The 57,671-nt window shown below is 39.4% G+C and carries 54 protein-coding genes, 1 tRNA gene, 1 rRNA gene and 2 pseudogenes (1 of these 58 running past the window's edge); 52 read left to right on the forward strand and 6 right to left on the reverse strand.

All coding sequences use genetic code 11. From position 1 onward, the window contains the following. Positions 1-114 precede the first annotated feature (114 nt). The 6 genes from rrf to BLR83_RS07625 all read left to right on the forward strand — a co-directional run bounded on the left by rrf (position 115) and on the right by BLR83_RS07625 (position 3,383). Positions 115-230, forward strand: a 5S ribosomal RNA gene (gene rrf, locus BLR83_RS07600). Between the two features lie 5 nt (positions 231-235). Then, positions 236-309 (forward strand) — tRNA-Asn (locus tag BLR83_RS07605). A 183-nt stretch (positions 310-492) separates the two neighbouring features. Beyond that, the gene (gene ispE, locus BLR83_RS07610; RefSeq protein ID WP_074561123.1) at positions 493-1,341 is read left to right on the forward strand and encodes a 4-(cytidine 5'-diphospho)-2-C-methyl-D-erythritol kinase; all 849 of its coding nucleotides are present in this window, start codon (positions 493-495) and stop codon (positions 1,339-1,341) included. Between the two features lie 80 nt (positions 1,342-1,421). Next, positions 1,422-1,868, forward strand: coding sequence for a zinc-dependent MarR family transcriptional regulator (locus tag BLR83_RS07615; protein ID WP_074561124.1), 447 nt, complete (start codon positions 1,422-1,424; stop codon positions 1,866-1,868). Next, positions 1,865-2,575: a metal ABC transporter ATP-binding protein gene (locus BLR83_RS07620; protein WP_074561125.1), complete on the forward strand. Its 711-nt coding sequence runs from the start codon at positions 1,865-1,867 to the stop codon at positions 2,573-2,575. The genes BLR83_RS07615 and BLR83_RS07620 overlap by 4 nt, the downstream gene beginning before the upstream one ends. Then, positions 2,565-3,383, forward strand: coding sequence for a metal ABC transporter permease (locus tag BLR83_RS07625; RefSeq protein ID WP_020915966.1), 819 nt, complete (start codon positions 2,565-2,567; stop codon positions 3,381-3,383). Before BLR83_RS07620 ends, BLR83_RS07625 begins: the two co-directional genes overlap by 11 nt. Positions 3,384-3,458: 75 nt before the next feature. Here the strand turns inward: BLR83_RS07625 and tyrS are convergent, their stop codons facing one another. Then, positions 3,459-4,715 (reverse strand): tyrosine--tRNA ligase, encoded by a 1,257-nt coding sequence (gene tyrS, locus BLR83_RS07630; RefSeq protein ID WP_074561126.1) that lies wholly within the window; start codon positions 4,713-4,715, stop codon positions 3,459-3,461. A 161-nt stretch (positions 4,716-4,876) separates the two neighbouring features. Between tyrS and pbp1b the strand changes: the two genes are divergently transcribed. From pbp1b to BLR83_RS07715, 17 genes are all read left to right on the forward strand, one after another. Then, positions 4,877-7,198: a penicillin-binding protein PBP1B gene (gene pbp1b, locus BLR83_RS07635; protein WP_074561127.1), complete on the forward strand. Its 2,322-nt coding sequence runs from the start codon at positions 4,877-4,879 to the stop codon at positions 7,196-7,198. A gap of 342 nt (positions 7,199-7,540) precedes the next feature. After that, the gene (gene rpoB / locus BLR83_RS07640) at positions 7,541-11,110 is read left to right on the forward strand and encodes a DNA-directed RNA polymerase subunit beta (protein WP_039697354.1); all 3,570 of its coding nucleotides are present in this window, start codon (positions 7,541-7,543) and stop codon (positions 11,108-11,110) included. Between the two features lie 178 nt (positions 11,111-11,288). Beyond that, positions 11,289-14,924 (forward strand): DNA-directed RNA polymerase subunit beta', encoded by a 3,636-nt coding sequence (gene rpoC / locus BLR83_RS07645; protein WP_074561128.1) that lies wholly within the window; start codon positions 11,289-11,291, stop codon positions 14,922-14,924. A gap of 155 nt (positions 14,925-15,079) precedes the next feature. Next, the gene (locus tag BLR83_RS07650; protein ID WP_074561129.1) at positions 15,080-15,448 is read left to right on the forward strand and encodes a DUF1033 family protein; all 369 of its coding nucleotides are present in this window, start codon (positions 15,080-15,082) and stop codon (positions 15,446-15,448) included. 71 nt (positions 15,449-15,519) lie between these two features. Continuing rightward, complete coding sequence (gene comGA, locus BLR83_RS07655; protein ID WP_074561130.1) at positions 15,520-16,461, forward strand: competence type IV pilus ATPase ComGA; 942 nt, start codon at positions 15,520-15,522, stop codon at positions 16,459-16,461. Further along, the gene (gene comGB, locus BLR83_RS07660) at positions 16,385-17,428 is read left to right on the forward strand and encodes a competence type IV pilus assembly protein ComGB (protein WP_200796323.1); all 1,044 of its coding nucleotides are present in this window, start codon (positions 16,385-16,387) and stop codon (positions 17,426-17,428) included. Before comGA ends, comGB begins: the two co-directional genes overlap by 77 nt. Continuing rightward, positions 17,428-17,721: a competence type IV pilus major pilin ComGC gene (comGC, locus tag BLR83_RS07665; RefSeq protein ID WP_074561132.1), complete on the forward strand. Its 294-nt coding sequence runs from the start codon at positions 17,428-17,430 to the stop codon at positions 17,719-17,721. Before comGB ends, comGC begins: the two co-directional genes overlap by 1 nt. Continuing rightward, positions 17,705-18,136 carry a competence type IV pilus minor pilin ComGD gene (gene comGD, locus BLR83_RS07670; RefSeq protein ID WP_074561133.1) on the forward strand — a complete coding sequence of 144 codons (432 nt, stop codon included), beginning with the start codon at positions 17,705-17,707 and terminating at the stop codon, positions 18,134-18,136. The genes comGC and comGD overlap by 17 nt, the downstream gene beginning before the upstream one ends. Continuing rightward, a complete protein-coding gene (gene comGE / locus BLR83_RS07675; RefSeq protein WP_074561134.1) occupies positions 18,090-18,383 on the forward strand; it encodes a competence type IV pilus minor pilin ComGE in 294 nt (97 codons plus the stop codon). Before comGD ends, comGE begins: the two co-directional genes overlap by 47 nt. Further along, positions 18,367-18,804, forward strand: coding sequence for a competence type IV pilus minor pilin ComGF (comGF, locus tag BLR83_RS07680; protein ID WP_039697416.1), 438 nt, complete (start codon positions 18,367-18,369; stop codon positions 18,802-18,804). Before comGE ends, comGF begins: the two co-directional genes overlap by 17 nt. After that, positions 18,776-19,126: a competence type IV pilus minor pilin ComGG gene (gene comGG / locus BLR83_RS07685; protein WP_074561135.1), complete on the forward strand. Its 351-nt coding sequence runs from the start codon at positions 18,776-18,778 to the stop codon at positions 19,124-19,126. The genes comGF and comGG overlap by 29 nt, the downstream gene beginning before the upstream one ends. 53 nt (positions 19,127-19,179) lie before the next feature. Further along, entirely contained in the window at positions 19,180-20,136 is a 957-nt protein-coding gene (locus BLR83_RS07690; protein ID WP_074561136.1) for a class I SAM-dependent methyltransferase, read from the forward strand. 53 nt (positions 20,137-20,189) lie between these two features. Then, entirely contained in the window at positions 20,190-21,389 is a 1,200-nt protein-coding gene (locus BLR83_RS07695) for an acetate kinase (RefSeq protein WP_074482754.1), read from the forward strand. Between the two features lie 159 nt (positions 21,390-21,548). Next, a complete protein-coding gene (locus BLR83_RS07700; RefSeq protein ID WP_074561137.1) occupies positions 21,549-21,746 on the forward strand; it encodes a helix-turn-helix transcriptional regulator in 198 nt (65 codons plus the stop codon). Positions 21,747-21,761: 15 nt separating this feature from the next. After that, positions 21,762-21,962, forward strand: a complete 201-nt coding sequence (locus BLR83_RS07705; RefSeq protein WP_074561138.1) for a hypothetical protein — start codon at positions 21,762-21,764, stop codon at positions 21,960-21,962. Then, positions 21,963-22,418: an ABC transporter permease gene (locus tag BLR83_RS07710; protein ID WP_234793132.1), complete on the forward strand. Its 456-nt coding sequence runs from the start codon at positions 21,963-21,965 to the stop codon at positions 22,416-22,418. Between the two features lie 16 nt (positions 22,419-22,434). Then, positions 22,435-23,070: a CPBP family intramembrane glutamic endopeptidase gene (locus tag BLR83_RS07715; RefSeq protein ID WP_074561139.1), complete on the forward strand. Its 636-nt coding sequence runs from the start codon at positions 22,435-22,437 to the stop codon at positions 23,068-23,070. A gap of 35 nt (positions 23,071-23,105) precedes the next feature. On the opposite strand, the gene proC is transcribed toward BLR83_RS07715, so the two are convergent. Together proC and pepA are read right to left on the reverse strand one after the other, a co-directional pair. Beyond that, positions 23,106-23,876, reverse strand: a complete 771-nt coding sequence (gene proC, locus BLR83_RS07720; RefSeq protein ID WP_039697503.1) for a pyrroline-5-carboxylate reductase — start codon at positions 23,874-23,876, stop codon at positions 23,106-23,108. A 61-nt stretch (positions 23,877-23,937) separates the two neighbouring features. Next, positions 23,938-25,005, reverse strand: a complete 1,068-nt coding sequence (pepA, locus tag BLR83_RS07725) for a glutamyl aminopeptidase (RefSeq protein ID WP_074561140.1) — start codon at positions 25,003-25,005, stop codon at positions 23,938-23,940. A gap of 117 nt (positions 25,006-25,122) precedes the next feature. On the opposite strand from pepA, the gene BLR83_RS07730 reads away from it, so the two are divergent. From BLR83_RS07730 to BLR83_RS07830, 22 genes and pseudogenes are all read left to right on the forward strand, one after another. Continuing rightward, the gene (locus tag BLR83_RS07730) at positions 25,123-25,416 is read left to right on the forward strand and encodes a DUF4651 domain-containing protein (protein ID WP_039697425.1); all 294 of its coding nucleotides are present in this window, start codon (positions 25,123-25,125) and stop codon (positions 25,414-25,416) included. Beyond that, positions 25,409-25,726, forward strand: coding sequence for a thioredoxin family protein (locus tag BLR83_RS07735; protein ID WP_039697426.1), 318 nt, complete (start codon positions 25,409-25,411; stop codon positions 25,724-25,726). The genes BLR83_RS07730 and BLR83_RS07735 overlap by 8 nt, the downstream gene beginning before the upstream one ends. A gap of 8 nt (positions 25,727-25,734) precedes the next feature. Continuing rightward, positions 25,735-26,361 (forward strand): YtpR family tRNA-binding protein, encoded by a 627-nt coding sequence (gene ytpR, locus BLR83_RS07740; protein WP_039697427.1) that lies wholly within the window; start codon positions 25,735-25,737, stop codon positions 26,359-26,361. A gap of 88 nt (positions 26,362-26,449) precedes the next feature. Then, on the forward strand, positions 26,450-26,845 hold the full coding sequence (locus tag BLR83_RS07745; RefSeq protein ID WP_039697429.1) for a single-stranded DNA-binding protein: 396 nt from the start codon (positions 26,450-26,452) through the stop codon (positions 26,843-26,845). A 173-nt stretch (positions 26,846-27,018) separates the two neighbouring features. Next, the gene (locus BLR83_RS07750; protein WP_074561141.1) at positions 27,019-27,819 is read left to right on the forward strand and encodes a Cof-type HAD-IIB family hydrolase; all 801 of its coding nucleotides are present in this window, start codon (positions 27,019-27,021) and stop codon (positions 27,817-27,819) included. A 190-nt stretch (positions 27,820-28,009) separates the two neighbouring features. Further along, positions 28,010-30,799, forward strand: a pseudogene (locus tag BLR83_RS07755) (GH32 C-terminal domain-containing protein); the annotation flags it as partial. A gap of 171 nt (positions 30,800-30,970) precedes the next feature. Then, positions 30,971-31,072, forward strand: a pseudogene (locus BLR83_RS10045) (LPXTG cell wall anchor domain-containing protein); the annotation flags it as partial. Between the two features lie 144 nt (positions 31,073-31,216). After that, positions 31,217-32,182, forward strand: a complete 966-nt coding sequence (locus tag BLR83_RS07760; RefSeq protein WP_074561142.1) for a sugar ABC transporter substrate-binding protein — start codon at positions 31,217-31,219, stop codon at positions 32,180-32,182. Next, positions 32,173-33,498 carry a sensor histidine kinase gene (locus BLR83_RS07765; protein WP_200796324.1) on the forward strand — a complete coding sequence of 442 codons (1,326 nt, stop codon included), beginning with the start codon at positions 32,173-32,175 and terminating at the stop codon, positions 33,496-33,498. The genes BLR83_RS07760 and BLR83_RS07765 overlap by 10 nt, the downstream gene beginning before the upstream one ends. Further along, positions 33,495-34,178, forward strand: coding sequence for a response regulator transcription factor (locus BLR83_RS07770; protein ID WP_074561144.1), 684 nt, complete (start codon positions 33,495-33,497; stop codon positions 34,176-34,178). Before BLR83_RS07765 ends, BLR83_RS07770 begins: the two co-directional genes overlap by 4 nt. Next, positions 34,165-35,478: an ABC transporter substrate-binding protein gene (locus BLR83_RS07775; RefSeq protein ID WP_074561145.1), complete on the forward strand. Its 1,314-nt coding sequence runs from the start codon at positions 34,165-34,167 to the stop codon at positions 35,476-35,478. The genes BLR83_RS07770 and BLR83_RS07775 overlap by 14 nt, the downstream gene beginning before the upstream one ends. A 146-nt stretch (positions 35,479-35,624) precedes the next feature. Beyond that, a complete protein-coding gene (locus BLR83_RS07780) occupies positions 35,625-36,053 on the forward strand; it encodes a PTS sugar transporter subunit IIA (protein ID WP_074561146.1) in 429 nt (142 codons plus the stop codon). 17 nt (positions 36,054-36,070) lie between these two features. Next, the gene (locus BLR83_RS07785) at positions 36,071-36,565 is read left to right on the forward strand and encodes a PTS sugar transporter subunit IIB (protein ID WP_074561147.1); all 495 of its coding nucleotides are present in this window, start codon (positions 36,071-36,073) and stop codon (positions 36,563-36,565) included. 150 nt (positions 36,566-36,715) lie between these two features. Then, entirely contained in the window at positions 36,716-37,561 is an 846-nt protein-coding gene (locus BLR83_RS07790; protein WP_074561148.1) for a PTS mannose/fructose/sorbose/N-acetylgalactosamine transporter subunit IIC, read from the forward strand. Between the two features lies 1 nt (position 37,562). Further along, entirely contained in the window at positions 37,563-38,396 is an 834-nt protein-coding gene (locus BLR83_RS07795; protein ID WP_074561149.1) for a PTS system mannose/fructose/sorbose family transporter subunit IID, read from the forward strand. A gap of 26 nt (positions 38,397-38,422) precedes the next feature. Beyond that, positions 38,423-38,707: a PTS fructose transporter subunit IA gene (locus BLR83_RS07800; protein ID WP_074561150.1), complete on the forward strand. Its 285-nt coding sequence runs from the start codon at positions 38,423-38,425 to the stop codon at positions 38,705-38,707. A gap of 606 nt (positions 38,708-39,313) precedes the next feature. Beyond that, complete coding sequence (locus BLR83_RS07805; RefSeq protein ID WP_074561151.1) at positions 39,314-41,287, forward strand: ABC transporter substrate binding protein; 1,974 nt, start codon at positions 39,314-39,316, stop codon at positions 41,285-41,287. Then, positions 41,287-42,090, forward strand: a complete 804-nt coding sequence (locus tag BLR83_RS07810) for an ABC transporter ATP-binding protein (protein ID WP_074561152.1) — start codon at positions 41,287-41,289, stop codon at positions 42,088-42,090. Before BLR83_RS07805 ends, BLR83_RS07810 begins: the two co-directional genes overlap by 1 nt. A 152-nt stretch (positions 42,091-42,242) precedes the next feature. Continuing rightward, positions 42,243-42,527 carry a co-chaperone GroES gene (gene groES / locus BLR83_RS07815; RefSeq protein WP_074561153.1) on the forward strand — a complete coding sequence of 95 codons (285 nt, stop codon included), beginning with the start codon at positions 42,243-42,245 and terminating at the stop codon, positions 42,525-42,527. Between the two features lie 363 nt (positions 42,528-42,890). Beyond that, positions 42,891-44,519, forward strand: a complete 1,629-nt coding sequence (groL, locus tag BLR83_RS07820; RefSeq protein ID WP_039697446.1) for a chaperonin GroEL — start codon at positions 42,891-42,893, stop codon at positions 44,517-44,519. A gap of 155 nt (positions 44,520-44,674) precedes the next feature. Continuing rightward, entirely contained in the window at positions 44,675-45,532 is an 858-nt protein-coding gene (locus BLR83_RS07825; protein WP_074561273.1) for a helix-turn-helix domain-containing protein, read from the forward strand. Positions 45,533-46,634: 1,102 nt separating this feature from the next. Continuing rightward, positions 46,635-48,251, forward strand: a complete 1,617-nt coding sequence (locus BLR83_RS07830) for a zinc ribbon domain-containing protein (RefSeq protein ID WP_074561154.1) — start codon at positions 46,635-46,637, stop codon at positions 48,249-48,251. 119 nt (positions 48,252-48,370) lie between these two features. Here BLR83_RS07830 and BLR83_RS07835 read toward each other — a convergent pair whose 3' ends face one another. Continuing rightward, the gene (locus BLR83_RS07835) at positions 48,371-49,231 is read right to left on the reverse strand and encodes an RluA family pseudouridine synthase (protein ID WP_074561155.1); all 861 of its coding nucleotides are present in this window, start codon (positions 49,229-49,231) and stop codon (positions 48,371-48,373) included. A gap of 55 nt (positions 49,232-49,286) precedes the next feature. After that, the gene (locus BLR83_RS07840; protein WP_020916015.1) at positions 49,287-49,490 is read right to left on the reverse strand and encodes a hypothetical protein; all 204 of its coding nucleotides are present in this window, start codon (positions 49,488-49,490) and stop codon (positions 49,287-49,289) included. A 174-nt stretch (positions 49,491-49,664) separates the two neighbouring features. Here BLR83_RS07840 and pbp2a point away from each other — a divergent pair, with 174 nt between their 5' ends. From pbp2a to nusG, 4 genes are all read left to right on the forward strand, one after another. Continuing rightward, the gene (gene pbp2a / locus BLR83_RS07845; protein ID WP_074561156.1) at positions 49,665-51,974 is read left to right on the forward strand and encodes a penicillin-binding protein PBP2A; all 2,310 of its coding nucleotides are present in this window, start codon (positions 49,665-49,667) and stop codon (positions 51,972-51,974) included. 51 nt (positions 51,975-52,025) lie between these two features. After that, complete coding sequence (gene rpmG / locus BLR83_RS07850) at positions 52,026-52,178, forward strand: 50S ribosomal protein L33 (RefSeq protein WP_003067827.1); 153 nt, start codon at positions 52,026-52,028, stop codon at positions 52,176-52,178. Between the two features lie 64 nt (positions 52,179-52,242). Then, positions 52,243-52,419, forward strand: coding sequence for a preprotein translocase subunit SecE (gene secE / locus BLR83_RS07855; RefSeq protein ID WP_020916021.1), 177 nt, complete (start codon positions 52,243-52,245; stop codon positions 52,417-52,419). Positions 52,420-52,560: 141 nt separating this feature from the next. After that, positions 52,561-53,100, forward strand: a complete 540-nt coding sequence (gene nusG, locus BLR83_RS07860) for a transcription termination/antitermination protein NusG (RefSeq protein ID WP_074561157.1) — start codon at positions 52,561-52,563, stop codon at positions 53,098-53,100. A gap of 44 nt (positions 53,101-53,144) precedes the next feature. On the opposite strand, the gene BLR83_RS07865 is transcribed toward nusG, so the two are convergent. Beyond that, positions 53,145-53,861 (reverse strand): ion transporter, encoded by a 717-nt coding sequence (locus BLR83_RS07865; protein WP_074561158.1) that lies wholly within the window; start codon positions 53,859-53,861, stop codon positions 53,145-53,147. Positions 53,862-53,969: 108 nt separating this feature from the next. On the opposite strand from BLR83_RS07865, the gene BLR83_RS07870 reads away from it, so the two are divergent. From BLR83_RS07870 to BLR83_RS07880, 3 genes are all read left to right on the forward strand, one after another. Then, complete coding sequence (locus tag BLR83_RS07870) at positions 53,970-54,827, forward strand: patatin-like phospholipase family protein (protein ID WP_074561159.1); 858 nt, start codon at positions 53,970-53,972, stop codon at positions 54,825-54,827. Positions 54,828-54,945: 118 nt separating this feature from the next. Beyond that, positions 54,946-57,447: a leucine--tRNA ligase gene (gene leuS, locus BLR83_RS07875; protein WP_074561160.1), complete on the forward strand. Its 2,502-nt coding sequence runs from the start codon at positions 54,946-54,948 to the stop codon at positions 57,445-57,447. Between the two features lie 128 nt (positions 57,448-57,575). Then, on the forward strand, positions 57,576-57,671 hold the beginning of the coding sequence (locus tag BLR83_RS07880; RefSeq protein WP_081341005.1) for a GntR family transcriptional regulator. Its footprint extends 981 nt past the window's final position; the window shows 96 of its 1,077 coding nt (coding positions 1-96); the start codon lies at positions 57,576-57,578; its stop codon lies beyond the right edge, outside the window.

The raw sequence follows: 57,671 nt of genomic DNA on the forward strand, positions 1-57,671 counted from the left end.
TAATACTAATAGCTCGAGGACTTATCCAAAAAAGAAACGAGTCAATATTGACAGCGCGTAGGTTTCTTGTTAGAATATATAGGTATTCAATTTTGATTGGATAATCAATCATAGTTAAGTGACGATAGCCTAGGAGATACACCTGTTCCCATGCCGAACACAGAAGTTAAGCCCTAGCACGCCTGATGTAGTTGGGGGTTGCCCCCTGTTAGATATGGTAGTCGCTTAGCATTTATCCGCCATAGCTCAGTTGGTAGTAGCGCATGACTGTTAATCATGATGTCGTAGGTTCGAGTCCTACTGGCGGAGTTTAAAAGCGGTAGACGGAGAGCAACTCATTGAGTTGCTTTTTTTCTGCATTCATTTGTAGAAATAGTATTTTAAAAATTATTTTCCTGAAAATATGATGTTTTTCATAGAAGGAGACTATTATGGTGTGTTCTTTTCAGAATATTTGTTATAATAGATGTAATATTTTAAAAGGAATGTTTAATGGTTATTATTGAAAAGGCACCTGCTAAGATTAATTTAGGCTTGGATATTGTTGGGAAAAGGCCTGATGGTTATCATGATTTATCAATGGTTATGGTTAGTGTTGATTTGAATGACTATATCACGGTATCTGAGATTTCTTGCTCAGATATTATTGTTGAGTCTAATAATCACAAGATGCCTTTAAATGCTAAAAATGATGTTTTTAAGGCAGCTCAGCTCATTAAGGATAGATATGGCATCAACTCTGGTGTTAAGATTGAACTGGAGAAAACAATCCCTATCTGTGCTGGTTTGGGTGGCGGGTCAACTGATGCTGCTGCCACTATCAGGGCTTTAAATAAGTTATGGCAACTTGAATTATCTAAAGAAGAAATGATTGAGATTGGCTTTCAAGTGGGGAGTGATGTGCCATATTGTTTGGGAGCTGGTTGTGCCTGCATTTCTGGTAAGGGTGAGATTGTGGAGTGTTTAAATACTTCTTTATCTGCTTGGGTTGTTTTGGTTAAACCTGATTTTGGGGTTTCAACGCGCACGGTTTTTCCTGAGATTGATTGTGAGACGATTTCTCGTGTTGATATTGATTCTTTAAAGGAAGCTGTTTTAGCTAATGATTACGAACAGATTATTGCTCATATGGGAAATTCTTTAGAGGATATTACCATTAAGCGCAAGCCATTTATCCAAAAGATCAAGGATCGGATGATGAAGTGTGGGGCTGATGCTGCTTTGATGACAGGAAGTGGTCCAACGGTTTTTGGTTTGTGTCGTTCAGAGAAAAAGGCAGACCGTTTGGTTAATAGTATGCGAGGCTTCTGTAAGGAAGTTTACAAAGTTCGAATATTGTGATGAAAGGGAATCAGGTAATTGATTCTTCTTTTTCTTTTTGATATAATTAACTGGTTAATGAAGTGAGAGGAGTGTTGATAATGCAGCTAGAAAAACAAATTGACTGTCTAGTAAATGAAATTTTATTAAAAGCCGAAAATCAGCACGAGTTATTATTTGGTGCTTGTCAAAGCGGTGTTGAATTAACTAATACGCAAGAGCATATTTTGATGCTCTTATCGCAAGAGCGATTGACTAATTCAGCCTTGGCAAAACGTTTGAATATTAGCCAAGCAGCGGTTACTAAGGCTATCAAGTGTTTGGTCAAAGAGGGAATGCTTGCGCCTGTGAAAAATAAAGATGACGCTCGTGTAACTTATTTTGAGTTGACTGAGCTTGCTAAACCTGTCGCTGATGAGCACACTCATCACCATCATGCGACATTGTCAGTTTATAAAAAATTGATTGATGATTTTTCAGATGAAGAACAGTCTATCATCTCAAGGTTCTTGACTGCTTTTTCAGATGAGCTAGAAGGGTGTAAATGAGATATATTACAGTAGAAGATTTATCTTTCCAATATGACAGTGAACCTGTCTTGGAAGGGATTAATTACCATTTAGATAGTGGTGAGTTTGTTACTTTAACTGGTGAAAATGGTGCAGCAAAATCAACTTTGGTTAAGGCGACGCTTGGTATTTTGACACCAAAGAGTGGTCAAGTGACAATCTCTAAAACAAATAAAGATGGCAAGAAACTTCGTATTGCCTATTTGCCACAGCAGATTGCTAGTTTTAATGCTGGTTTTCCATCAACGGTTCATGAATTCGTCCGTTCTGGTCGATATCCTCGAAATGGTTGGTTTCGCCGTTTGACTAAGCATGACGAAGAACACGTTAAGGTTAGTCTAGAATCAGTTGGTATGTGGGAAAATCGTAATAAGCGCATTGGGAGCTTATCTGGAGGTCAAAAACAACGTATTGTGATTGCGCGTATTTTTGCTTCAGATCCTGATATTTTTATTTTAGATGAACCAACAACTGGTATGGATGCTGGAACAACTGAAAAATTTTACGAATTGATGCACCACAGTGCACATACACACGGAAAATCTGTTTTGATGATTACGCATGATCCAGATGAGGTGAAACGTTATGCTGACCGTAATATTCACCTGGTTCGTAGTCAAAAGACACCTTGGCATTGCTTCGATCTTCATGCTTTAACAAAGAAAGGAGCTAAGGATGCTGACTGAGATTTTTTCATATGATTTTATGCAACGCGCTATTATGGCGGTAGTTGCGATTAGTATTTTCGCTCCGATTTTGGGGATTTTCCTAATCCTACGTCATCAAAGTTTGATGAGTGATACACTTAGCCACGTTTCTTTGGCTGGTGTTGCTCTTGGTATTTTACTTGGAAAATCAACAACTTGGTCAACGGTCATTGTGGTGACGATTGCAGCTGTTGTTTTAGAATATTTGCAGACGGTTTATAAGCACTATATTGAAATTTCTACGGCGATTCTGATGTCGCTTGGTTTAGCGGTTGCCTTGATTGTAACAAGTAAGTCAGAGAATGCTGGTAGTGTGAATTTGGAACAGTATTTATTCGGTTCGATTGTGACGATTAATATGGGTCAAGTCATTGCTTTGTTTGTGATTGCAGTTATTGTTTTGATTTTGACTCTGTTGTTCATCAGACCGATGTATGTTCTGACATTTGACGAGGAGACAGCTTTTGTTGATGGCTTGCCAGTTCGTTTGATGTCATTGTTGTTCAATATTGTGACTGGGATTGCGATTGCTTTGACGATTCCTGCAGCAGGAGCTCTGCTGGTGTCAACGATTATGGTTTTACCAGCAAGTATTGCCATGAGACTTGGGAAAAACTTTAGATCAGTGATTTTTATTGGTGTTTTAGTTGGTTTTATTGGTATGGTGACTGGTATTATCACCTCATATTACTGGGAAACACCAGCAAGTGCGACGATTACAATTATTTTTGTAGCCATTTTCCTTTTGGTAAATTTATTTAATGTGGTAAGTCGTCGTAATAGTTAAAAAAGAGAGGAAGTTCCTCTCTTTTTTGATGGCATAAAAAAACAGATGCTTAGAGCATCTGTTAATGATTTTAAATTAGTAAGTCAATACGAAGTATTTTTTCTTACCGCGGCGGATAACAGTAAGTTCGTTATCGATTTTATCGTCGTCAGAAAGTGTGTAATCTAGGTCTTGGATACGTTCACCGTTGATGTAAATAGCACCGTTTTGAACGTCTTCACGTGCTTGACGTTTTGATGGTGAGATTTTAGCTGCAACAAGCATTTCAACGATATTGCGGTTATCATCTTCTTGAACAGCATAGTTAGGAACGTTGTTTAGACCTTGTTTTAATTCTTTTGCTGAAAGGCTCTTGATGTTTCCAGCGAAAAGTTGTTCAGTGATTTTAAGAGCTTCTTTGTAAGCTTCTTCACCGTGAACAAGTGTAACAACTTCACGAGCCAAGATTTTTTGTGCTAGACGTTCGTGACGAGCAGCGTTAAATTCTTTTTCGATTTCAGCGATTTCGTCAAGTGAAAGGAATGTGAAAATCTTCAAGAAGCGAACAGCATCGTCGTCCATAACGTTGAGCCAGAATTGGTACATTTCGTATGGAGATGTTTTGTCAGCGTCAAGCCATACGGCATTTCCTTCAGATTTACCGAATTTTTTACCTGTAGCGTCAGTGATAAGTGGCACTGTCATAACGTGACCAGTTTTATCAGCTTTACGACGAAGAAGTTCTGTACCAGCAGTCATATTACCCCATTGGTCAGAACCACCAATTTGCAAAGTAACGTTGTATTTGTCGTTTAATTCGTAGAAGTCGTAACCTTGCATGATTTGGTAGGCAAACTCAGTGTATGAGATACCTGTTTCAATACGTTTTTTAACTGATTCTTTACTCATCATTGCATTGACAGTAAAGTATTTACCGACATCACGTAGGAAGTCGATGAAGCTAATGTTACCAAACCAGTCATAGTTGTTAACCATAACGGCTTTGTTGTCGCCATTTTCGAAATCAAGGAAACGTGACAATTGATTTTGAATTTTAACAACCCATCCATCAACAGTTTCTTTTGTTTGAAGACTGCGTTCAGCATCTTTAAATGATGGGTCACCGATAAGTCCTGTAGCTCCCCCAACAAGAGCGTATGGTTTATGTCCTGCCATTTGAAGGCGACGTGATGTTAGAATGGCAACCAAGTGACCAAGGTGAAGACTATCAGCTGTAGGATCATAACCAGTATAATAGGATACTTGCCCTTCTGTTAATGCTTTGACAAGGGCTTCTTCATCAGTTGTTTGAAAAACTAAGCCACGTTCTTTGAGTTCTTCGAATATGTTCACGAGCTTTCTCCTTACTTAAAATTTTGAGGGTAATATTTGTGTCTTCTAGCTAGGCTAGATTTTCCCTCAATGATATTGTAGTTTACAGGCTATTATATCAAAAAGCGGTGCCTCTATGCAAGCTTTATCAAAGTTTGGTATAATATTATCGAGGTATTAGAATGAGTAAGAGAAATAAAAATAAGAAAAAAGCAGATCATCAGAAGCTTGGCTTACTTGATTTTGGATCAGTCTTTTTGAGGACAGTTAAGTTGTTAACCGACTTTTTTTATATCATTGTCATCTTATTTGGCATGTTGGGAGTCGGTTTAGCTTTTGGTTATCTTGCTAGTCAGATAGATGCGGTTAAAATTCCTGATAAGGAGAGCTTGGTCAGTCAGGTGACTTCCTTGACGCGCGTGTCACAGATGTCTTATTCTGATGGCAGTTCGATTGCTGCCATTGATACGGACTTGCTACGTACACCAGTTGCTAGCGAAGCTATTTCAGAAAATATGAAACATGCCATTGTAGCAACTGAGGATGAAAATTTTGAGGGGCACGATGGTGTGGTTCCTAAGGCGGTTTTCCGTGCGACTTTAGGTTCTGTTCTTGGTTTAGGCGAAACTAGTGGTGGGTCAACGTTGACGCAACAATTAATCAAGCAACAGGTCTTAGGTGACGATCCAACATTTAAACGTAAATCACGTGAGATTATTTACGCATTGGCTTTGGAACGTTATTTGAATAAAGATGAGATTTTGACCGATTACTTGAATGTGTCACCTTTTGGACGTAACAATAAGGGTGAAAATATTGCTGGGATTGAAGAGGCGGCTCAGGGTATTTTTGGGGTGTCTGCAAGTGATTTGACGATTCCACAGGCTGCATTTTTGGCTGGTTTACCACAAAGTCCAATTGTTTATTCGCCTTACACAGCTGCTGGTCAGCTAAAAGATGCGGAAAATATGGCTTATGGTCTTTCTCGTCAACAAGATGTTCTTTACAACATGTACCGCGCAGGCTATTTGACAAAAGATGAGTACAATGAGTATAAGTCATACGATGTTAGTCAAGACTTTATTCAACCAGCATCTGCAACGACAAGTTCTCACGATTTCCTTTACTATTCTGTCCTAGAAGAAGCACAAGATATCATGTATGATTACTTGATTGAGAAAAATGGTGTTTCTGAACAAGAATTGAAAAACGATACGACGAAAGAATCTTACCGTAAATTAGCTTCTGAAACTTTGCAACAAGGTGGCTACACGGTTAAGACAACAATTGATAAGAATGTCTACAATGCTATGCAAAACGCAGTAGCACAGTATGGTAGCACACTGGATCAAGGAAGTTCTCAACAAGTTGATGTCGGGAATGTCTTGATGGATAATTCTACTGGTGCGATTTTAGGATTTATTGGTGGCAGGGATTATTCAACCAACCAAAATAACCACGCTTTTGATACCGCACGTTCACCTGGTTCAAGTATCAAACCGATTATCGCTTACGGTATTGCCATTGATCAGGGGCTTCTTGGTAGCGCAAGTATTCTTTCTAATTACCCAACGAATTTCTCAAGTGGTCAACCAATCATGCACGGTAACGACGTCGGAACTGGCATGATTAACCTTCAAGAAGCACTTAATACATCATGGAATATTCCAGCTTATTGGACTTATCAAATGTTGCTCAATCATAATGTTGATATTGAGTCTTACATGAAGAAAATGAATTATAGCGTTGACAACTACGCGATTGAAAGTCTGCCTTTAGGTGGTGGTATTGAAACAACTGTTCTTCAACAAGTAAATGCTTATCAAATGATTTCAAACGGTGGTGTTTACATGAAAGGCTACTTGGTTGATAGCATCACTGATAATAAAGGTAATGTTATTTACCAACACAAAGCAAATCCAGTTCGTGTCTTCTCAGAAGCAACGGCTAGCATTTTGAATCAGTTGTTGAAAGATGTTGTTAAAGGTGGCGCAACTACTGAGTTCTACAAAGATTTACAAGCTTTGAACGGCCAAGTAGCGCAAGCAGATTGGTCAGGGAAAACAGGTACAACCGATAATTATACGGATGTTTGGTTGATGCTTTCAACACCAAAAGTAACTTTAGGTGGTTGGGCAGGTAACGATGATAATACTTCTCTAGACTCAATGGCTGGTTACAAATACAACGCACAGTATATGGCTGATTTGGTTAATAGCATTTATAATGCTAATGCGAATGCATTTGGAACAGACAAATACAATTTGTCTTCAAGTGTGATTAAGTCAACGGTTCTAAAAGCAACTGGTTTACAGCCTGGTACTGTAACGGTAAATGGTCGCTCGCTTAATGTTAGCGGTGAGACAACAACAAGTTATTGGGCTAAGACTGGCGCTGGTAATATGACCTATAAATTTGCTATCGGTGGAACAGATAGCGACTACACGAAAGCATGGGATGCATTGCTTCATAATTCGGCGATTAAAACCAACAGCAGTAACTAAAAATACTTGCAAAAATTGAAAAAATAAGGTATAATATTAACAACTATTTGTCGTCTGCTTTAGTTGAAATATTGTCCAACTAAGGTTTGCAGCAGTTAAATCACACTTTTTATGGTCAGATTTAGCTGCTCTTTTTGTGCCTAATTTTAGAAAAAATGCGGTTTGTAACCTATATTTAAAGTTTCTAAAAATTCACATCAACGACACACTTGGCGGGGTGTTTTAAGCATCCTAACTATAAAGGTCAAAATGAAAAAGTAATGATTGTTCTCGTCGTATGAAGAGAATTGTGGTTATGATGGAGTTTATAGACCTCTGTATTTTAATGAAGGAGTAAAAAACTTGGCAGGACATGAAGTTCAGTACGGGAAACACCGTACACGTCGTAGCTTTTCAAGAATCAAGGAAGTTCTTGATTTACCTAACTTGATTGAAATTCAAACGGATTCTTTTAAAGACTTCTTGGATAACGGATTAAGAGAAGTTTTTGAAGATGTACTTCCAATTACAAACTTTACGGATACTATGGAACTTGAATTTGTTGGTTACGAATTGAAAGAGCCTAAGTATACGCTTGAAGAAGCTCGTATCCACGATGCATCTTACTCAGCACCTATTTTTGTAACCTTCCGTTTGATTAACAAAGAAACAGGAGAAATCAAAACTCAAGAAGTTTTCTTCGGTGATTTCCCAATTATGACTGAAATGGGTACATTCATCATCAATGGTGGTGAACGTATTATCGTTTCTCAGTTGGTTCGTTCTCCTGGTGTTTATTTCAACGATAAAGTTGATAAAAACGGTAAAGTTGGTTACGGTTCAACTGTAATCCCTAACCGTGGAGCATGGCTTGAATTAGAAACAGATTCAAAAGACATTGCTTACACACGTATCGACCGTACACGTAAAATTCCATTTACAACACTTGTACGTGCTCTTGGTTTCTCAGGTGATGATGAAATCATGGATATCTTTGGTGACAGCGAACTTGTTCGTAACACTATCGAAAAAGATATTCACAAAAACCCAGCAGATTCACGTACTGACGAAGCACTTAAAGAAATTTACGAACGTCTTCGTCCAGGTGAACCAAAAACAGCTGATAGCTCACGTAGCTTGCTTGTAGCTCGTTTCTTTGACCCACGTCGTTATGACTTGGCAGCTGTTGGTCGTTACAAAATCAACAAAAAACTTAACATCAAGACTCGTCTCTTGAACCAAACAATTGCTGAAAACTTGGTTGATGCTGAAACAGGTGAAATCCTTGTTGAAGCTGGTACAGTAATGACACGTGACGTTATCGATTCAATTGCTGATCAATTGGATGGTGATCTTAACAAATTTGTTTACACACCAAACGATTACGCTGTTGTCACTGAACCTGTTGTTCTTCAAAAATTCAAAGTTGTATCACCGGTTGATCCAGACCGCGTTGTTACAATCGTTGGTAATGCAAATCCTGATGACAAAGCACGTGCGCTTACACCAGCTGATATCTTGGCTGAAATGTCATACTTCCTTAACCTTGCTGAAGGTCTAGGTAAAGTTGATGATATCGACCACCTTGGTAATCGTCGTATCCGTGCCGTTGGTGAATTGCTTGCTAACCAATTCCGTATTGGTCTTGCTCGTATGGAACGTAACGTTCGCGAACGTATGTCAGTACAAGATAACGAAGTGTTGACACCACAACAAATCATCAACATCCGTCCTGTAACTGCAGCCGTTAAAGAATTCTTCGGTTCTTCTCAATTGTCACAGTTCATGGACCAACACAACCCACTTTCTGAGTTGTCTCACAAACGTCGTTTGTCAGCCTTAGGACCTGGTGGTTTGACTCGTGACCGTGCTGGTTATGAAGTTCGTGACGTGCACTACACTCACTATGGTCGTATGTGTCCGATTGAAACTCCTGAAGGACCTAACATCGGTTTGATCAATAACTTGTCTACATACGGACACCTTAACAAATATGGTTTCATCCAAACACCATATCGTAAAGTTGACCGTGCTACAGGTGTGGTTACAAACGAAATCGTTTGGTTGACTGCCGATGAAGAAGATGAATACACAGTAGCACAGGCTAACTCAAAACTTAACGAAGACGGAACATTTGCTGAAGACATCGTTATGGGTCGTCACCAAGGTAATAACCAAGAGTTCCCATCAAACATCGTTGACTTCGTTGACGTTTCACCTAAACAAGTAGTTGCCGTTGCGACAGCATGTATTCCTTTCCTTGAAAACGATGACTCTAACCGTGCCCTCATGGGTGCCAACATGCAACGTCAAGCGGTGCCATTGATCGATCCACACGCACCATATGTTGGTACTGGTATGGAATATCAAGCAGCCCACGATTCAGGTGCTGCCGTCATCGCTAAACACGATGGACGAGTTGTCTTCTCTGACGCTGAAAAAGTTGAAGTTCGTCGTGAAGATGGTTCACTTGATGTTTACCACATCACTAAATTCCGTCGTTCTAACTCAGGTACAGCTTATAACCAACACACACTTGTTAAAGTTGGCGATATCGTTGAAAAAGGTGACTTCATCGCTGATGGTCCTTCAATGGAAAAAGGTGAAATGGCTCTTGGTCAAAACCCAATCGTCGCTTACATGACTTGGGATGGTTATAACTATGAAGATGCCATCATCTTGAGTGAACGTCTTGTTAAAGAAGATGTTTACACATCAGTTCACTTGGAAGAATTTGAATCAGAAACACGCGATACTAAGTTAGGCCCTGAAGAAATCACTCGCGAAATTCCAAACGTTGGTGAAGAAGCTCTTAAAGACCTTGACGAAATGGGTATCATCCGTATTGGTGCTGAAGTTAAAGAAGGTGACATCCTTGTAGGTAAAGTAACACCTAAAGGTGAAAAAGACCTTTCTGCTGAAGAACGTCTTCTTCACGCAATCTTCGGTGATAAATCTCGTGAAGTTCGTGATACATCACTTCGTGTACCACACGGTGGAGATGGTGTCGTTCGTGACGTTAAAATCTTTACACGTGCTAACGGTGATGAATTGCAATCAGGTGTTAATATGCTCGTTCGTGTTTACATCGCACAAAAACGTAAAATCAAAGTCGGAGATAAAATGGCCGGTCGTCACGGTAACAAAGGGGTTGTTTCTCGTGTTGTTCCAGTTGAAGACATGCCTTACCTTCCAGACGGAACTCCAGTCGATATCATGTTGAACCCACTTGGGGTGCCATCTCGTATGAACATCGGACAAGTTATGGAACTTCACCTTGGTATGGCTGCTCGTAACCTTGGTATCCACATTGCAACACCGGTCTTCGACGGGGCAACTTCAGAAGATCTTTGGGATACTGTTAACGAAGCTGGTATGGCTAGCGACGCTAAGACAGTTCTTTACGATGGACGTACTGGTGAACCATTTGATAACCGTGTGTCAGTTGGTGTCATGTACATGATCAAACTTCACCACATGGTTGATGATAAACTTCACGCACGTTCAGTTGGTCCTTACTCACTCGTTACACAACAACCTCTTGGTGGTAAAGCACAATTTGGTGGACAACGTTTCGGTGAAATGGAAGTTTGGGCTTTGGAAGCTTACGGTGCATCAAACGTCCTTCAAGAAATCTTGACTTACAAGTCAGATGATGTGACTGGTCGTCTTAAAGCTTATGAAGCCATCACTAAAGGTAAACCAATTCCAAAACCAGGTGTGCCAGAATCATTCCGAGTACTTGTTAAAGAATTGCAATCACTTGGTCTTGACATGCGCGTGCTTGACGAAGATGACAACGAAGTTGAACTTCGTGACCTTGATGAAGGTGAAGATGACGACGTAATGCACGTTGATGATCTTGAAAAAGCTCGTCAAAAACAAGAAACAGAAGAAGCTGAAAAAGCTGAAGTTTCTGCAGAAGAAAAATAATAATAGGAAAGAACAATTTGGGCATAAGAGTTGCAAGTAAATTTTGCTTCTCTTAGTCGGATTGTTTGGATAAGTCCTATAACGATAAATGATGTCTTACAGTCAATGATTTGTAAGTCATGACAGTTAGAAAGTAGCTCAGCTATTTTCAAAAGTACAATAAAGAAAGGTAAAACTAGTGGTTGACGTAAATCGTTTTAAAAGTATGCAAATCACATTAGCCTCACCAAGTAAGGTCCGTTCATGGTCTTATGGTGAAGTTAAAAAACCTGAAACAATCAACTATCGTACGCTCAAACCAGAACGTGAAGGTCTTTTTGATGAAGTTATCTTCGGACCTACAAAAGACTGGGAATGTGCTTGTGGTAAATATAAACGTATTCGTTATAAAGGAATTGTTTGTGACCGCTGTGGTGTTGAAGTAACACGTGCTAAAGTTCGTCGTGAACGTATGGGTCACATCGAATTGAAAGCTCCAGTATCACACATTTGGTACTTCAAAGGTATTCCATCACGTATGGGACTTACTTTGGACATGAGCCCACGTGCACTTGAAGAAGTTATCTACTTCGCTGCTTACGTGGTTATCGATCCAAAAGATACTCCGCTTGAACCAAAATCACTTTTGACAGAACGCGAATACCGTGAAAAAATCCAAGAATATGGACAAGGTTCATTCGTAGCTAAAATGGGTGCGGAAGCTATCCAAGATCTTCTTAAACGCGTTGATTTGAAATCTGAAATCGCTGAACTTAAAGAAGAATTGAAAACAGCAACTGGTCAAAAACGTATCAAAGCTGTTCGTCGTTTGGATGTTCTTGATGCCTTCTACAAATCTGGTAACAAACCAGAATGGATGGTACTTAACATCTTGCCAGTTATTCCACCAGATCTTCGTCCAATGGTTCAATTGGATGGTGGACGTTTCGCTGCATCTGACTTGAACGACCTTTACCGTCGTGTTATCAACCGTAACAACCGTTTGGCTCGTTTGCTTGAATTGAATGCCCCTGGTATCATCGTGCAAAACGAAAAACGTATGTTGCAAGAAGCTGTCGATGCTCTTATCGATAACGGTCGTCGTGGTCGTCCAATCACAGGTCCTGGTAGTCGTCCTCTTAAATCTTTGAGTCACATGCTTAAAGGTAAACAAGGTCGTTTCCGTCAAAACTTGCTTGGTAAACGTGTTGACTTCTCTGGACGTTCAGTTATCGCCGTTGGTCCAACACTTAAAATGTATCAATGTGGTGTGCCACGTGAAATGGCTATCGAATTGTTCAAACCATTCGTAATGCGTGAAATCGTTGCTCGTGATTACGCTGGTAACGTTAAAGCTGCTAAACGTATGGTTGAACGTGGAGATGAACGTATTTGGGATATTCTTGAAGAAGTTATCAAAGAACACCCAGTACTTCTTAACCGCGCACCGACTCTTCACCGTTTGGGTATCCAAGCCTTTGAACCAGTCCTTATCGATGGTAAAGCACTTCGTCTTCACCCACTTGTTTGTGAAGCCTACAATGCCGACTTCGATGGTGACCAAATGGCCATCCACGTACCACTTTCTGAAGAAGCTCAAGCAGAAGCACGTCTTCTTATGCTTGCCGCAGAACACATCCTTAACCCTAAAGATGGTAAACCAGTCGTAACACCATCTCAAGATATGGTTCTTGGTAACTACTACCTAACTATGGAAGAACCAGGTCGTGAAGGTGAAGGAATGATCTTCAAAGACCGTGATGAAGCAGTTATGGCATACCGTAACGGTTATGTTCACTTGCACACACGTGTTGGTATCACAGTTGATAGCATGCCAAACAAACCATGGACTGATGAACAAAAACACAAAATCATGGTTACAACTGTTGGTAAGATCCTCTTTAACGACATCATGCCTGATGATCTACCTTACCTTCAAGAACCAAACAATGCTAACTTGACTGAAAAAACTCCAGATAAATACTTCTTGGCACCTGGTCAAGATATCCACACTGTTATTGACAGCTTGGACATCAACGTTCCATTCAAGAAGAAAAATCTTGGTAACATTATCGCGGAAATCTTTAAACGTTTCCGTACAACAGAAACATCAGCCTTCCTTGACCGCTTGAAAGACCTTGGTTACTACCATTCAACTCTTGCTGGTTTGACAGTGGGTATCGCCGATATCCCAGTTATCGATAACAAACAAGAAATTATCGATGCAGCCCACACGAAAGTTGAACAAATTAACAAAGCCTTCCGTCGTGGTTTGATGACTGATGATGACCGTTATGTTGCTGTTACAACAACATGGCGTGAAGCTAAAGAAGAACTTGAACAACGTCTGATTGAAACACAAGATCCTAAGAACCCTATCGTTATGATGATGGACTCAGGAGCTCGTGGTAACATCTCTAACTTCTCACAACTTGCCGGTATGCGTGGTTTGATGGCTGCTCCGAACGGACGTATCATGGAATTGCCTATCTTGTCTAACTTCCGTGAAGGTTTGTCTGTCTTGGAAATGTTCTTCTCAACTCACGGTGCTCGTAAAGGTATGACCGATACAGCCCTTAAGACTGCCGACTCTGGTTACCTTACTCGTCGTTTGGTTGACGTTGCCCAAGATGTTATCATTCGTGAAGACGATTGTGGAACTGACCGTGGTCTTGTCATCCGTGCTATCACTGATGGTAAAGAAGTTACAGAAACTCTTGAAGAACGTCTTGTTGGTCGTTACACTAAGAAATCTGTTAAACACCCTGAAACTGGCGAAGTTATCGTTGGTCCAGACGTATTGATTACTGAAGATATGGCAGCTGAAATTGTTAAAGCTGGTGTTGAAGAAGTAACAATCCGTTCAGTATTTACATGTAACACTCGTCATGGTGTATGTCGTCACTGTTATGGTGTCAACCTTGCTACAGGTGATGCGGTTGAAGTTGGTGAAGCAGTTGGTACAATTGCCGCTCAATCTATCGGTGAACCTGGTACACAGCTTACAATGCGTACCTTCCACACGGGTGGTGTTGCGTCAAATACCGATATCACACAAGGTCTTCCTCGTATCCAAGAAATCTTTGAAGCTCGTAACCCTAAAGGGGAAGCAGTTATCACTGAAGTTAAAGGTACTGTTGTTGACATCGAAGAAGATGCTTCTACACGTACTAAGAAAGTTTACGTTCAAGGTAAGACTGGTATGGGTGAATACGTGGTACCATTCACAGCTCGTATGAAAGTAGCTGTTGGTGACGAAGTTCACCGTGGTGCTCCACTTACTGAAGGTTCTATCCAACCTAAACGTCTCCTTGAAGTTCGTGATACATTATCAGTTGAAACTTACCTTCTTGCCGAAGTACAAAAAGTATACCGTAGCCAAGGGGTAGAAATCGGTGATAAACACGTCGAAGTAATGGTTCGTCAAATGCTTCGTAAAGTTCGTATCATGGATCCTGGTGATACAGATCTTCTTCCAGGTACACTTATGGATATCGCAGACTTCACAGATGCTAACAAAGATGTTGTTATCTCTGGTGGTATTCCTGCAACTGCACGTCCAGTACTTATGGGTATTACTAAAGCTTCGCTTGAAACTAACTCATTCTTGTCAGCTGCATCATTCCAAGAAACAACTCGTGTTCTTACAGATGCTGCTATCCGTGGTAAAAAAGATCACCTTCTTGGTCTTAAAGAAAATGTTATCATCGGTAAAATCATTCCAGCTGGTACAGGTATGGCACGTTACCGTAACCTTGAACCACAAGCTGTTAATGAACTTGAAACAAGTGAAGAAGCAGAAGTTGAAGCAACTGCAACAACAGACGCTGAATAATCTGATTTCACATTTGAGTTTAATAAATGAAAAGGCCTGAGTTTATCTCAGGCCTTTTTGTTGAGCTGTTTTAGATGATAATGGTTATAAATAAGCAAATATATTTTAAAATAGCTTTAATTCTTATATAATAAAGACCATAAGGAAGTGAAAAAATGTATCAAGTAATCAAAATGTTTGGGGACTGGGAACCCTGGTGGTTTTTGGATGATTGGCAGGATGATATCATCGAAGAACAAACTTTTGAATACTTTGAAGAAGCTGTGTCATTTTACAAATCAGAATGGCAATCGTTAAGAATGAACCTGCCGAGTTGTAAGTGCCATGATAATTTTCAAGCTGCTTTCTGGGATCAAACCGAAAAACGCTGGTGTGAAAATTGTGGTGATTATTTGCAGCAATATCATTCTCTTTTAATCTTAAAGGATGGGCAAGAATTGACTAAAGAGCATTTTGCTTATCATTTTAATGTTCGAAATGACGAACCAAGCCCCAGACCTCAAAGTTGTAAATTTAAACCTTAATCATGGAAGTTTTCCATGGTTTTTTTCTTTTTTTGAGATTTTTTTACGAATATAAAAGTGAGGAGGTCAACATGATTCAGGAAAAAGCAAAGCAGCTGATTAAGGATGCTGTTGAAAAGAATGCGCAAGATATTTACATTGTTCCTAAGAAGGAGCGCTATGAAATTTATCAACGTGTTGGTGATGAACGTCAGTTTATCCAAGAGCTTGCTAGTGATGAGATGACAAGCGTGATTAGTCACTTTAAATTTGTGGCTGGGATGAATGTTGGTGAGAAGCGTCGTAGTCAGCTAGGCTCTTGTGATTATGAATTTGCTGAGGGTGAAGAGATTTCGCTGCGTTTATCCACTGTTGGAGATTATCGCGGGCGTGAGAGCCTGGTCATTAGACTTCTTTATTCAGGACGTCATGATTTGCAATATTGGTTCGATGGGATGAAAAATATTCTAGAAGCGATTGATAGTCGAGGTCTTTATCTTTTTTCCGGGCCGGTAGGGAGTGGAAAGACCACTCTCATGTATCAATTGGTTCGTGAAAAGTTCCCCGATAAGCAAGTTATTACGATAGAAGACCCTGTTGAGATTAAGCAAGACAATATGTTGCAGCTGCAGCTTAATGATGAGATTGGTATGACTTATGATAATCTCATTAAATTATCGCTTCGCCATAGACCTGATATTTTAATTATTGGAGAGATCCGTGATAGTGAGACAGCGCGTGCGGTTATTAGAGCTAGTCTAACGGGTGTACTCGTCTTTTCAACCATTCATGCGAAAAGTATTCCAGGTGTTTATGCTAGGTTACTGGAGCTGGGGGTTAGTAGACAAGAACTTGAAAATAGTTTACGAGCTATCATTTATCAACGATTAATTGGCGGTGGAGGTGTTGTGGATTTTGCCAAAGGAGATTTTGAACAGTATCCCCCAACAAGGTGGAATGAGCAAATTGAAAGCCTTGCTAGGGACGGACATATTAGCTTTGAGGAAGCAAAAATCGAAAAAATTGCCCTTTAAAAAACAGCAGAAGGTGATTCAGTTATTTAACAATCTCTTTAACAGCGGCTTTAATTTGACAGAAATTGTTTCTTTTTTGAGGCGCAGTCAATTGCTGGCAGAAGTTTATGTGGACAGTATGCAAGAATCTTTGCTAAGCGGGGCAAGTTTGGCAGATATGATGGCTAGACTGGGCTTTTCAGATACAATTGTCACTCAGATTGCTCTTGCGGATGTTCATGGGAATTGTCAGCAGAGTTTGTTAAAAATTGATGGCTACTTGGCTAGTATGTCAGTTGTTCGAAAGAAATTGATTGAAGTGGCGACTTATCCTTTGATTTTACTTAGCTTTTTAATTCTGATTATGTTGGGCTTGAAAAATTATTTGCTGCCGCAGTTGGAAAATCAAAATTTTGCGACTCAGATTATCAGCCATTTTCCTATGATTTTTTTAGGTGGCTTTGCTCTTTTAGGGTTAGGCATCCTGCTTGGGGTTCTATATGCTAAGCACTTATCGCCGATTTATCTGTATAGTCAGCTGAGTCGTCTGCCAATTTTTGGTCGATACGTGCGCCTTTACTTGACTGCCTATTATGCGCGTGAGTGGGGAAATCTTATCGGGCAAGGTATTGAGCTTATGGAGATTGTAGAGCTCATGCAGCGGCAAAAATCGCGCCTCTTTCAGGAAATTGGAAAAGACATGCAAAAAGCTTTGTTGTCTGGTCAGTCTTTTCATCAGAAAGTGCTGGATTACCCTTTCTTTTTGCGTGAACTTAGTTTAATGATTGAATACGGCGAGGTCAAGTCAAAATTAGATCGTGAGTTAGATATTTATGCCGAAGAGACTTGGCAGAATTTCTTTAGTCAATTGACGCAGGCAACGCAGCTGATTCAGCCTTTGGTCTTTGTCTTTGTTGCTTTAATCATCGTTTTAATTTATGTGGCAATGCTTTTGCCAATGTATCAAAATATGGGAGGAAATTTTTAATGAAAAAAATCTGGAAAAAACTACGTAAAAAGTCTGTGGAAGCTTTCACACTTGTGGAGATGCTGATTGTTTTGCTAATCATTGGTGTCTTGATGCTATTATTTGTGCCAAATTTGAGTAAGCAAAAGGATGTTGTGCATGAAAAAGGAGATGCTGCCGTTGTCAAAGTTGTCGAAAGTCAGATGGACCTTTATGAGGTGAAGACAGGCGATAAGGCAAGTGTTGATGATTTAGTAGACATTGGCTACATTACAAAAGAGCAAGCCAAAACCTATAATGAAGCTAAAAAATAAAACTCTTCGCGCCTTTACCCTCATCGAAAGTTTGTTGACCTTAGCAATTTCTTGTTTCATGGTCATCATGCTATCAGGTTCGGTCAATCATATTTTTCAATCAGTCGATGAAACTCTGTTCTTTCTTTCCTTTGAAAATCTTTATCGTGACACACAAAAATTGGCTAGTGTTAAGCAGGAAAGTCAAACTTTGCAGATATCGCAAGATGCTATCTCAAATGGGGTCACTAGTGTTAAGATTCCCGAAACTGTATCGGTTGCTCAAAACTATCAACTTGTTTTTGATAAAGCAGGGGGCAATTCGTCTCTTACAAAGATACAGTTTCATACAGAAACCCAGGCAATCGATTATCAATTGTACATAGGAAGTGGTAACTATAAAAAAACAGAAACTAAAAGCTTATATACTCCTTGAGGGCTTAGTAGCTCTTGCTTTATTAGCAACGATTACCAGTCTGGTCTTAGGAGAAATGGACCGTAGTCGCACTCAAATGCAAGAGAGTTTGCATCAGCAAGAAGTACTTAATGTAGCGACCATGGCCGTTCAAACAGGACAAAATCATTTGGCCATTAATGGGGTTGAGGTGCGTATGGTTAAGCATGATAATGAGATTTCCATTTATGATGGGCAAAATGAGGTGCTGCATGTCACGAAAAATTAGGTTAAGAGCTTTTACCCTTTTAGAGAGCTTAGTGGCTTTGCTGGTTATCTCAGGTTCCATATTGGTTTATCAAGGATTGACTCAAAGTATTTCAAGTAATATCCATTATTTATCGGTTAATCAAGAAGAAAAATGGTTGCTCTTTTCTCAGCAGCTGCGTTCTGAACTTGCGGGTTGTCAGTTGGATAAAGTTGCTGACAACAAACTCTATGTTAGTAAAGGTAATCAGCAATTGGCTTATGGCTTGTCTAAGGCTGATGATTTTCGAAAAACAAATGCCTCAGGTCAGGGTTATCAACCCATGCTCTTTGGGGTGACGTCATCTAGCATCAGTCAGGATGGCAATAAGGTGATAATTAAACTGCAATTAGGCAGTGATATGGAGAGATGTTTTGTTTACACTTTTGAGACGACAAGTTAAAGCAGGAATTTTATTATATGCCTTGCTGATGGCAGCTATCTTTGCCCTGCTTTTGCAATTTTATTTGGGGCGCGTGGTTGCAAGTGAACGTCAGCATCAGGCACAATTAAAATCGGCTCAAGCTTACCTGATGGCAGAAATGAGTAAGAACTTGGCTGATGAAGAATCAGGACAATGCCAATTTGATAAAGGGACAGTGAGTTATCACTACGACGATAAAATCTTAGTTGAAACCGTTACGTTAGATAGCAAAGAGGAGTTTCAATACACGTTTTACCTTCCTAAGAAAGAAAAACAAGCACTTGAAAAAGAAAGTCACTAGTGCTTTCTTTTCATTTTCAAGGTTTTTTGATATGATTAGTCTTGGAGGGGAAAATGAATTTTGAAAAAATCGAAACAGCTTATGGGCTGATTCTAGAAAATATACAGTTAATCGAAAATGAGTTGAAAACACACATTTACGATGCTCTTATTGAACAAAACTCTTTTTATCTTGGTGCTGAAGGTGCCAATGAGACAGTAGCTGCTAATAATGAAAAACTACGCCAACTTGATTTAACTAAAGAAGAATGGCGTCGTGCTTTTCAGTTTATCTTTATTAAAGCTGCTCAAACAGAAGCACTTCAGGCAAACCACCAATTTACACCTGATGCTATTGGCTTTATCTTAATGTTCCTTATTGAGAATTTGACAGCCTCAAAAGAACTTGATGTTTTAGAAATTGGTAGCGGAACAGGTAACCTTGCACAAACCTTGCTTAATAATTCATCTAAAGACTTGAATTACCTTGGAATTGAAGTTGATGATTTGTTGATTGATTTGTCAGCAAGTATTGCCGAAGTGATGGATTCTAAAGCTCAGTTCATTCAAGAAGATGCTGTGCGCCCACAGATTCTTAAGGAAAGTGACGTCATCATCAGTGACCTTCCAGTCGGCTTCTATCCAAATGATGAGATTGCAAAACGCTACAAAGTAGCAAGTAGTGAAGAACACACTTATGCGCATCATTTGTTGATGGAACAATCTCTCAAATATCTCAAAAAAGATGGTATTGCTGTCTTTTTAGCACCGGTTAGTCTTTTGACAAGTAAACAAAGTGATTTGTTAAAGGCATGGTTGAAGGATTACGCTGATGTTATTGCGGTGATTACTTTACCAGAATCTATTTTCGGCAATGCGGCCAATGCTAAGTCAATTTTTGTCTTGAAGAAACAGGCTGAACATACTCCAGAAACATTTGTTTACCCGCTTGCTGACTTGCAAAGTCGCGAAGCTTTAACAGATTTTATTGAGAAATTTAAAAAATGGAATGTTGAAAATATGATTTTTTAAAATAGTTGTGCTAAAATAGAGATATATTATGAAAGCGCTTTAGAGGTAAATTTATGGCGAAAACTATTTCTATTAATGCAGGAAGTTCAAGTCTCAAATGGCAGCTGTATAAGATGCCTGAGGAAGAAGTTATTGCAAAAGGTTTAATCGAACGTATCGGCCTTGCAAACAGTGTTTCTACAGTAAAATTTAATGGTCAGAAGTATTCGGAAACGAAAGATATTCCAGACCATACAGCTGCTGTAAAAATCCTTCTTGATGACTTGATTTCGATGGACATTATTGCTAGTTATGATGAAATAACTGGTGTTGGTCACCGCGTGGTGGCTGGGGGTGATTATTTCAAAGAATCGGCCCTGGTAACAGATAAGGTGATTCAACAGGTTGAAGAATTGTCAATGCTAGCACCGCTTCATAATCCTGGAGCAGCTCTTGGGATTAAAGCGTTCAAGGAAATATTGCCTGATATTACGAGCGTTGTTGTTTTTGATACTGCCTTCCATATGACAATGCCTGAAGTAGCTTACCGTTATCCTATTGCTAATCGTTATTACACTGATTATAAGATTCGTAAATATGGAGCACACGGTACAAGTCATCAGTACGTTGCCCAAGAGGCAGCTAAGGTTTTAGGCAAACCTTTAGAAGACTTGAAATTGATTACTTGTCATATTGGTAATGGAGTCTCTATTACAGCCATTAAAGGTGGTAAATCTGTTGATACTTCAATGGGATTAACTCCACTTGGTGGTACAATGATGGGAACACGTTCAGGAAGTATTGATCCAGGTGTCATTACTTATCTTCTAGAATGTGAGCCAGCGATGGCTGATCCTAAAAAAATTCGTACCATCTTGAATCGTGATTCAGGTTTACTCGGTATTTCGGAAAAATCAAGTGACATGCGTGATATTCTAGCAGGAAAAGCAGAAGGTGATGAAAAATGCCAACTTGCTTATGATATGTATGTTGATCGCTTGAGAAAATATATTGGACAATACTTCGCCGTTTTAAACGGTGCGGATGCTATTGTCTTCACCGCTGGTATCGGTGAAAATTCTAGTGATGTTCGTGCGGATGTCATTTCTGGAATGACTTGGTTTGGTGTCGATGTTGACCCAGCTAAGAATGTTTCAGGTGCTTATGGTGTGATTTCAACAGATCAAGCTCGCGTAAAAGCAGTTGTTATTCCAACGGATGAAGAACTTGTGATTGCGCGTGACGTTGAACGTTTCAAACACCCTACTAATTAGTTATCAAAATATTATGATAAGACCAGAAAAGCTGACCTACGGGTCAGCTTTTTTGATGCTTTTATAAAAAATGTAAAATAAACTTGACATAAAATGTAAAGCGTACTATACTTTTGATGTAAAGTTAACTTTACTAATGAGAACTCATTGGAGGGATAAATGGAAACAAGAATTCAAGAACTCCGAAAAGCAAATAAAGTTAGCCAAGCTGAGCTTGCTGAGGCACTGGGAGTTACAAGACAAACCATTATTTCCTTAGAAAAAGGACGCTATAATGCTTCTTTAGAATTAGCGCATAAAATTGCCAAATATTTTGGTATGACAATTGAGGAAATCTTTATTTTTGATGAAGCGTAAAGAGGAGATGTAGAAGTGGAAAAGATTAGAACCATATTTGATGGGCAACAAAGTAGAAAAGAAACTGGAATGTTCTTGTTGTTTTTAGGAGAAAGTTTATTTGTTTTTAGCTACTTTATGAAGATGAGTAATTTTCTTCATGGGATGGGGCTTGGTATGAGTATGCTATTAAATTTACTTGCAGTGATTTTTCTATCAGCAAAGGGAGAGGAGTAAATGATGTTATTAAAAGCTGTTGCTAGCTGGAATCGTAAGAAGAGTTTGGAAGAGTATCGCCGATATTTACTAAGACTTTCCTACTTTATCTTAGCTTTGGCTGGTCTTAGTTTGGTGTTAGCTAGTTTGATAAGAGACAATGATTTTGCGTCAGGATTACTGCTTGGTGGTGGTAGCGCTGGTCTTGTTTTTGCTATTTACTATTGGCTGCTTTCTCGTCAGCCAAAACGCTTGAAGGCTGCTTACATTGCTCTTTATGATGAACGTAATCAGTATATTTTGCGAGTGACTGCTGTATCAACTTTGATTTTTATGTTTCTTGTAAATGTGACGTTGATTGCTTTGTATGCTTTCCTAGGCATTGCCTTTTCTTATGTTATTTTACTGATGATTTGGTTGTATTGTTTGCTTCTAGGATTTTTAGGCTTACGAATTATTTTTTCAAAGATTTTATAATGGGGGGGAGATTCTTATGAAAAAATTGGTATCATTTTTTAAATATTTGGGGTTAGCGGTAGGTGTGATTTTCTTGGAACAATTGCCTATTGCTTTTCTAAGAAAAAATCAGCCTTTTTGGCAAACTTTTATGTTGATCCTAGCTTTTTTAGTGGTGACTTTAGTAACGGTTTTGATTGCTAAGCGTTTAGGCTTTTTAAATCATGCTAGTCAGTTGTTGACAGGAGATGCTTGGAAGAGTATTTTTATGGGATTTTTGGTCATGGTTCCTGTGAGAATGCTTGGAGGCATTACTTTAGTTTTGGAGCATGGTACAAAGGCAAACACGCTGAATCAATCAGTTATCGAAAATCTTGGTATGTCACCTGCTTTACTTTTTGTGATGACAGTGGTGGCAGCTCCGATTGTTGAAGAATTTGTTTTTCGTGGATTGATTGTCAAACAAGCCTTCCAATTTTCGAAACTTGGTGTTTTTGTTAGCAGTTTTCTTTTTGGAGCACTTCATATGCCGACAGATTTGGGAAGTTGGATTCTTTATGGTGGTATGGGATTAGTGTTAGCGATGGTTTATCGAAAAACACAAAAACTAGAGTTTTCTATTGCTGTTCATGCTCTGAATAATTTTCTAGGCGTTCTTAGCATGATTTTATAAAAAAAGCGACTGAATTCAGTCGCTTTTTTGGTGTATTACAAGGCTTTTGCTTTTGCGATTGTCGCATCAATACTTGAAACGACGCTTGCAGTTAAGCCAGTTTTTTCAAGGTCGAGAAGACCAGCGATAGTTGTTCCACCAGGACTTGAAATTTTATCAATCAAATCGTGTGGACTGTCAGAGCCTTGGAGAAGATTTTCAGCACTAGCAAGGACTGTTTGTGTCACGATGTCTAGTGATTTTTCTTTTGGGATACCGTATTTAACGCCAGCTTTGGCGAGTGCCTCGATAAAGAGGTAAATGTAAGCTGGGCTTGATCCAGCAAGAGCTGTAAAGGTATCAAAATCTTTTTCAGGGATGTCAAAAGTTGATCCAAAACTGTCAGTGATTTCTTTGGCAGTTGCTAGAAGTTCAGCAGAGACTTTGTCATTTGTACAAATAGCAGTCGTACTTTTCAAGATTTGTGCATTAAGGTTTGGCATAATGCGGATTAAGGGAAGGTTTGGATCTGTCAATTTGCCAAGGCGTTCAAGGGTGACACCAGCTGCCATTGAAAGAATGGGTTGGTGAAAGTGAAGTCCAGCAAGGACAGGTTCAAACATTTGAGGCTTGATGCCAAGGACAACCAAATCAGATTGGTCGATAAGTTCTTGATGTGAAAGAGCTGCTTCAACTTCAAGTTGCTCTGCAATTTCGCGTGAGCGAGGAAGTGAAGAACCTGAAATGATGATATCGTGTGATGTTGCATTAAGTCCATTGATAATGGCAGTTGCCATTTTTCCGACTCCGATAAATCCGATTTTCATAGTAAGACAAAGGGGAAAGTACAAGAGAAATGTTTAATGACCTGAGTCCCCTAGCTCCTTTCTAGTATTTTTTGATGAGGTCAACAGTTGAGCGGTCTAGCTTTTTAACGATAGCTTGAATGAAAGCTTGGGCTTGCAAGAAGTCATCCATAGCATAAAGGCTTTGATGTGAGTGAATGTAACGTGCACAAACACCGATAGTTGTTGATGGAATACCACCATTTTTAAGGTGAGCAGCACCAGCGTCTGTACCACCTTTGGCTGCATAGTATTGGTATTTGATACCAGCTTCTTCTGCAGTTGTGAGCAAGAAGTCACGCATATCTTTCAACATCACGTGTCCTGGATCGTAGAAACGGAAAAGTGTTCCGTCGCCAATTTTACCTTGGTTGCCATAAATGTCACCAGCTGGTGAGCAGTCAACAGCAAAGAAAAGTTCTGGTTGGAATTTTGTAGCAGAAACATGCGCTCCGCGAAGACCAACTTCTTCTTGAACGTTAGCACCAGCGATAAGGGTGTTATCAAGTTTTTGACCTTTAAGGCTTTCAAGCAATTCTGTCACCATAAGCACACCAAAGCGATTGTCCCAAGCTTTTGAGATAACATTCTTTTGGTTGGCTGTAAGAATAGTTTCAGATTTTGGAACGATAATATCGCCAGGAAGGACACCGAATGCTTCGGCTTCAGCTTTGTCTGTAAATCCTGCATCAAAAATGATGTCATCGATTTTTGGAAGAGAATCAGAGCCATTTGCTCCACGAAGGAAATGTGGTGGGACTGAGCCAGAAACAACAGGAATGGCAGAACCATCACGTGTGTAAAGAGTGAAGCGTTGTGAGCTTAGAACTAGTGGATTCCAGCCACCGATGCCAACAGCACGCAACGTCCCGTCAGCTTTGATATCGCTGACCATGAAACCAACTTCGTCCATGTGAGCAGCAACCATGATGCGTGGGGCGTTTTCAGCGTCAGAGTGTTTGATACCGAAAATACCACCAAGTCCATCAGTTTGCACATCATCAACAAGTGGTGTGATTTTTGAGCGAAGATAGTCACGAACGCTGTGTTCGTATCCAGCGATACTGTCAAGTTCAGTGACTTCTTTTATTTTTGAAAATAAATCTGACATAAAAACCTCGATTCTATGGTTTCTATTTTACCACGTTTTCTGACAATTTTTAGATTGAAATAACATTAAATATTTGGACCTTGGTATTATGTGCTGAAATATGCTAAAATAAAGCGTATGAGAAACAAAAAGAGAAGCTTACTGCCAAGTCTTGGTTTAGTGGGAGTCGGCGGTGTCATCGCTTTGGGAGCAATCTTAAAGAAGAAACGCGAAGAAAAGCGACAAGAACAGATTAAAAATGCCATTCGTGATTATTTTAGTCAATTTGGCAGCATTTCAGTGCTTTATTTGAATGCTTATGAATCTGATGAGGAAAAGACGACTGGAGGTCTCGTTTTAGAAGACGGCCGCGCTTTCCAATTTATTTACCAAAATGGTGAGATTAGCTACGAGGAGGAGAAAAATGATTAGTCCAAAATCCTATGAAGAAATGGCTACCTACCTAGAAAATGATGGCAAAGTAGTTTTCTTTTTTACGGCAAATTGGTGCCCAGACTGCCAATTTATTTACCCAGTAATGCCAGAAATTGAAGCGGAAAACCCAGAATTTACTTTCGTTCGTGTTGACCGTGATGATTTCATGGAAGTCGCTCAACGTTGGAATATCTTTGGCATTCCAAGTTTTGTGGTAACAGAAAACGGGAAAGAAATTGGCCGTTTAGTTAATAAATTACGCAAAACCAAAGCAGAAATTAACAGCTTCTTAGCTGGATTGAAATAGGAGAGAAAATGATTTTTACGTACAACAAAGAACACGTCGGTGATGTCCTTATGGTGATTGTCAAAGATAGCAAAGGTGCTAAACTTGACTACGAACGTAAAGGTAACGTATCACGTGTTTTCCTTGAAAAAAATGGTGAAACAGTCGCTTGGAATATTTTTGAAGTATCAAGCCTAATTGCAATTGACGGTGTTGGACAAGTGACTTTGTCTGATGAAGATGTTGCTAAACTTAATGCTGAATTGACAAAAGAAGGCTTTAGCGAACAATTGGAAAATGACCCTTCACCAAAATTTGTTGTTGGTCAAATCAAAGAAATGGTTGCTCACCCAGATAGTGACCACTTGAACATTTGCCAAGTGCAAATCTCAGATGACAAAACTGTTCAAATCGTTGCAGGTGCTCCAAACGCTGCGGTTGGTCTTAAAACAATCGTCGCTCTTCCAGGAGCTATGATGCCAAACGGAAGCCTTATCTTCCCAGGTGCCCTTCGTGGTGAAAAGAGCTTTGGTATGATGTGCTCACCTCGTGAATTAGCCCTTCCAAATGCGCCACAAAAACGTGGTATCATTGAACTTGATGACACAGCTGTTGTCGGCGAAGCCTTTAACCCAGAAAAACACTGGAAAGGGTAAGAGAGAAAATCCTAGGAAACTAGGATTTTTTTGTATATTAGATTCTTATTTCTTTATTTTTTCGAATAATAAGATAAGGAGGTAATTGATGTACAATAAAGTTATTATGATTGGGCGTTTGACAGCGCAGCCTGAATTGGTGACAACGCCAACTGAAAAATCTGTTACACGTGTAACACTAGCAGTTAACCGTCGTTTTAAATCACAAAATGGTGAGCGTGAGGCAGATTTTATTTCGCTTGTGGTTTGGGGACGTTTGGCAGAGACACTTGTTTCTTATGCTGGAAAAGGCAGTTTGATTTCTGTTGATGGTGAGCTTCGCACACGTAAATACGAAAAAGATGGTCACACCAATTATGTGACGGAAGTGCTCTGCCATTCCTTCCAACTGCTAGAAAGTCGCGCACAGCGTGCCATGCGAGAAAATAATGTGGCTAATGATTTGGCTGACCTTGTGTTGGAAGAGGAAGAATTACCCTTTTAATAGTGATGAAGTCCGTGTCTTTGCTCGGGCTTTTTTTGTCAGAATAATGAAAGGAATGTCAGATTTTCTGGATATTATCGTCTTGTCAACTTTTTTTACTGAAATAATGAAAAAAACTCTTGGAAAGCCCTTTCAAAAATGCTATACTGGAGAAAATGTGTGGAGAAAGAGCAATGTTTAAAATTATTTTTAGTGATATTGATGGGACGCTCATCAATGACGCTTTAGAAGTTACTTCTAAAACGCGTCAAGCTTTGAGAGATGCTGTCAATTCAGGCGTTTTATTTGTGCCAGTATCGGCGCGCATGCCTGAAGCAATCAAGCCAATCATCAAAGATTTCTTGCCTGAAGTACCAATGATTTCCTACAATGGTGCTTTTATTCAGGATGAATGTGGTCAAGTGATTGATAGTTGTCCAATGAGCCCGCAGGCGGCGCAAGCTATTTGTCAGTACTTGGAAAAAGAAGTGGCAGATGTGGCTTGGAATGTTTACAGCGGTGAAAAATGGTTGTCGCAAAACCGCTTGAACAAATGGATTTCTCGTGAGGAACGTGTTGTTGGTCTGGTCTCACAAGAAGCAGACTTAGAGGCAATCGGTCATTTACCAGAAGTTCATAAACTGCTTTTAATGGGTGAGCCTGAGCGCATGCAAGTTCTGGAAGAAAAGCTAAAAGAACTCTATCCAGGCTTATCAATCGCAAGATCTTTACCTTATTACATTGAAGTTATGGCAAGTGGCATCCAAAAAGGGCGTGCAGTCAGCCTATTAGCCAAACACTACGGTGTTGAGATGTCAGAGACCTTAGCTTTCGGTGATAATTTTAATGATTTGGATATGCTAGAAGCGGCTGGTGAAGCTTATGTTATGGCAAATGCTCCGCAAGAAGTTAAGGAGCGCATTGGTCATGTCACTGCCAACCACAATCATGACGGCATTGCTTTAATTCTAGAAAAATTTAAACTTGCTAGATAAAATGGATTCCCCTTTTTTCACGACTTTTCGAAATTCTCGCACCTAGTGTGGGAATTTTTTAAATGACTTTTGCCACTTAGGTTATTGAGATTTGTCACCTTGTGAAGATGACAAATGTCTGATGATAACGCTTTCTTTGTTTGGTATCCTTATCTTGTTGAATGTTTGAGACAGGAGGAAAAAAGGAATTATGAATAAAGAACATGAAACGAAGTGTGTGAATTGGTACATGCACAAAAGTGGGAAAAAATGGGTTTATGGTTGCAGTCTTTTGGTCTGTGGTCTTCTTTTGGGAGGTGTGACTGGTCTTGCTAAAGCTGATGAAGTGACTGTCCCAAACACTCAAACTGAAGTTGTCGCGAGTAGCCCTGAAGAGTCAGAAACTGACAATTCAAGTCAACCTTTAGAAGCTATGCCAGAAAACACTGTAAATCAAGGTGCTAAAGATACAAATCTAGCGCCTGAAGAAAATACAGTAGAGCCAGCTGACTCTCTTGCTCAACAAGAGTCATCAGATAATGCTCTAACAGAAGCTACTGATACACCGTCAGCTGAGACAACAGCGCCAGCAAGTAGCGACCAAACTCAGCAAGTAGCGACATCAGACTTAGCTACAGCTAACCAAGCTAATTCAAAAGCTGCTAAAAAACTTGTCGCTACCAATCTAACCCAACCCCCTCAAAGTGCTTATCACACCAATCTTCAAGGCTTAAGCTATGATGCCACTGTTTGGCAAGAAGGGGAAAATGGTCTTTACAGCAACGCCATCGGTAAAGGAGATAATTTCCTTTACTCAGATTCGACAGGGAAAAATTTTGTTTATCAGACAGACGTTACTTTCTTGCAAAATAGCGGAGCAGCTTCACTTGTTTTTCGTTCAAATAATGACGCAGCCAATTTCAAAGGCTATGTTGTCAATCTAGATGGCAACTCTCATAAGATCAAATTCATGCGCTGGGGTGAAGCAAACTTGATTGATGAAAAAGAAATCGCAGCAAGCCCAGATAATAAATACGCTCTTAAAGTTGTCGCTTTGAATGGCAAAATTTCCTACTATGTTAACGGCATTCTAGTCGCAAATCTAGGAGACTACACACTCCAACGAGATGACAGAGGACAAACGACTTACATCCCTGATGGTCATTTTGGTTTGCTCAATTGGAATGGTGAGATGGTCTTTCAAAATACCTTCTACCGTGAATTAACTGATGAAGAGTTGCCAATTATTGATGATGTTACGGTGACTTCAAAAAATGGTCCTGTTGAAGCCAAAGGTCAATTCTTCCCAGAAGAAGCAGCTTACATTCAATACGTGTCAAACGATGCCTCAACTGTTGATTTGAGTTTTGTGGGTCATAATCCACAAGCTACCATTACGGTAACAGATGCTAATGGCAATGTTTATGCAAATGCTAGCGACATTCCAGTAGCAGTCGGAGTGAATTATCTCACTGTGACAAGTAGTTACACGACAGCAGATGGCTATACAGCGACAGCAACTTACCGCATCAATGTTCACCGTCGTCAACCAGCTTCGGTTTACTATAATGAAAATTTCCGCGACCAATATCATTATTCTGTTAAAGATGGCTGGGCAAATGACCCAAATGGTATGGTTTACTATGACGGTGTTTACCACATGTTCTATCAATTTTACGATGATACCAAATGGGGGCCAATGCACTGGGCACATGCGACAAGTACTGATTTGATTCATTGGACGGACCAACCGATTGCCTTTTACCCAGACTATAATGGAACCATGTTTTCAGGATGTATCGTAGCTGATAGTAATAATACTAGTGGTTTATTTGACACTGATAAGGGTGGTTTAGTTGCCTTTATCACAGCAGATGGTGAAGGACAACGTATTAAACTTGCTTACAGTAAAGATGCTGGTAAGACTTGGCAAAAGGTAGATAAAGTTGTGGCTGACTGGGCAAATGATCCTTTGCAAAATCGTGATTTCCGCGATCCTAAAGTATTTCGTTGGGAAGATAAGTGGTTCATGGTAGTGGCTGGTGGACCGCTCCGCATTTATTCATCAGATAATTTGCTTGATTGGTCAGTGGAATCAACTTATCCAGACATCCATACAGAATGTCCAGATCTTTATCCTATCCAAACAGAAGACGGAGCTGTCAAATGGGTACTTTCTCGTGGTGGCCGTTATTATAAAGTCGGTGATTTACAACAAGTTGGTGGACATTGGACATATACGCCTGATGAAGCTTATAAGACGACAGATGGCATCATGAACTTTGGTAAAGATTCTTACGCTGCTCAAACTTACTTTACACAAGATTTTGGTACAAGTGCACACCCAACTATTCCAAAAATTGTTGAAGTGAATTGGATGAATACTTGGGAAGATTATGCTTTGCTTGTTGCTGATCATCTTGGCCAAAAATTTAATGGTACTTTCAACCTTAATTTGACGCTGGGTCTTGTCAAAGACGGCGACAAATACGTTCTCACTCAAACGCCGATTAAAGCTTATGAAAGTTTGCGTGATACAGAACATAAAGTTGAATACAAAGATGTAACGGTTGGCAGTGATAATAATCTCTTTAAGGACTTTTCTGGTGATACTTATGAAATTGTTGCTCACTTTAAACCAAGTGCAGGTACAACAAAAGTTGGTTTTAACCTTCGTGTCGGACCAGGTGAAGTAACTAAGGTTTATTATGATTTGCAGACGGGTAAAATCGTCATTGACCGCAGCCAGTCAGGAATTATCATTTCAGACAAGTTCAAAGAAATTGATAGTCAAGCGGTGACACGAAATGCTGACGGAAGTATCGACCTTCACCTCTTTGTTGACCGCGCTAGCGTTGAAGTCTTCACCAAAGGTGATACGGTAATTGGTGCGAACCAACTTTTCCCATCATCAACTAGTCTTGGTCTTTCTGTCCTTGTTGAAGGAGATGCAGCTACAGCTGATATTACTCTTTACCCATTGAAGAGCATTTGGCATGATAGTAATGCTGCCTGTGATGCTCCAAGTTCTGGTGATACAGGTAGTAATGCTGTTGCATCAGCACAATCAAGCGTGACTGGTCTCGTCAACGCTGTTAAAGAAGCAGTTGGTCTGGGACAAACTGTTTCGGCAGATACTGTGATAAAGACAAGCACAGCTCAATTACCACAAACGGGTGAAAAAGACAGTCACTTAGCTGGTCTAGGAATCTTATCACTGCTTGCTGCTGTAGGAGCTTTTGCAAGTAAATGCTTTAAGAAAAAAGAATTGTAAATTTAAGTAGGGAGTAAAACGGGAGGACGTTAAGTTCTCCCGTTTTATTGTTTGTTCTATGGAGGTAAATTGTCTATACATTTTAAACGTGTTATAATAAAACTACGTTTGAGTGTTGTTATTTTGTTAAGTAAAAGGTATAAGATGAAAAATCGAAAAATTTTAGGTATTGTGGTAAGCGCTTTTATAGCACTTTTTGCGATGCTTGGTATTTATTTCCATTATAAATTAGTGCCTTATAATGCTAATCGGGTCAAAATCGGGGCAACCTACATGACCATGAATAATGATTTTTATAAGGTTTTAAATAATGAAATTGATAAAATCGTTGAAGAAAAAAATGATATTCTCTACACCAGAGACCCAGCCTTGAATGTTGATAAGCAAGCGCAGCAGATTGAATCTTTTATTCAAAAAAAGGTTAATGTCATTATCATCAATCCCGTTGACGCTAATAGCAGTCGCTTAATCAAGGCATTGAAAAAAGCTAAAAAAGCAGGTATTAAAGTTGTGGTTGTGGACAGTCAGTTGTCTGATAATTCTTCTGTTGATACGACTATTGTCTCTGATAATTATCAAGCAGGTGTTTTGTGTGCTCAAAATTTGATGCAATCGCAAAGTAGCGCTAAAATCCTGCTACTTGAGCACCGTAGTGCGGTCTCAGCGGTAGATCGTATCAATGGTTTTTTAGATACGATTAAGGGACATGATGCCTATCAAGTGGTGGACCGCAAGGATTGCTTGGGTCAGACGGAATTATCCATGCCACAAGTTGAATCAGTGATTAATTCGGCGGAATCTTTTGATACGGTGATGGCACTTAATGACCAAGTGGCTATTGGTGCCTTAGCAGCGATTGAAAATATGGGCTTGACGGATACGGTGAAAATTTACGGTGTCGATGGTTCGCCAGATATGAAAACTCTTTTGGCAACAACATCATCAATTCAGGCAACTGTAGCTCAATCACCGATAACAATTGGTGAGAAAGCCATCCAAGCAGGTTATCAGCTGGACAAAGGAAAAAAAGTGGCTAAGGAGATTGTCATCCCAGTCAAATTTATGACTAGTGAGACGGTTTCTAATACAGATATCACGGGGTGGCAATGATGAAAGCTTTGAAGAATGTTGAATTGGCCAAACGTGCCTTGGTTGCCATTAATTTTTTAGCAGTGCTTTTTTATAGTACGGTTTATTTGTCAGCGACAAAATATATCATCGAAAATGGTTTTAGTCGGTCGTTATTGGAAAAAATCAATGTTATCCCAAGTTCACCTGAGCTGATTTTTTGGCTGTCTAATTTATTTTTCTTAGGACTGTTGGCTGTGATTTATATGCGTAATCGTGCTTTTGAAAAGCAAACTAGGGCACGTGATTGGTTTGCAGTTTTAGAAGTGATTTTACTTTTTGCTACCTTTTTTGCTCTGCAATTGTCTTATAATGGCTTGATTTTGATGGTTTTCATGGATATTTTCTTTTCTTACACGGATTTTTACACTTTTCGTGAAAAGAAATCATGGCTGCTTTTCATTTTAGCTAGTTTTGGGGCGCTTTTGCTATCGAATTATGATGTCTTGTCGCTTTTGGTGCGGACACCAGATTTGGATGTTTACATTAATTTCTTCCCAGCTAGCACACGCTTGATGGTTCTTTTTATCAAGAATTGCTTGGTATCGCTAAATATGATTGTCTTTATCATTTCTTTGATGATTTACATCATTTATTCGGTAACGGAAAATCATAAGATTGAAGAAGAGTTGTTAATGGCTTCGCAGGCTAACACGCGTTTGAAAGAATATGTTGCGGTGTCTGAAAAGATTACTGAGGACCGTGAACGTAGACGTATTGCGCGTGAAATTCATGATACGATTGGGCATGCTTTAACAGGTATTTCAGCAGGGATTGATGCTGTGACGGTTTTGATTGACCTTGATCCTGAGCATGCTAAGAAGCAATTAAAGAGTGTGTCAAACGTTGTTCGTGAGGGAATTGTCGACGTTAGACGCTCCCTTAACAAAATGCGTCCAGGTGCTCTAGAGAATCGTACCTTAAAAGATGCTCTTGAAAAAATGCTCGATGAATACCAAGAATTATCTCATTTGCAGATTGATTTGAATTATCATTGGGACAATGTCGACTTTGACAAAACTAAAGAAGACGTGATTTTCCGTGTGATTCAAGAATCTGTGACTAATTCTTTGCGTCATGGGCGAGCAACAAAGATTAAGATTAGCATGCTTAATCAAGAGGATTACGTTTTGTTGATTAAGGATAATGGGACAGGTAGTGAGAAAATCACTTACGGCTTTGGATTGACACAAATGACAGAACGTTTGGCCATTATCGGTGGTCAGGTCGCTTTTTCAGGTGAAGATGGTTTTGCGACAACCATTCATATCCCCAAAATAAAAGGAGAAGAAGAATGATACGAGTACTTATTGCAGACGACCAGGAATTAATACGAGAATCCCTGAAAATCGTCTTGTCTGCTTATCCTGATATAGAAGTTGTTGGTGCAGTAAGCGATGGGACAGAAGTCTTGGAAGTCTTACCAACAGCCAAACCAGACGTGATTTTAATGGATATTCGTATGCCCAAAATGGATGGTGTGGTCTGCACCAAAGCTGTGAAAGCTCATTTTCCAAATGTTAAAGTCATTATTTTGACGACATTTGACGATGATGATTTCATTTACAGCGCCTTAAAATATGGTGCCAGTGGTTATCTGCTAAAGGGAACATCGATGGATGAGTTGCATGATGCGGTCGTGACTGTTAACGATGGTCGTGCCATGTTGAATCCAGATATCGCGACAAAGGTATTCAAACTTTTCTCGCAAATGGCACAGTCTAATTATGCTATCCAAGTTGATGATAGCTTGACGCAAGATATCAATAAAATGGAGTGGCGCATTATTCAGCAGATTGGGTTCGGTCTATCCAATAAAGAAATTGCAGCAAAATTATATTTGTCAGAAGGAACGGTCAGAAATTATCTGTCTAATATTCTCTCGAAATTGAACTTGCGTGACCGCACACAGTTAGCTATTTGGGCAGTTCAAACTGGAGTTACCTTAAAATCTTTTGAGGATGATGACCATGACTAAGCTAAAAAAATATCGCTTTTTGCTTGTTTTTCTGCTTGCCCTTTGCGTGGGGCTTGGTGGTTATGCTTATTATCGTATGCAGCAAAAAACAGTTCTCAAAATTGGTGTCTATGCTGGCAGTAGCTGGGATGTACCAAACGGGAATGATTATAAAGTCATTGATAGCGCGATTAAGCGGTTTGAAAAATTGCATCCCAATGTTAAAGTAGTCTACGAAAGTGGGATTTCAAAGTCAGATTATTCGACCTGGTTGACCGACCAGATTGTCGCAGGTACGCAGCCTGATGTTTTCATTGTGCCAGAAGATGACTTTAATCTCTTGTCTTCAACGGGTGCCCTAGCTAATCTAGATAGCAATATTAGCACAAGCTTTTATGATTCGATTTTTTACCAATCTTCTTATCAAGCTGGTGAGTACAACCACACACACTACGCTTTGCCATTTGAAAGCAATCCAACCATGATGTGTATTAACATTGATTTGCTGAAAAAAGAAGGCATCCAGATTCCAAAATCAGGTTGGACAGTGGATGATTTTTATAAGATTTGTAAACAAGTCACCAAGGATACTGATGGTGACGGGGCGATTGACCAGTATGGCTGTGCAGGTTATGATTGGCAGCAAGCAGTCGCAGCTTACGGTGGAAAGTTGTTTAATGCGACGGGAACGAAGGCTTACTTTGATAGTGACAAGGTTAAAAAAGCATTGTCTTTGATTACGCAATTAAAAGCTTTAAATGGGAATTATGATGTGACCAGTAAAGACTTTGACGAAGGAAAGGTTGCTTTTCTGCCGATGTCTTTAGCCACTTACCGTACCTACAAACCTTATCCTTATCATGTAGCCAAGTATTCTACTTTTTCTTGGTCTTGTGTCACCATGCCTGCTAGCAAAAAAGGGGTGGATGCAACTCAAGTGTCAACATCGCTTTATGCCATTTCTTCGAAAACTAGACACCGCACAGTAGCTTGGGAATTTTTAAAACTCCTTTGCACCGATAAAGAAACCCAGCAGTCTGTTTTTGATTATTCACAGGGAAGTTCTGTTTTGAAGTCAGTCATGCAAAGTAAGGCTTCTAAGGAAAAATTAAAAGAAGAAGGCTTTGGACCAGATTCTTTGACCGTATCGACTCTAGACTCTATGTTAAGTCAGGGAATTACCAAACCAACGTTTAAAACTTATAACAGTGTGATTGGGCAAGCTGATTATCTCATTAGCAAAGCCATTGCTGAAAATAGTGTTGAGACGGATTTGTTTTCAATTCAAAAAAGGATTGAGGACAATTTGAATAATAAATAAAGAGAACCAAGCGTGTGCTTGGTTTTTTTGTGTGACAATTGTCATTTTTGAGATGACATTTATCAGCCCAAGCGTGTGACAATCGAGAGTGTGAAAACGCTTAATGACTTGCTAGAATAATAATCAGAGAAGGAGAGATAAAAACTATGAAGTATTTACTACTGGTTAGTCATGGTGGTTTTGCTGAAGGTCTGAAAACATCTCTAGCAATGTTTGCGGGAGATAAAATGGACCAAGTTATCGCTGTTGGTTTGAAAGACGGCAAAACAGTTGATGACTTTGCAAAAGACTTTCGACAAGCCATTTCAGGTTTGACAGCTGAAGATTCAGTTGTAGTTCTTGCAGATATTGTTGGTGGAAGCCCACTGACAACAGCTTGCAGTGTTTTGGATGAAGTTGGCAAACTTGATGACGCTATTGTTTTAGGCGGTATGAATTTACCAATGGCAATTACCTCAGCAGTAATGAAAGATATGCTTGAGGGCGATGCTTTTGTTCAAGCTGTGTTGCCGGAAGCTCAAGCGGCTCTTCAAGAATTCAAAATCGTTTCAGACGACGAAGAAGACGATATTTAAGGTAAGGGGAAGAAAAAATGACAGTTTCATTTGTACGTATTGATGACCGTATGATTCACGGTCAAACTGTAACACGTTGGGCAAAAGAATACCCATGCGATGGTTTGATTGCTGTAAACGATGCGGCAGCTAGCAACAAAGTGTTGACACAAGCTTATAAAGGCGCTTCTGATAAGAAAACCTTCGTTTGGTCAGTAGATGCTTTTGGGAAAAAATCACAAAAAGTTTTGGATTCAGATACACGTTATTTTGTGATTACTAAAAATCCAATCGATATGAAAAAAATCTTGGTGGATCAAGGTTTTGTTCCAAGTGATGTGAAAGAAATCATCGTTGGCCCATGTAATGACCGACCTGGTGCTGTCAAACTTGGTAACAACCAATCTATCACACAAGAAGAAGCTGATGCGATTGAAGCAATCGAAAAAGCTGGTTACAAAGTGAAATTCCAATTGTTGCCAGACGTTTCAATTGGTTACTGGTCAGATTTCAAATCAAAATTTGGTTATTAATGAGCTAACAAAGTAGCTCTTTGTATCTCGAGCTACGAGCTGTGTCAAAAAGATAGTTTTTTTCTAGAGTCTGGTAACTCTTCGTCAAAAACTCCTATTTTGCCAGTGTTCGTAACGCTCTTTGTATCTTAATATAGGAGAAGAAGTATTATGGCAATTTCTTGGTTTCAAGCAGCTTTGCTAGGGCTGTTTGCATGTTTGTCTTCAATGCCTGGGCTTGGTGGTACAACCATTGGTAACTATACTCTTGGTCGTCCTCTTGTCGGTGGTCTTGTTTGTGGACTTATTCTTGGTGACATTAAAACAGGTGTCATCTGTGGTGTGGCAATGCAATTGGTTTACATTGCGCTTGTAACACCAGGTGGTACAGTTTCAGCCGATGTGCGTGCGGTATCATACATTGGTATTCCTTTGGCAATGGTTGCTATTCATTCACAAGGTTTGTCAGCTGATTCAGCTGATGCGGCTAACTTGGCTAAATCAATGGGTACTCTTGTTGGTACTGTTGGTACTGTTCTTTTCTACGGAACAGCTACAATGAACCTTGTTTGGCAACATATCGGTTGGCGTGCTGTTGAAAAAGGAAACTTCAAACAACTTTACAAAGTTGACTGGCTCTATCCTTGGGTATCACACATTGTCTTCTCATTTGTTCCAACTTTGATTATGTGTAAACTTGGTGCGACAGCTGTTACAGCAATGAAAGATGCTCTTCCAATGGATGGTATCCCAATGAAAACCCTCTTCACAGTTGGTGCTTTGCTACCATGTGTCGGAATTGCCATTCTTTTGAAACAAATTGTTGAAAAAGTGACTGACTTCATCCCATTCTTTGTTGGTTTCACTTTGGCAGCTTCACTTGGTTTGAACTTGGTATCATGTGCAGTGATTTCATTGATTTTTGCGGTATTGTTCTACGAACTTGAAATGGCAAAACACGTAAAAGCGACTGCTGCAGTAGATGATTTTGATGACGATGATGAGGAGGATATCTAAGATGGCTCAAAAGAAATTAACTAAAAAAACCTTGATGAAATCTTTCCATCATTGGTACTATGGTAACTTGACATGTTTCTCACAAGAACACATGCAAACCTTTGGTTACTTGACATCAATGCTTCCAATCGTAGAAGAATTGTATGACAAGAAAGAAGACCAAGCGCGCTCAATGCAAACTTACACAGCATTCTTCAATACTGAACCTCAACTTGGTGCCCTTATCGTTGGTATCACAGCAGGGCTTGAAGAAGCGCGTGCTAATGGTTCTGAAGAAGTCGATGATGAAACCATCAATGGTCTTCGTGCAGGGCTTATGGGACCAGTAGCTGGTATCGGTGATTCACTTGTCGTTGGTACTTTGATTCCAGTTATCTTGGGTATCGCTCTTGGTCTTTCGACTGGTGGCTCACCAATCGGTGCTATCTTCTACATTCTTGTGTGGAACTTGCTTGCTTACTTTGGTATGAAATTTGCCTACTTCAAAGGCTATGAACTCGGTGATAAAGCCGTTGAATTCCTAGTAGGTGCTCAAGGTCAAGCCATTCGTAAAGCTGTCTCAATCGTCGGTGGTATGGTTGTTGGTGGTGTTGCCGCAACTTGGGTATCAGTTAAAACATCATTCCAACTTGGTAGTGCCAAACACCCTTACTTGGTACTTCAAGATAAATTGGATGCTGTTTACCCAGGGTTCTTAACAGCACTATTTATCGTCTTTTGCTGGTGGTTGATGGCTAAGAAAAACATCTCACCAATCAAAGTAATGCTTCTTCTAGTAGTCATTGCCTTTGTCGGTGTTCTTGTCGGATTCTTCAATCCAGGTCTATCTTACTAATCCAGCAGATATTGAAGGGAATTATTATGACAAAATCAGAATTAATCAGAGGTTATGAAACTGAAATAGCTTATCAAAAACACATGCTTGAAAATTTAGGCCGTTGGATGACCTTATTTCTAGCGGTAACGAGTCTAGGATTTTTACTCATTTATTTCTTTAACAAACACATCATTTTGCTAATTCTCGGTTTTGTCTTAATGATTTCTGGAAGTATAGGAATGCTGTTATTTGGTTACGGCATATACCATGGCAAAAAGAACGTTGCCAAGGTTATCGATGATTTTGAAACAAAACTCCAATCGTTTTAAATTTAATTGTGTAAACTCTTTTTAAAAACTATTCTAAAATAACAATACAAAAAATTACAATACTTACTCAAACACTCAACATGAAAAAGTTTCTAGCAGATAATCTCCGTGCTAGGAACTTTTTTATGGTTTATTTTTCTGAATTTTAAAAATATATTGACAAAATATCAAAATAAGGGTAGACTAGTTTACAATCAAAAACAATTGATGCAAGTCAATACCTAGCACTCATTGATTTGTTATTCTTAACAGGAGAGAAAGTATGCTTAATTTAACGTCTATAACGACTGAAAAACTGAATCGATACTATTACTTTAGTTTCTTTAGATAGACGTTTGTAGCCATCATGGATGCAAACGTCACCTGCGTTTGTATCTATGAAGCTAAAGCATTTTGCCTGTTTTGAAAAGCCGATTAGATACTCAAAAATCTAACTGGCTTTTAAGTGTTTCTACTTTTTTTGCATACGCGTAAAAACCAGTTAGTTTTTTGAACTAGCTGGTTTTTGTTGTGATTGATTTAGGGGAAATCCCTAATGGTGATATTAGGTTAGCTTGTCTAGCGCACGCTTTAGACAAGTGAGTAAAAAGTAGAGGAAGGTAAATTATGAAAAAAGGTTTAACGGCTTTAATGGCAGTTATGTTAGCTGCCCTCACCTTAGCAGGGTGTTCGTCAAGCAAAAACGCAAGCAAAGATGTTGTCCATCTTGGCATTCTCCAATATGTGGAGCATCCATCTTTAACGGCTGCGCGTAAAGGCTTTGTGGATGAATTGAAAAAAGAAGGTTATGTCGAAGGTAAGAATCTTAAGCTAGATTATGAAAATGCCCAAGGTGACCAATCTAATCTTCAAACCATTTCCACAAACTTGCTTTCAAATAATGATTTGGTGCTTGGTATTGCGACACCAGCCGCGCAAACCTTGTCAAATCTGTCATCAGATGTTCCTGTGGTCTTTACAGCTGTTACTGACCCTGTGTCAGCTAAATTAGTTGATACCATGGAAAAACCAGCTGGTATTGCGACAGGGACAAGCGATATGTCACCTATTTCAAAACAGGTTGAATTGCTTCAAAAAGTCATGCCAGATGTGAAAAAAGTTGGCATTATGTACACGACTAACGAACGTAATTCAGAAGTTCAAGTCGAAGAAGCTCAGAAAGAATTTGCCAAGGCTGGAATTGATGTTATTACCAAAGGAATCTCATCAACGAATGATGTGCAAGATACGGCTAAAAGCTTGATGAGTCAGACACAAGTTCTTTTCATTCCAACAGATAATATGATTGTCAGTGCCATTTCACTGCTTACAGAATTATCAAAAGAAATGAAAGTTCCTGTCGTTGGTGGGTCAGCTGATGTGGTTGACCAAGGGGTTCTTTTCACTTATGGTGCTAACTACGAAGCACTCGGTCGTCAAACTGCCAAATTAGCTGTTCGCATTATCAAGGGTGAAGATGTTAGTCAAGTAGCAGCAGAATATCCAAAAGCACTCAATGTTGTTGCTAACGATGATATGGCAAAAACACTTGGCATTGACTTAAGTAGCATTGAAAATGAAGCAACTACAGCATCGACTGATGATAGTGAAAAGACAAGTACGCAAGCAAGCAGCACTGCCAAAGCAAATCCGACAAAAACATCAAGTAAGTCAGCGAAAAAAGCTTCAAATGCTTGGATTGATATTGTTTTGACAGCTATCTCACAAGGTCTCTTGTGGGCTATTATGGCAATCGGGGTTTTCATTACTTTCCGTATTTTGGACATTGCGGACCTTTCTGCTGAAGGTTCATTCCCACTTGGGGCAGCTTCAACAGCTATTATGATTGTTAACGGCATTAACCCGTTGATTGCGACTATTGGTGGTTTTGTGGCTGGGATGTTAGCTGGAGCCGTTGCTGGTTTCTTGCATACCAAGATGAAAATTCCAGCACTTTTAACAGGGATTATCGTGCTGACAGCTCTTTACTCAGTTAACCTTTTGGTTCTTGGTAGCGCCAATGTTTCCCTAGCGGGTCAAACGACTTTGGTTACAGTCCTCACATCAGCGCTCAATCTGTCAAAACTATACGCTGTGATTTTGATTGGTGTGATTTTTGTGGCTTTGGTGATTTTACTACTTGTCGTCTTGTTGAACACACAAATGGGACTCGCTCTTCGTGCGACAGGTGATAACTTTGCTATGGGGGAAGCTAACGGGATTAAAGTTGACCGTATGAAAATTCTTGGTTACATGATTTCAAATGGCTTGATTGCTCTTGCTGGCTCACTCTTAGCGCAAAATAATGGCTACGCTGATATGAACATGGGAACAGGAACAATTGTCAACGGTCTGGCTTCTATTATTCTTGCAGAAGTGATTGTCAAATACTTGCCACTTGGCAAACGTCTCTGGTCAATCGTTCTTGGATCAATCTTGTACCGTTTGGTTCTTGTCATTATCTTAGCTATGAACGTAGACGCACAAATGCTTAAACTAGCTTCGGCAGTCCTTCTTGCATTGATTCTTTATGTTCCAGAAATTCGCAACAAACTTCACATCAAACCCTCAAAAACATTGACACCAGGAGGTAAGGCATAATGGCACTTTTAAGCTTATCAAATATCCATAAAACTTTTGAAAAAGGAACCGTTAACGAAAATCATGTCTTGCGAGGCCTTGACTTGGACATCGAACAAGGGGATTTTATCTCAGTGATTGGAGGAAATGGTGCTGGGAAATCAACATTGATGAACTCCATCGCAGGTGTGGTTGAAATTGACGAAGGCGATATTGTCCTAGATGGAAATTCTATTCGTAAAGCTTCAGTTGCCGCACGTTCAAAAGATATCAGCCGAGTTTTTCAAGATCCACGTATGGGAACAGCAACCAATCTGACGATTGAAGAAAATATGGCTATTGCTTATCGTCGTGGGAAAAAGCGCAGTTTCTTCAAAAAATCAATCACAGAAGCAGAACGCCAACTCTTCAAAGACAAATTGTCTGAGCTTGGCTTAGGATTGGAAAATCGTATGAAGACTGATGCTGCCTTTTTATCAGGCGGGCAACGTCAAGCCTTAACGCTTGCCATGGCAACCTTGGTCCGTCCTAAAATTTTGCTTCTTGACGAACACACTGCAGCCCTTGACCCTAAAACAAGTGACATGGTCATGCAACTGACCAAGAAAGTCGTTGAAGAAGAGAAGTTAACTACCTTGATGATTACGCACAACATGGAGCATGCTATCGAGTATGGTAACCGTCTGGTTATGCTCTATCATGGTAAAATCGTCGTGGACGTTCGCGGTGACGAAAAGAAAAATCTCACCGTTGCACAGCTCATGGACCTCTTCCACAAAAACAGTGGTCAAGTCCTAAACGACGATGCCTTGGTGTTGGGATAATAAGAAAAACAACTTAGATGACTTAGTGTCTAAGTTGTTTTTTAGTGTTTTTTTCTTGACTATTTTTGACCAAGTGTTAGAATAGTTTTTGTAGATATTAGCACTCTAATACAAGGAGTGCTAACAACAATAAAAATATTGGAGGCAAAAGCATGTTGAAACCATTAGGTGACCGTGTGGTCTTGAAAGTTGAAGAAGAAAAAGAACAAACAGTTGGTGGTTTTGTCCTTGCTGGCGCAGGCAAAGAAAGCACACAAACGGCAACTGTTGTAGCTGTTGGTACTGGTGCCCGTACATTAACAGGTGAATTGGTCGCACCAAGTGTTGCAGCTGGAGATAAAGTGATTATTGAAACTGGTGCAGGTGTCGAAGTGAAAGATGGTGACGACAAAGTTACTATCGTTCGTGAAGCAGAAATTTTAGCTGTATTAGCATAAGATAGATTAACAAAATAGTAGCTTTTAGTTACTTAGAATGTAGATAAACTAAAATTAATTATTTGTTGCAGTTGAATTTTAGGATTATTTGCGAGCGAAGCGAGCAATAAAACGATACTTTCTGCTGTGGTGAAAGTGGCTGAAATAGTAATAAATCAGCCACCCGGAAGTTTTGAGGCTCTCGGTTCAAAACTTAGGCATGGAATTCCTTGGATTCCTTCAACAGTCCACTGGACTGTCGAACCTGCCGACCGCACCACTTAAAGAAAGTATCAGAAAAAGGTCTTGTCTTCAACTTAGATAGCTTTTAGCTACTTAGTTTTATTTGGAATATATAAATAGAAATCAAATAGAGGAATAGATATGGCAAAAGATATTAAATTTTCATCAGATGCACGCGCAAGCATGATGCGTGGGGTTGATATTTTAGCGGACACTGTTAAAGTAACCTTAGGCCCTAAGGGTCGTAACGTTGTTCTTGAAAAATCATTTGGTTCACCACTTATCACTAATGATGGTGTGACAATTGCCAAAGAAATCGAACTAGAAGACCACTTTGAAAACATGGGTGCAAAATTGGTTTCAGAAGTTGCTTCTAAAACAAATGACATCGCTGGTGACGGTACAACAACTGCTACAGTATTGACACAAGCTATTGTTCGCGAAGGTCTTAAAAACGTGACTGCTGGTGCTAACCCAATCGGTATCCGTCGTGGTATTGAAGCAGCTGTTAAAGTGGCTGTTGACGAATTGAAATCAATCGCTCAACCAGTTGCTAACAAAGAAGCTATTGCCCAAGTCGCTGCTGTTTCATCACGTTCTGAAAAAGTTGGTGAATACATCTCAGAAGCCATGGAAAAAGTTGGTAATGACGGTGTTATCACAATTGAAGAATCACGTGGTATGGAAACAGAACTTGACGTTGTCGAAGGTATGCAATTTGACCGTGGATACCTTTCACAATACATGGTTACTGACAATGAAAAAATGGTCGCAGACCTTGAAAATCCATACATCTTGATTACAGACAAGAAAATCTCAAACATTCAAGATATCTTGCCACTTCTTGAAGAAGTGCTTAAAACAAGCCGTCCACTTCTTATCATCGCTGATGACGTTGATGGTGAAGCTCTTCCAACACTTGTTCTTAACAAAATCCGTGGTACATTCAACGTTGTAGCTGTTAAAGCTCCAGGATTTGGTGACCGTCGTAAAGCAATGCTTGAAGATATCGCTATTTTGACTGGTGCTACAGTGATTACAGAAGATCTTGGTCTTGAGTTGAAAGATGCTAACATGGCAGCTCTTGGTCAAGCAGCTAAAGTAACTGTTGATAAAGACAGCACAGTCATCGTTGAAGGTGCTGGTGATGCTGATGCTATTGCTAACCGTGTCAACGTCATTAAATCACAACTTGTTTCAACAACATCAGAATTTGACCGTGAAAAACTTCAAGAACGTTTGGCTAAATTAGCTGGTGGTGTTGCAGTTATCAAAGTCGGTGCTGCTACAGAAACAGCTCTTAAAGAAATGAAATTGCGTATTGAAGATGCCCTTAATGCAACACGTGCCGCTGTTGAAGAAGGTATCGTTGCTGGTGGTGGTACAGCTCTTGTTAACGTTATTTCTAAAGTTGCTGAACTTGAACTTGATGGTGATGAAGCTACAGGTCGTAACATCGTTCTTCGCGCTCTTGAAGAACCCGTTCGTCAAATCGCCTTCAACGCTGGTTACGAAGGTTCAGTTATCATTGAACGTTTGAAAAACTCAGAAGTTGGTACAGGATTCAACGCTGCTAACGGTGAATGGGTGAACATGGTTGAAGCTGGTATTATTGACCCAGTTAAAGTAACTCGTTCAGCTCTTCAAAATGCTGCTTCAGTCGCAAGCCTTATCCTTACAACAGAAGCAGTTGTAGCTAACCATCCAGAACCTGCTGCAAGCACACCAGCAGCTCCAGGCATGGACCCATCAATGATGGGTGGATTCTAATCCAAAACACGAATAGATTAATTAGAAAGAACACCTCAAGCGAGGTGTTCTTTTTGTTCTATGATGTGATTTATCTATCTAAAAAGAATTTGATATAATTAAAAAAAGCAATTTTTTAGAAAGAGGGGTGTGTTATCGTGGATGAAAAAGAAATGATGAGCTTAGGTGAGTTGTATCGTGAATTGCGTATGGCGCGTGGCTTAAAATTAAAAGATGTTGCGGGTCAGAAGTTGTCAGTTTCGCAGTTGTCAAAGTTTGAAAATGGGCAAAGCATGCTTACAGCAGATAAACTTTTAGTGGCGATTTCAGCGATTCATATGAGCTTTTCAGAATTCGGACACGCCCTGAATCATTATCAAGAAAGCTCTTATTTTAAACTTGGGAACCAGTTGGCTAATTTACAAGTGGCTGGTGATATTGAAGGGCTCAAAGAGGTACTGAAAAATTTCGAAGCTGACGAAAATTTTGATACCTATAATCGTTTGACACGGATTGATATTGTCAGTGCTATTTATGCCCTTGATCCAAGTTATGAGATTAAGGAAGATGATAAGCAATTTTTGACGCAATATCTCTATAGCATTGAACAATGGACAGAGTATGAGCTTTATCTTTTTGGAAATACCATGTCGATTTTATCTGATGCTGATTTGATTTTCTTAGGAAGGGCGCTTGCTGAACGCAATGAATTTTATCTGTCACTTCCCCAACATAAAAAAGCTGCGCAGTTGACCTTTATTAATATTATCTTGGCTTTGATTGAGCGTCATCAGCTTTACTACACGACTTATTTTATGACTAAGTTGGAAAGCATGATTAATTATCAAGACATGTTTACCGTAGTGTTTTTAACCTTTTTAAAAGATACCTTGGCTTATTTGAAAGGTGAGACTGATGATGTTCAACCGATGAGAGAGTGTATTGAGATGGTTGAAAAATTAGGAAATGCCACCATGGCAAAACTCTTAGAGGAACATTTGGAGCAATATTTAAAACAATATAAAAAAGGCTAGGTTGTCAACTTCCCAGCCTCTATTATTAGAGAGAACAAACTTTGGATTAAAAAGGCCAGATTCGAAGGCTCAGAAGAACTGTAGCCAGTAAAAATAAATTTTTGAGCATTGTAATGACCTCCTATGTTCTTATTGTACCGTAAAAAATAGGAAGATTTTAAAATTATCATATATGAAAAAAGAAAAAACGAATTTTCATATTTGCGAATTTCTTATAAGTGCTATTTTCCGTGGTATATTATACTCGTAAGTATTTTAAGGAGTACTTACAGAGCAATATCAGTCTTGGTTAGGCAAGGTGTTTTACATGTGAATAAATCAATTGTTTGGGAGCTTTTGATTTTTGGGAGTCATGTGTAATGGAAAGTATTGCTCTAAAGGGATGGATTTTTATCCAGGAGAGTTAGCATTATGCTAATCATGACATCTGAATCCTCGGATTGAGATGTATAAGTCATATCTTTTTTTCTTATTGAGCGACACCGTCTGTAGTATTAGTAGTATTATGCGTTCAATTACAAAAATTAGTACATTTCCGAGAGGTATGACATGAGATAGGGTTTATTGAGAGTGTTTTAGCTAGGTGATTGTTCACACCAAAAACGACTGATAACTCGCTAATCATTCTGATAACCTGTTTTACTTCGACATCGTATTTTCAGTTGGGGGCAGCTGAAAATATGTTGGTGCAGCTTGACTGTATAACTTTCTGAAAAGACTGACAGCTACACTAAAAAACTTAGGAAAAAGCAAACCTTTTTGATTTGGTAAGGTTTGCTTTTTTCTATGGTAAAGCTATAAAATAATCGTAAAAAAGACCTGTCTGTAGTATACTAAAGGTAAGAAATGTTGGTTTAGTTTTATATATGCTTACTGTATGAAGGGAGTAGGCTTATGATGTTTTGGTTAGGTGTTGCAGGCGCGGTTTTAGGTGCTATTTATCTTGTTATTGTTGATAACAAAGATGATTTCTGAAAAGTAAAAGGTGGCCTTTTAAGCCGCCTTTTTTAGGTGTAATAAGGTGTGATTTTTCTGTAATGGTAGCTTAAAAAGTTTTTGGTATAATAATGACTTAAGATTTGATAGGATAGGGAGACTAAAGATGAAAAAGTTTAAACACACGCTAAAACGAAAAAAAGTCTGGATTCCTAGTGTGATTGTGGGAGTGCTACTCTTGGTCTTTGTGGTTTGGGGAAGTTTTCACTACTCTAAAAAACAAGTCATTCGAGATTATGTAGCAGCCTACCAAAAATCTGGGGATACTTTTGACAATATCAAAGGTTATATTGTTTGGGCTGATAACAATGAAAAGGTTACAACTGATGAAGCTAAGTATGCGACATTTACCAAGTTATCACAATCAGAAGCTGACAAGTTAAGTAGAGATTTAACAAAAGCGGACGTTTCTGATGATACTTACGTTAAAAAAATCGGTCGTAAGTTTTTGATTTTTCCAAACTATCGTATTGCTTTGAAACCTTTGGATTTGACCATTAAGACGAATGTAGATAAAGTCGACATTTTGCTCAATAAAAAGAAAGTTGCGCTTAGTGATTCAACTGATTACAGCGTCAAGCTTGAACGCTTGCCAATCGCTGATTACACGGCAAGTATTTCTGGAAAATACAATGGCAAACCAATCGAGTTAAGTAAAGATTACGATGGCAAGGACAAGGTTCTTGATTTATCTGTTACCTTTAAAAACTTTAAGGTGACAAGTAACTTAGTTGATGGTGAGCTTTATTTTGATAACACGCGCGTAGGAACTTTGGAAAATGGTGAGTTCGAGGTCAGTGATTACCCGTTGACAGATTCAGCTAAAGCTTACGTGAAGAAGAAATTTTCAGATGGTGATTTGAAATCACAAAAACAAGCTCTAGCAAGTATCGCTGATGGGGATACGGTTGCTTTGAATGTCGATAATCTTTTGGATAATGAAACAGCTGGAAAAGTCTTGGTATCAGCTTTTGACCAAATGATCTTGTATTTGAACGCTGGGCAAGACTCATCAACGGTATCTACGGTTTTTGAAGACGGCGGCAATAATGACTTTTACAAAGGTTTGAAAGAAAGTATCAAGGCTAAGATGCAGACTGATAGCCGCAAGGCGACAAGCCTAACAGTGCCAAATATCACTTTGACCAGTCTATCTCAAGTCGGCAAGGAAACTTATGTGGCAGGATTTACAGCGACTTATGATTTCCACTACGATAAATCGACAGATACTGAAAAGCAAACATCAGGTGAAGTCATCCAAACCTTAGAAGGTAAAGTAACCTTTAAGAAAGCTGGTACGACTTATGTTGTCGCTAATTCAGGTCAAAAGAGTATCACAGTGACAAATGAAGATAATCAAGTCAAAGGTGAGTCGCTCTTCCCAGAAGCCATGCTTGGCACATGGAAAGTCGACGATAAGAGTGATACGTCATTTACCTTTGAAGCTGATGGGACAATCACTCAAACTACTAAAAATAACAAGAAACAAACCAAGGTTACGGGCATTGAAGACAAAGGAAATAATGTCTATCATTACCTTTACGGAGACGATGCCGACACAAGCGTCTTTACAGTTAGTGGTCTTGGCGGTGTTGGTGTTAAATATACTTTCGGTATTAAAGTCGACGGTAATAAACTTACCCTAGTGGTATGGCAAGCTAATAAAGATGCTGATTTTGATTACAGCAAACCAATGCTTGGCAGCACTTTGAGTAAAAAATAAGAAAAGGAATCAGTAGTTTTATAAAACTTGATTTCTCAACGCATTAGAACCTACTTAACTGCGTTTTGCTTATGATAATTGCATAAATAAAGAGGTTGGTGAGTTTTGTCACTAACCTTTTAATGTAGTCCCGCTTCAAATGTTTTTGATTTGGCTTCAACACTGATTTTCTCAAGAGTAAATGGGTGAGTGAAGCTGAGTTTGTGCGCGTGGAGCATGAGGCGTTTAGCAGGAATTTTGCTGTATAATGGGTCACCGATGATGGCATGTCCGTGTGCTGACAGATGGACACGGATTTGGTGCGTGCGTCCTGTTTTTAGACGACATTTGACCAAGCTTCCTTTTGGAAAGACTTTGAGACGGTCAACGATAGTTAAGGCAGTTTGACCATTTTTGCGGTCAACGACACGTTTTCTGCGGTCATGACGGTCACGTCCGATTTTATCTTGAAAGACTTGGTGTTTAGGTTCAAATTTTCCTTGAGCTAGTGCCCAATATTCACGTGAAATGTCTTTGTTTTCGAGCAGACGATTGAGGATTGGCAGAACAAAAGGATTTTTAGCAAACATAACAGCGCCGCTTGTTTCCATATCTAAGCGGTGAATGACGTAGCATGTTTTTCCGACGTAGGCTGACACATGGTTGAGTAGAGCAATTTCATTTGGCTCGTTGCCGTGTGTTTTCATGCCTTCGGGCTTATTGACAATGATGAGATGTTCATCTTGATAAAGACAATCAACTAACTTGCTATCACCAAATGGAATCGTTTTTTGTGGGTAATCGTCGTCATCAAAAGTCAGCTGGATAGTGTCGCCTGTTTTGACCAAGCTCTGCCAGTTGATATTTTCTCCGTTAATCAGTAAGTGTTTTTTGGTGCGTAAAAAATGGCGAATTTTTCGCGGAATCAGCAGGTGTTCTTCAAGGAGTTCCTTAACCGTGCTATCTGGGTAAGGATTTTTAAGCGTATATGTTAAAGTCATAGCTCTATTATAGCATGAGTGCGCAAAAAAAACGCACCATATGGCGCGCCTAGATTTACTTGTCTTTAGCTTCGTTTTCGTGTAGCCAATCGTGGTATTTTTCCAAAAGGTTAACTGCCATTTGAGTTGCGACAGCCATTGAGTAAGCTTCAGTGCCTTCAGCTTCACTTTCTGAAACTTCGATTTTTGTTTCATCGTAAACGGCTTTTAAACTATCGTGTGACAATGTTTTTTTGAATGCTTCAAATCCTTTGTTCATGGTAAAATCCTTTCTAATACTCATGCAAGTATTGTGGACAAGTGTGACAACCAGATAAGTTGTGAGCGTTTTTATTGATACATTTATTTTACCACAAAAGAGATGAAAACGTTGTAATCAAGATGAAATCCCTTTTCATCTGACGTTTTTCAAAAGAACTGTTATAATGTGGTTATGACAAAATTTAAAATGATTAAAGAAAAGCTTCTTTCTTTTTTCAAATCAGAAAAAGAAGAAGTGCCTTTCAAGAATCACACCAGCCAGGAAAGTGATAATGATTATCTGGCTGATGACTTAAGTGACTTTGAAACTGAAAATACTGAAGAGCAGGTAGCTCCAACCTACCAACGTAGCAAAGGGTATCACGAAAAAGCAAAGAAGCAGCCAGCTTGGTTGCAAAAGCTTTCGCGTCTTATGCCGTCGCCTAAGAATCCTATCAGACGTTTTTGGCGTCGATATCGAGTTGGAAAAATCCTATTAATCTTAGTTGGTATTGGTGTTCTGGCTATTGGTTCTTACCTTTTTGCCGTTGCCAAATCAACCAATGTCTCTGATTTACAGGACGCATTGAAGGCGACAACTGTTATTTATGATAAAGATGATAATCAAGTTGGTTCGCTTTCAGGGCAAAAGGGAACTTACGTTGAATTAAATGCCATCAGCGATAACATGAAAAATGCGGTGATTGCAACAGAAGACCGATCATTTTATAAAAATGGTGGGATTAATTACTCTCGTTTCTTCTTAGCTTTGTTCACCATGGGACACTTTGGTGGTGGGTCAACCATCACGCAACAATTGGCTAAAAATGCTTATCTAAGCCAAGAACAAACGGTCACTCGTAAAGCTAAAGAATTCTTCTTAGCGATTGAATTGACCAAAAAATACAGTAAAGATGATATCTTGACCATGTATTTGAACAATGCTTATTTTGGAAATTCGGTCTGGGGTGTCCAAGATGCCAGCCGCAAATATTTCGGAACGGACGCTGCCAATCTGACTGTTGAACAGTCAGCCATCTTAGCTGGGATGTTAAAAGGTCCTGAAATTTATAACCCGTATTATTCTGTAGAAAATGCGACAAACCGCCGCAATACGGTCTTAGGAGTTATGGTTGATGCAGGAAAAATCACACAAGCAGAAGCAGACCAAGCTAAGCAAGTTGATATTGCTAGCGAATTGAATGATACTTACACAGGTAATTCTGATGATTACCAGTACGGTTCATATTTTGATGCGGTTATTCAAGAAGCTGAGAAAAAATATGGCTTGTCTGAAAATGATATTGTCAATAACGGTTATAAGATTTACACAGAGCTAGATCAAAACTATCAAGCTAATATGCAAGCTGTTTTTGATAACACGGCTTATTTCCCAGTGTCTGATTATGATGGTCAAACAGCTCAAGGTGCAAGTGTGGCGATGGATCCATCAACTGGTGCGGTTCGTGGTTTGGTCGGACGTGTCAGCCCAAGTTCAGCAACTTTCCGTAGCTTTAACTATGCGACACAAGCTTCACGTAGCCCAGGTTCAACTATTAAACCTCTGGTAGTTTATTCACCAGCTGTTGCTTCAGGCTATGCTATTACGACTGATTTACCAAATACACCTAGGGATTATGATGGTTATTCACCAACGAACTACGCCGGTATTGAAACAGCGGACCTTCCGATGTATCAAGCTTTGGCAAATTCTTACAATATCCCAGCTGTTTATTTGCTTCATAAAATCGGTGTCAGCAAGGGAATGAGTTACGGTCAAAAATTTGGTCTTAACATGAAGAATGTTAAGGAAGAATTGGGCGTTGCTCTTGGTGGTGGTGTCACAACCAACCCACTTGAAATGGCTCAAGCTTACGCAACCTTTGCTAATGGCGGTGTGATGCCTAAAGGGCATTTGATTACGAAAATTGAAAATGCCAGCGGTGATGTTATTGCAGAATTTAAACCGTCAACCAAGCGCGTGATTAGCCAATCTGTAGCTAACAAAATGACCAGCATGATGCTTGGAACTTTCTCAAACGGTTCAGCGGTCAACGCCAATGCTTATGGTTACACTATCGCAGGTAAGACTGGTACTGTGGAAGCTAACTTTAATGCTGATTTGACAAGTGACCAATGGGTTATTGGTTATACGCCAGATGTGGTTATCGCACAGTGGATTGGTTATGATTCGACAGATGAAAATCACTACCTAACTGATGCAAGTTCTGGTACAGCGTCGACAATCTTTAGCGCAGTAGCCAGCAGCATTTTGCCATACACTGCAGGAACAGAATTTACCGTTGAAAATGCTTATAGCCAAAATGGTTATGACTTGGTTTACAGCGCAAATGGTCAAACAGCCACAAGCCAATCATCAAGCTCTGATAACATCCTTGATAAGGTTCAAGAATCAGCTCAAGATGCCGGAGATAAGATTGGCCGTGCGGTTAAAGATGCTTGGGATAACTTCTCAAGTTGGTTCAACAAGCAGACTAACTAAGTCACTTGCCAAGTAGGAAAAAACATGATAAAATAAGGTCTCGGAGGAATTATGGCACAGAAAAAAGCAAGTTTAGCTTGTACAGAATGTGGAAGCCGTAACTACTCTATCGGAGTTAGTAGCAACCCCAAACCTGTACGACTAGAAGTTAATAAATATTGTAAACATTGTAAAAAATACACGCTACACAAAGAAACACGATAATTTGTAGCGGTCATTCTCAGCTTTAGAGTAATGAGCGAGATGATAGAATAAGGAGGAGTCGCCTGTGGCATTCATTAAGGGAGTATTTACGATTTTAAGTGAAACAACTTGGCCAGATCGTAAACAACGTTGGAAAGATTATATCTCTGTACTTGAATATACAGCATTCTTTACCATTGTTATTTTCATTTTCGATAAATTGCTCTCACTGGGAGTGATGGATTTGTTAAATCGATTTTAAAAAATGAAGCTGGGGTTTCCCCAGCTTTTTGTGTGCTTCTTTAGCAGTAATTCATTGACAGCGCTAGCGATTTTTCCTATAATAAAATAAAGAAAAACACCCAAGAAGCCTTTAAGGGGCTTTTTTATAATGGAGGAAATTATGTTAGATTCTTTTGATAAAGGTTGGTTTGTGCTACAAACTTACTCTGGTTACGAAAACAAAGTAAAAGAAACTCTTTTGCAACGTGCACAAACTTACAACATGTTGGACAACATCTTGCGTGTTGAAATCCCAACACAAACTGTTAACGTTGAAAAGAACGGTAAAATCAAAGAAGTTGAAGAAAATCGCTTCCCAGGTTATGTTTTGGTTGAAATGGTTATGACAGACGAAGCTTGGTTCGTTGTTCGTAACACTCCAAACGTTACTGGTTTCGTTGGTTCACACGGTAACCGTTCAAAACCAACTCCACTTTTGGAAGAAGAAATCCGTTCAATCCTTATTTCAATGGGACAAACTGTTGATGTCGTTGACACAAACATCAAACCAGGTGATGTGGTTCAAATCATCGATGGTGCTTTCTCTGGTCAAGAAGGACGTGTTGTTGAAATTGAAAACAACAAAGTTAAATTGATGATCAACATGTTCGGAACAGAAACACAAGCTGAATTGGAACTTTACCAAATCGCTGAATTGTAATATCAAAAAGCTGAACTCGTTTAAGAGTTCAGCTTTTTAGTTATTTAATGTTTGTGTCGGTGGCGTCTTGTTTCGATTTCTTCAAGATAGCCTGCGGTCATAATGCTGACAGGAAGCGCAATGATTGCCACGCCAAGGATTGATGAAATCATGGTGATTAATTTTCCGATAGCAGAAACGGCATAAATATCACCGTAGCCAACGGTTGTCAGAGAGATAGTTGCCCAATAAAGTGCGTCAAAGAAGTTGGCAAAAGTCGTTGGCTCGACATTGAAAATGACTAGAGCAGAGATGAAAATGTAGATAACCACTAAAGCTCCAACGATTAACAAAGATTCTTTTTGCTTTTTAAGAACATGGATGAGCATGTTGATACTTCTAGAATAACGAAAGAGTTTGAAAACGCGAATGGTACGAATCATACGCACGATTTTGAATAATCGAAAAGTGTTATTCCAAAATAATAAAGAAGATAAAATGGCAATAAGGTCTGTCATCGCAAGGAAAGTAAAAGGGTATTTGATGAAAGAGATTTTTCCTTGCTTGAGTTTGAAATCAGCCGTCATCAAGCGTAACAAGTAATCAATGATAAAAATAAGAGTGGTTACATTTTCTAGAATTGCATAAAAAGTAAAATGCGTTTTGATAGTTAGCGGAAGTAAACTTGCAATAATGACAAGGATCATGAAAATATCATAGATTTTTTCAATGGTAGTTATATTTTTGGTTGGCTCGATAATGTTGTAGATTTTCTTTCGCATAACTATCTCCTTTGAATTCTTAGGACTATTATAACATAGTAAAATCCATCTAAATAGCGCAGTTTTTGGTATAATAAGTAACAAAATTAGAAAGAACGGAGAAAGAGAATGTCTGTTGGTTTAGTACTAGAAGGTGGCGGCATGCGAGGCCTGTATACAGCAGGAGTGCTAGATACTTTTTTAGAGGCTGGTATCAAGGTTGATGGTGTTGTTTCGGTATCAGCAGGGGCACTTTTTGGCGTTAATTTCTTGTCAAAACAAAAAGGTCGTGCCATTCGTTACAATAAAAAATACGCTTCTTACCCAAATTATATGGGGCTTCGTTCGTGGTTAAAAACAGGAAATGTTGTTAATAAAGACTTTGCCTATTACAAGGTTCCAATGGAATTAGATGTTTTTGATGAAAAAGCTTTTGAAGAGTCAGGAGTTCCTTTTTACGCAACGGTGACGAACCTAGCGACTGGGAAACCCGAATACCACAAAGTTGATAATGTCTTTGACCAAATGGAGCTGCTTCGAGCAAGCTCAGCTCTGCCATTAGCTTCAAAAATCGTGGAATGGAAAGGTCAAAAATATCTTGACGGTGGTTTGTCAGACAGCATTCCAGTTGATTTTGCAAGAAGTCTAGGCTTTGATAAATTGATTGTGGTGCTAACGCGTCCGATTGATTATCGTAAAAAACCAAGTAGCGGTCGTCTTTACAAACTCTTTTACAGAAAATATCCAAAATTCGTAGAAGTAGCTTCAAAACGTTATCAGCACTACAATGACACGGTTGAGCACATTATTGATTTGGAAAAGAAAGGCGAACTCTTTGCCATTCGCCCAAGTCAAAACTTGGAAATCGGTCGACTCGAAACAAACCCAGAAAAATACGAAGAAATCTACCAAGTTGGTTTAGCAGATGCCAAAAATGATATGGCAAAATTGAAAGAATATCTGTCAGATGAATCAGGAAATCTTTGATTTGTAAAAATTTTTTGATTAGCTACTAAAAGGCGTGAAATCCCCCGTGATTTCGCCTTTTTTCTTTATTCTTTTCGTGGTATAATAGTAACCAATACTAAGAACATGGAGAAATGACATGGCAACTTATAATCACAAAGAGATTGAGAAAAAATGGCAGGCCTTTTGGGCTGATAACCATACTTTTAAAACAGGAACAGATGCGGATAAACCAAACTTCTACGCATTAGACATGTTCCCATACCCATCTGGAGCTGGTCTTCACGTAGGACACCCAGAAGGATACACTGCGACTGATATTCTTAGCCGTTTTAAACGTGCTCAAGGTTACAACGTGCTTCACCCAATGGGTTGGGATGCTTTTGGTCTTCCAGCAGAACAATACGCAATGGACACTGGTAATGACCCAGCTGAATTTACAGCTAAAAACATTGCCAACTTCAAACGTCAAATCAACTCACTTGGTTTCTCATATGACTGGGATCGCGAAGTGAACACAACTGACCCTAACTACTACAAATGGACTCAGTGGATTTTCACAAAATTGTATGAAAAAGGTTTGGCATACGAAGCTGAAGTGCCAGTTAACTGGGTTGAAGAATTAGGTACAGCTATCGCCAACGAAGAAGTGCTTCCTGACGGAACATCTGAACGTGGTGGTTACCCAGTTGTCCGCAAACCAATGCGTCAATGGATGCTTAAAATCACAGCATACGCAGAACGTTTGCTTGAAGACTTGGATGATCTTGATTGGCCAGAATCAATCAAAGACATGCAACGTAACTGGATTGGTAAATCAACTGGTGCTAATGTTACTTTCAAAGTAAAAGATACTGATAAAGACTTCACTGTCTTTACAACTCGTCCAGATACACTATTTGGTGCAACTTACGCTGTTTTGGCACCAGAACACCCACTTGTTGAAGCAATTACAACACCTGAACAAGCACAAGCTGTTGCTGATTACAAACACCAAGCAAGTCTTAAATCTGACCTTGCTCGTACAGACCTTGCTAAAGAAAAAACTGGTGTTTGGACTGGTAGCTACGCTATCAACCCAGTTAATGGTAAAGAAATGCCAATCTGGATTGCTGACTATGTTCTTGTAAGCTACGGAACTGGTGCTATCATGGCTGTTCCTGCCCACGATACACGTGACTGGGAATTTGCAAAACAATTTAACCTAGAAATCATTCCAGTTCTTGAAGGTGGAAATGTTGAAGAAGAAGCTTACACAGAAGATGGACTTCACATCAACTCTGGTGTCCTAGATGGTCTTGATAAAGCGCAAGCTATTGACAAAATGGTCGAATGGCTTGAAGCAGAAGGTGTTGGTAATAAGAAAGTAACTTACCGTCTTCGTGACTGGCTCTTCTCACGTCAACGTTATTGGGGTGAACCAATCCCAATCATCCACTGGGAAGATGGTACAACAACAGCTGTTCCAGAAGATCAACTTCCACTTGTATTGCCAGTAACAAAAGATATCAAACCTTCAGGTACAGGTGAATCACCACTTGCTAACTTGACTGATTGGCTTGAAGTTACACGTGAAGACGGTGTTAAAGGTCGTCGTGAAACAAATACAATGCCTCAATGGGCTGGTTCAAGCTGGTACTTCCTACGTTACATTGATCCACACAACGATGAAAAATTGGCTGATGAAGAGCTTCTAAAAGCTTGGTTGCCAGTTGATATCTACATCGGTGGCGCTGAGCACGCTGTGCTTCACCTTCTCTACGCTCGTTTCTGGCACAAATTCCTTTATGATTTAGGTGTTGTTCCAACCAAAGAACCATTCCAAAAACTCTTTAACCAAGGTATGATTTTGGGAACAAGCTACCGCGATCACCGTGGTGCTCTTGTAGCAACTGATAAAGTTGAAAAACGTGACGGTTCATTCTTCCATATCGAAACTGGTGAAGAACTTGAACAAGCCCCAGCTAAAATGTCTAAATCACTTAAAAATGTTGTTAACCCAGATGACGTCGTTGAACGTTACGGTGCTGATACACTTCGTGTATACGAAATGTTCATGGGACCACTTGACGCTTCAATCGCTTGGTCTGAAGAAGGTCTTGAAGGCTCACGTAAATTCCTCGACCGCGTTTACCGCTTGTTGACAACAAAAGAAGTTGTTGCAGAAAACAACGGCAACTTGGATAAAGTTTATAACGAAACTGTCAAAGCTGTCACTGAACAACTTGAAGCAATGAAATTCAACACAGCTATCGCACAATTGATGGTCTTCGTTAACGCTGCTAACAAAGAAGATAAACTCTTTGCTGACTACGCTAAAGGCTTTGTACAATTGTTAGCACCATTTGCACCACACCTTTCAGAAGAATTGTGGCAAACATTGACACAATCAGGTGAATCAATTTCATACGTTGCATGGCCAACATGGGACGAATCAAAACTCGTTGAAAACGACGTTGAAATTGTTATCCAAATCAAAGGTAAAGTTCGTGCGAAACTTGTTGTACCAAAAGATTCAAGCCGTGAAGAACTTGAAAAACTTGCTCTTGAAAACGAAAAAATCCAAGCTGAAATCGCTGGTAAAGACATTATCAAAGTGATTGCCGTGCCTAACAAACTTGTTAACATTGTAGTAAAATAAGTTTAAATAGATGAATCCTGTCCTTAAGGGCAGGATTTTTTTGTTGGTAAAAACTGAGTTTTAGTAAAACCTTGCAGACAGATTTAACTTGTGCTAAACTTAATGTACGTACATGTTGGAAGGAGAAAATGATGGTAGCTAAGTATCAGAAACTTGCAGATGATCTTTTAGAAAAAATTCTAGCTGGTGAGTATCCCATTGGAAGTGTGATTCCGCCAGAAAGT

It is taken from the genome of Streptococcus equinus, from assembly GCF_900101445.1.
GTDB classification, from domain to species: Bacteria; Bacillota; Bacilli; order Lactobacillales; family Streptococcaceae; genus Streptococcus; species Streptococcus equinus_B.

What these genes read in the sequence shown, in the direction of transcription:
- groES (WP_074561153.1), top strand. Translation starts at nt 42,243, where the DNA reads ATGTTGAAACCATTAGGTGACCGTGTGGTCTTGAAAGTTGAAGAAGAA.
- comGB (WP_200796323.1), top strand. Translation starts at nt 16,385, where the DNA reads ATGAGCAAATTGAAAGCCTTGCTAGGGACGGACATATTAGCTTTGAGG.
- pbp1b (WP_074561127.1), top strand. Translation starts at nt 4,877, where the DNA reads ATGAGTAAGAGAAATAAAAATAAGAAAAAAGCAGATCATCAGAAGCTT.
- BLR83_RS07770 (WP_074561144.1), top strand. Translation starts at nt 33,495, where the DNA reads ATGATACGAGTACTTATTGCAGACGACCAGGAATTAATACGAGAATCC.
- pepA (WP_074561140.1), bottom strand. Translation starts at nt 25,005, where the DNA reads ATGTCAGATTTATTTTCAAAAATAAAAGAAGTCACTGAACTTGACAGT.
- comGF (WP_039697416.1), top strand. Translation starts at nt 18,367, where the DNA reads ATGTCACGAAAAATTAGGTTAAGAGCTTTTACCCTTTTAGAGAGCTTA.
- BLR83_RS07775 (WP_074561145.1), top strand. Translation starts at nt 34,165, where the DNA reads ATGACCATGACTAAGCTAAAAAAATATCGCTTTTTGCTTGTTTTTCTG.
- BLR83_RS07760 (WP_074561142.1), top strand. Translation starts at nt 31,217, where the DNA reads ATGAAAAATCGAAAAATTTTAGGTATTGTGGTAAGCGCTTTTATAGCA.
- BLR83_RS07805 (WP_074561151.1), top strand. Translation starts at nt 39,314, where the DNA reads ATGAAAAAAGGTTTAACGGCTTTAATGGCAGTTATGTTAGCTGCCCTC.
- BLR83_RS07825 (WP_074561273.1), top strand. Translation starts at nt 44,675, where the DNA reads ATGAGCTTAGGTGAGTTGTATCGTGAATTGCGTATGGCGCGTGGCTTA.
- BLR83_RS07795 (WP_074561149.1), top strand. Translation starts at nt 37,563, where the DNA reads ATGGCTCAAAAGAAATTAACTAAAAAAACCTTGATGAAATCTTTCCAT.
- proC (WP_039697503.1), bottom strand. Translation starts at nt 23,876, where the DNA reads ATGAAAATCGGATTTATCGGAGTCGGAAAAATGGCAACTGCCATTATC.
- BLR83_RS07735 (WP_039697426.1), top strand. Translation starts at nt 25,409, where the DNA reads ATGATTAGTCCAAAATCCTATGAAGAAATGGCTACCTACCTAGAAAAT.
- comGD (WP_074561133.1), top strand. Translation starts at nt 17,705, where the DNA reads ATGAAGCTAAAAAATAAAACTCTTCGCGCCTTTACCCTCATCGAAAGT.
- BLR83_RS07835 (WP_074561155.1), bottom strand. Translation starts at nt 49,231, where the DNA reads ATGACTTTAACATATACGCTTAAAAATCCTTACCCAGATAGCACGGTT.
- BLR83_RS07690 (WP_074561136.1), top strand. Translation starts at nt 19,180, where the DNA reads ATGAATTTTGAAAAAATCGAAACAGCTTATGGGCTGATTCTAGAAAAT.
- nusG (WP_074561157.1), top strand. Translation starts at nt 52,561, where the DNA reads ATGTTAGATTCTTTTGATAAAGGTTGGTTTGTGCTACAAACTTACTCT.
- comGC (WP_074561132.1), top strand. Translation starts at nt 17,428, where the DNA reads ATGAAAAAAATCTGGAAAAAACTACGTAAAAAGTCTGTGGAAGCTTTC.
- BLR83_RS07615 (WP_074561124.1), top strand. Translation starts at nt 1,422, where the DNA reads ATGCAGCTAGAAAAACAAATTGACTGTCTAGTAAATGAAATTTTATTA.
- BLR83_RS07700 (WP_074561137.1), top strand. Translation starts at nt 21,549, where the DNA reads ATGGAAACAAGAATTCAAGAACTCCGAAAAGCAAATAAAGTTAGCCAA.
- rpmG (WP_003067827.1), top strand. Translation starts at nt 52,026, where the DNA reads ATGGCACAGAAAAAAGCAAGTTTAGCTTGTACAGAATGTGGAAGCCGT.
- ispE (WP_074561123.1), top strand. Translation starts at nt 493, where the DNA reads ATGGTTATTATTGAAAAGGCACCTGCTAAGATTAATTTAGGCTTGGAT.
- BLR83_RS07745 (WP_039697429.1), top strand. Translation starts at nt 26,450, where the DNA reads ATGTACAATAAAGTTATTATGATTGGGCGTTTGACAGCGCAGCCTGAA.
- BLR83_RS07650 (WP_074561129.1), top strand. Translation starts at nt 15,080, where the DNA reads ATGTATCAAGTAATCAAAATGTTTGGGGACTGGGAACCCTGGTGGTTT.
- leuS (WP_074561160.1), top strand. Translation starts at nt 54,946, where the DNA reads ATGGCAACTTATAATCACAAAGAGATTGAGAAAAAATGGCAGGCCTTT.
- BLR83_RS07800 (WP_074561150.1), top strand. Translation starts at nt 38,423, where the DNA reads ATGACAAAATCAGAATTAATCAGAGGTTATGAAACTGAAATAGCTTAT.
- BLR83_RS07695 (WP_074482754.1), top strand. Translation starts at nt 20,190, where the DNA reads ATGGCGAAAACTATTTCTATTAATGCAGGAAGTTCAAGTCTCAAATGG.
- BLR83_RS07830 (WP_074561154.1), top strand. Translation starts at nt 46,635, where the DNA reads ATGAAAAAGTTTAAACACACGCTAAAACGAAAAAAAGTCTGGATTCCT.
- BLR83_RS07750 (WP_074561141.1), top strand. Translation starts at nt 27,019, where the DNA reads ATGTTTAAAATTATTTTTAGTGATATTGATGGGACGCTCATCAATGAC.
- pbp2a (WP_074561156.1), top strand. Translation starts at nt 49,665, where the DNA reads ATGACAAAATTTAAAATGATTAAAGAAAAGCTTCTTTCTTTTTTCAAA.
- BLR83_RS07865 (WP_074561158.1), bottom strand. Translation starts at nt 53,861, where the DNA reads ATGCGAAAGAAAATCTACAACATTATCGAGCCAACCAAAAATATAACT.
- BLR83_RS07620 (WP_074561125.1), top strand. Translation starts at nt 1,865, where the DNA reads ATGAGATATATTACAGTAGAAGATTTATCTTTCCAATATGACAGTGAA.
- BLR83_RS07785 (WP_074561147.1), top strand. Translation starts at nt 36,071, where the DNA reads ATGACAGTTTCATTTGTACGTATTGATGACCGTATGATTCACGGTCAA.
- comGA (WP_074561130.1), top strand. Translation starts at nt 15,520, where the DNA reads ATGATTCAGGAAAAAGCAAAGCAGCTGATTAAGGATGCTGTTGAAAAG.
- BLR83_RS07870 (WP_074561159.1), top strand. Translation starts at nt 53,970, where the DNA reads ATGTCTGTTGGTTTAGTACTAGAAGGTGGCGGCATGCGAGGCCTGTAT.
- BLR83_RS07810 (WP_074561152.1), top strand. Translation starts at nt 41,287, where the DNA reads ATGGCACTTTTAAGCTTATCAAATATCCATAAAACTTTTGAAAAAGGA.
- BLR83_RS07710 (WP_234793132.1), top strand. Translation starts at nt 21,963, where the DNA reads ATGATGTTATTAAAAGCTGTTGCTAGCTGGAATCGTAAGAAGAGTTTG.
- BLR83_RS07840 (WP_020916015.1), bottom strand. Translation starts at nt 49,490, where the DNA reads ATGAACAAAGGATTTGAAGCATTCAAAAAAACATTGTCACACGATAGT.
- BLR83_RS07730 (WP_039697425.1), top strand. Translation starts at nt 25,123, where the DNA reads ATGAGAAACAAAAAGAGAAGCTTACTGCCAAGTCTTGGTTTAGTGGGA.
- ytpR (WP_039697427.1), top strand. Translation starts at nt 25,735, where the DNA reads ATGATTTTTACGTACAACAAAGAACACGTCGGTGATGTCCTTATGGTG.
- BLR83_RS07790 (WP_074561148.1), top strand. Translation starts at nt 36,716, where the DNA reads ATGGCAATTTCTTGGTTTCAAGCAGCTTTGCTAGGGCTGTTTGCATGT.
- BLR83_RS07780 (WP_074561146.1), top strand. Translation starts at nt 35,625, where the DNA reads ATGAAGTATTTACTACTGGTTAGTCATGGTGGTTTTGCTGAAGGTCTG.
- BLR83_RS07625 (WP_020915966.1), top strand. Translation starts at nt 2,565, where the DNA reads ATGCTGACTGAGATTTTTTCATATGATTTTATGCAACGCGCTATTATG.
- groL (WP_039697446.1), top strand. Translation starts at nt 42,891, where the DNA reads ATGGCAAAAGATATTAAATTTTCATCAGATGCACGCGCAAGCATGATG.
- BLR83_RS07715 (WP_074561139.1), top strand. Translation starts at nt 22,435, where the DNA reads ATGAAAAAATTGGTATCATTTTTTAAATATTTGGGGTTAGCGGTAGGT.